At 72.0% G+C, this 41328-nt stretch carries 39 protein-coding genes and 4 tRNA genes; 19 read left to right on the top strand and 24 right to left on the bottom strand.

All coding sequences use genetic code 11. The features are described 5' to 3' along the window. From AB0H81_RS22680 to AB0H81_RS22670, 3 genes are all read right to left on the bottom strand, one after another. The coding region (locus AB0H81_RS22680; RefSeq protein ID WP_358377762.1) for a DUF4031 domain-containing protein at positions 1–253 on the bottom strand (253 nt) is incomplete at its 3' end. After that, a complete protein-coding gene (locus tag AB0H81_RS22675; protein WP_358377759.1) occupies positions 250–1074 on the bottom strand; it encodes an HAD family hydrolase in 825 nt (274 codons plus the stop codon). The genes AB0H81_RS22680 and AB0H81_RS22675, both read right to left, overlap by 4 nt. 19 nt (positions 1075–1093) lie before the next feature. After that, on the bottom strand, positions 1094–2230 hold the full coding sequence (locus AB0H81_RS22670) for a cytochrome P450 (protein ID WP_358377756.1): 1137 nt from the start codon (positions 2228–2230) through the stop codon (positions 1094–1096). Positions 2231–2687: 457 nt separating this feature from the next. Here AB0H81_RS22670 and AB0H81_RS22665 point away from each other — a divergent pair, with 457 nt between their 5' ends. Then, positions 2688–3359: a lytic polysaccharide monooxygenase auxiliary activity family 9 protein gene (locus AB0H81_RS22665; protein WP_358377753.1), complete on the top strand. Its 672-nt coding sequence runs from the start codon at positions 2688–2690 to the stop codon at positions 3357–3359. 56 nt (positions 3360–3415) lie between these two features. Here AB0H81_RS22665 and AB0H81_RS22660 read toward each other — a convergent pair. Further along, positions 3416–3487: transfer RNA gene (locus AB0H81_RS22660), tRNA-Val, on the bottom strand. A gap of 442 nt (positions 3488–3929) precedes the next feature. Between AB0H81_RS22660 and AB0H81_RS22655 the strand changes: the two genes are divergently transcribed. After that, a complete protein-coding gene (locus AB0H81_RS22655; RefSeq protein WP_175594684.1) occupies positions 3930–4346 on the top strand; it encodes an SsgA family sporulation/cell division regulator in 417 nt (138 codons plus the stop codon). 23 nt (positions 4347–4369) lie between these two features. Here AB0H81_RS22655 and AB0H81_RS22650 read toward each other — a convergent pair whose 3' ends face one another. Then, entirely contained in the window at positions 4370–4927 is a 558-nt protein-coding gene (locus AB0H81_RS22650; RefSeq protein ID WP_358377750.1) for a DUF305 domain-containing protein, read from the bottom strand. A gap of 133 nt (positions 4928–5060) precedes the next feature. Here AB0H81_RS22650 and AB0H81_RS22645 point away from each other — a divergent pair, with 133 nt between their 5' ends. Next, positions 5061–6437: a hypothetical protein gene (locus AB0H81_RS22645; RefSeq protein ID WP_358377748.1), complete on the top strand. Its 1377-nt coding sequence runs from the start codon at positions 5061–5063 to the stop codon at positions 6435–6437. 66 nt (positions 6438–6503) lie between these two features. Here AB0H81_RS22645 and AB0H81_RS22640 read toward each other — a convergent pair whose 3' ends face one another. The 3 genes from AB0H81_RS22640 to AB0H81_RS22630 are packed head-to-tail and all read right to left on the bottom strand — an operon-like array spanning position 6504 to position 9501. Continuing rightward, a complete protein-coding gene (locus AB0H81_RS22640; protein WP_358377745.1) occupies positions 6504–7334 on the bottom strand; it encodes an aminotransferase class IV in 831 nt (276 codons plus the stop codon). Continuing rightward, positions 7334–8335: a chorismate-binding protein gene (locus AB0H81_RS22635; protein WP_358377742.1), complete on the bottom strand. Its 1002-nt coding sequence runs from the start codon at positions 8333–8335 to the stop codon at positions 7334–7336. Before AB0H81_RS22635 ends, AB0H81_RS22640 begins: the two co-directional genes overlap by 1 nt. Further along, positions 8311–9501, bottom strand: a complete 1191-nt coding sequence (locus tag AB0H81_RS22630) for a LysR substrate-binding domain-containing protein (protein ID WP_358377739.1) — start codon at positions 9499–9501, stop codon at positions 8311–8313. The genes AB0H81_RS22635 and AB0H81_RS22630 overlap by 25 nt, the downstream gene beginning before the upstream one ends. A 58-nt stretch (positions 9502–9559) precedes the next feature. Between AB0H81_RS22630 and AB0H81_RS22625 the strand changes: the two genes are divergently transcribed. Further along, positions 9560–10888, top strand: a complete 1329-nt coding sequence (locus AB0H81_RS22625; protein ID WP_358377736.1) for a Rid family hydrolase — start codon at positions 9560–9562, stop codon at positions 10886–10888. Between the two features lie 58 nt (positions 10889–10946). Beyond that, the gene (locus AB0H81_RS22620) at positions 10947–12518 is read left to right on the top strand and encodes an alpha/beta fold hydrolase (RefSeq protein WP_358377733.1); all 1572 of its coding nucleotides are present in this window, start codon (positions 10947–10949) and stop codon (positions 12516–12518) included. Positions 12519–12525: 7 nt separating this feature from the next. On the opposite strand, the gene hutH is transcribed toward AB0H81_RS22620, so the two are convergent. Both hutH and AB0H81_RS22610 read right to left on the bottom strand, forming a co-directional pair. After that, positions 12526–14076: a histidine ammonia-lyase gene (gene hutH / locus AB0H81_RS22615; RefSeq protein WP_358377730.1), complete on the bottom strand. Its 1551-nt coding sequence runs from the start codon at positions 14074–14076 to the stop codon at positions 12526–12528. Positions 14077–14091: 15 nt separating this feature from the next. Continuing rightward, positions 14092–14808 carry a helix-turn-helix transcriptional regulator gene (locus AB0H81_RS22610; RefSeq protein WP_358377727.1) on the bottom strand — a complete coding sequence of 239 codons (717 nt, stop codon included), beginning with the start codon at positions 14806–14808 and terminating at the stop codon, positions 14092–14094. A 210-nt stretch (positions 14809–15018) separates the two neighbouring features. On the opposite strand from AB0H81_RS22610, the gene AB0H81_RS22605 reads away from it, so the two are divergent. The 8 genes from AB0H81_RS22605 (at position 15019) to AB0H81_RS22570 (ending at position 21001) form a co-directional block, all read left to right on the top strand. Then, complete coding sequence (locus tag AB0H81_RS22605; protein WP_358377726.1) at positions 15019–15294, top strand: hypothetical protein; 276 nt, start codon at positions 15019–15021, stop codon at positions 15292–15294. Positions 15295–15328: 34 nt separating this feature from the next. Further along, positions 15329–15400 (top strand) — tRNA-Gly (locus AB0H81_RS22600). Between the two features lie 15 nt (positions 15401–15415). Then, positions 15416–15486, top strand: a tRNA-Cys gene (locus AB0H81_RS22595). Positions 15487–15493: 7 nt separating this feature from the next. After that, positions 15494–15568, top strand: a tRNA-Val gene (locus AB0H81_RS22590). Positions 15569–15792: 224 nt separating this feature from the next. Continuing rightward, entirely contained in the window at positions 15793–17664 is a 1872-nt protein-coding gene (locus AB0H81_RS22585; RefSeq protein ID WP_358377723.1) for an ABC transporter ATP-binding protein, read from the top strand. Next, positions 17664–19490, top strand: a complete 1827-nt coding sequence (locus AB0H81_RS22580) for an ABC transporter ATP-binding protein (protein WP_358377720.1) — start codon at positions 17664–17666, stop codon at positions 19488–19490. Before AB0H81_RS22585 ends, AB0H81_RS22580 begins: the two co-directional genes overlap by 1 nt. Before the next feature lie 566 nt (positions 19491–20056). Beyond that, the gene (locus tag AB0H81_RS22575; RefSeq protein ID WP_358377717.1) at positions 20057–20470 is read left to right on the top strand and encodes a hypothetical protein; all 414 of its coding nucleotides are present in this window, start codon (positions 20057–20059) and stop codon (positions 20468–20470) included. A 117-nt stretch (positions 20471–20587) separates the two neighbouring features. Continuing rightward, positions 20588–21001 (top strand): hypothetical protein, encoded by a 414-nt coding sequence (locus tag AB0H81_RS22570; RefSeq protein WP_358377715.1) that lies wholly within the window; start codon positions 20588–20590, stop codon positions 20999–21001. 285 nt (positions 21002–21286) lie between these two features. On the opposite strand, the gene AB0H81_RS22565 is transcribed toward AB0H81_RS22570, so the two are convergent. From AB0H81_RS22565 to AB0H81_RS22555, 3 genes are read right to left on the bottom strand one after another with little or no spacing between them, the layout of a single operon-like run. Beyond that, on the bottom strand, positions 21287–22363 hold the full coding sequence (locus AB0H81_RS22565) for a sugar kinase (RefSeq protein WP_358377712.1): 1077 nt from the start codon (positions 22361–22363) through the stop codon (positions 21287–21289). Next, positions 22360–23172 (bottom strand): bifunctional 4-hydroxy-2-oxoglutarate aldolase/2-dehydro-3-deoxy-phosphogluconate aldolase, encoded by an 813-nt coding sequence (locus tag AB0H81_RS22560; protein ID WP_358377709.1) that lies wholly within the window; start codon positions 23170–23172, stop codon positions 22360–22362. The genes AB0H81_RS22565 and AB0H81_RS22560 overlap by 4 nt, the downstream gene beginning before the upstream one ends. 4 nt (positions 23173–23176) lie before the next feature. Beyond that, on the bottom strand, positions 23177–23299 hold the full coding sequence (locus AB0H81_RS22555; RefSeq protein WP_358377707.1) for a hypothetical protein: 123 nt from the start codon (positions 23297–23299) through the stop codon (positions 23177–23179). Between the two features lie 154 nt (positions 23300–23453). Here AB0H81_RS22555 and tnpA point away from each other — a divergent pair, with 154 nt between their 5' ends. Both tnpA and AB0H81_RS22545 read left to right on the top strand, forming a co-directional pair. Beyond that, entirely contained in the window at positions 23454–23876 is a 423-nt protein-coding gene (tnpA, locus tag AB0H81_RS22550) for an IS200/IS605 family transposase (protein ID WP_358377704.1), read from the top strand. Then, positions 23842–25065: a transposase gene (locus AB0H81_RS22545; protein WP_358377701.1), complete on the top strand. Its 1224-nt coding sequence runs from the start codon at positions 23842–23844 to the stop codon at positions 25063–25065. Before tnpA ends, AB0H81_RS22545 begins: the two co-directional genes overlap by 35 nt. A 37-nt stretch (positions 25066–25102) precedes the next feature. On the opposite strand, the gene dgoD is transcribed toward AB0H81_RS22545, so the two are convergent. The 8 genes from dgoD to AB0H81_RS22505 all read right to left on the bottom strand — a co-directional run bounded on the left by dgoD (position 25103) and on the right by AB0H81_RS22505 (position 34227). After that, positions 25103–26248 carry a galactonate dehydratase gene (dgoD, locus tag AB0H81_RS22540; protein WP_358377698.1) on the bottom strand — a complete coding sequence of 382 codons (1146 nt, stop codon included), beginning with the start codon at positions 26246–26248 and terminating at the stop codon, positions 25103–25105. A 317-nt stretch (positions 26249–26565) separates the two neighbouring features. Then, the gene (locus AB0H81_RS22535) at positions 26566–27246 is read right to left on the bottom strand and encodes a FadR/GntR family transcriptional regulator (RefSeq protein WP_358377767.1); all 681 of its coding nucleotides are present in this window, start codon (positions 27244–27246) and stop codon (positions 26566–26568) included. Continuing rightward, the gene (locus AB0H81_RS22530) at positions 27246–28106 is read right to left on the bottom strand and encodes an SDR family NAD(P)-dependent oxidoreductase (protein WP_358377695.1); all 861 of its coding nucleotides are present in this window, start codon (positions 28104–28106) and stop codon (positions 27246–27248) included. The genes AB0H81_RS22535 and AB0H81_RS22530 overlap by 1 nt, the downstream gene beginning before the upstream one ends. Further along, positions 28103–30049 carry a beta-galactosidase gene (locus AB0H81_RS22525; protein ID WP_358377692.1) on the bottom strand — a complete coding sequence of 649 codons (1947 nt, stop codon included), beginning with the start codon at positions 30047–30049 and terminating at the stop codon, positions 28103–28105. The genes AB0H81_RS22530 and AB0H81_RS22525 overlap by 4 nt, the downstream gene beginning before the upstream one ends. Then, positions 30046–30879 carry a carbohydrate ABC transporter permease gene (locus AB0H81_RS22520; RefSeq protein ID WP_358377690.1) on the bottom strand — a complete coding sequence of 278 codons (834 nt, stop codon included), beginning with the start codon at positions 30877–30879 and terminating at the stop codon, positions 30046–30048. The genes AB0H81_RS22525 and AB0H81_RS22520 overlap by 4 nt, the downstream gene beginning before the upstream one ends. 176 nt (positions 30880–31055) lie before the next feature. After that, entirely contained in the window at positions 31056–32003 is a 948-nt protein-coding gene (locus AB0H81_RS22515) for a sugar ABC transporter permease (protein WP_358377687.1), read from the bottom strand. Positions 32004–32014: 11 nt separating this feature from the next. Then, positions 32015–33358, bottom strand: coding sequence for a sugar ABC transporter substrate-binding protein (locus tag AB0H81_RS22510; RefSeq protein WP_358377684.1), 1344 nt, complete (start codon positions 33356–33358; stop codon positions 32015–32017). Positions 33359–33498: 140 nt separating this feature from the next. Continuing rightward, positions 33499–34227 carry a hypothetical protein gene (locus AB0H81_RS22505; protein ID WP_358377681.1) on the bottom strand — a complete coding sequence of 243 codons (729 nt, stop codon included), beginning with the start codon at positions 34225–34227 and terminating at the stop codon, positions 33499–33501. A 295-nt stretch (positions 34228–34522) separates the two neighbouring features. On the opposite strand from AB0H81_RS22505, the gene AB0H81_RS22500 reads away from it, so the two are divergent. The 4 genes from AB0H81_RS22500 to AB0H81_RS22485 all read left to right on the top strand — a co-directional run bounded on the left by AB0H81_RS22500 (position 34523) and on the right by AB0H81_RS22485 (position 37968). Continuing rightward, a complete protein-coding gene (locus tag AB0H81_RS22500; protein ID WP_358377678.1) occupies positions 34523–35188 on the top strand; it encodes an epimerase in 666 nt (221 codons plus the stop codon). Positions 35189–35328: 140 nt separating this feature from the next. Beyond that, positions 35329–36417: an LLM class flavin-dependent oxidoreductase gene (locus AB0H81_RS22495; protein WP_358377764.1), complete on the top strand. Its 1089-nt coding sequence runs from the start codon at positions 35329–35331 to the stop codon at positions 36415–36417. 32 nt (positions 36418–36449) lie between these two features. Further along, positions 36450–37091 (top strand): FMN reductase, encoded by a 642-nt coding sequence (locus AB0H81_RS22490; protein ID WP_358377675.1) that lies wholly within the window; start codon positions 36450–36452, stop codon positions 37089–37091. A gap of 103 nt (positions 37092–37194) precedes the next feature. After that, positions 37195–37968 carry a chitosanase gene (locus AB0H81_RS22485; protein ID WP_358377672.1) on the top strand — a complete coding sequence of 258 codons (774 nt, stop codon included), beginning with the start codon at positions 37195–37197 and terminating at the stop codon, positions 37966–37968. Between the two features lie 51 nt (positions 37969–38019). Here AB0H81_RS22485 and AB0H81_RS22480 read toward each other — a convergent pair whose 3' ends face one another. The 3 genes from AB0H81_RS22480 to AB0H81_RS22470 all read right to left on the bottom strand — a co-directional run. Then, positions 38020–38991 (bottom strand): superoxide dismutase, encoded by a 972-nt coding sequence (locus tag AB0H81_RS22480; protein ID WP_358377669.1) that lies wholly within the window; start codon positions 38989–38991, stop codon positions 38020–38022. A gap of 72 nt (positions 38992–39063) precedes the next feature. Then, positions 39064–40479 (bottom strand): L-fucose/L-arabinose isomerase family protein, encoded by a 1416-nt coding sequence (locus AB0H81_RS22475; RefSeq protein ID WP_358377666.1) that lies wholly within the window; start codon positions 40477–40479, stop codon positions 39064–39066. A 124-nt stretch (positions 40480–40603) separates the two neighbouring features. Continuing rightward, a partial coding sequence (locus AB0H81_RS22470) for an SDR family oxidoreductase (RefSeq protein WP_358377664.1) occupies positions 40604–41328 on the bottom strand: 725 nt, incomplete at its 5' end.

The following is a 41328-nucleotide window of genomic DNA, read 5'->3' as shown; positions in this document are numbered from 1 at the left end:
TGCGGCGGCGCAGGCCCGCAGCGACGAGGCGGCGCAGCAGCTCCCGCGAGCCGACCGCCTCGGCCCCCAGCTCCACGGCCCGCGCGTGGACCGTCTCCGGAACGTCGTAGTGGTCGCGGTCGAACGCCCGCGCCGGCACCCCGAGCAGTGCGGCGAAGGCGTGCAGCTCCTCCAGGGAGTGGTCGCTGACCAGGTGGGACCACATGAGGCCGCGCGGGCCCGGCCAGTTCGGGGGGTCTATGAGCACGGTCACGTGCCCCAGGGTAGGACCCTCCCGCGTACGGTGAGCTCGCCGAGGTCGGCCACGACCACGTCCGCGCCGTGCTCGCGCAGCTCCTCGCCGCGCTCCTCCACCTGCTCCTCCGGACCCTCCGGCGTCGCCTGGGCATCGGCCCGCCTGCGGGGGCGGACGAAGGCGTCAGGGCGGCCGACCGCGACGACGAGCCCGAAACCGGCCTTGCGCGCCGCCTCGACGCCCGGCAGCGCCGCCTCCAGCACGGCCGTGCGCGGCGGCGGCACGGCCAGCCGGCGGGCGGCCTCCAGGAACAGCGCCGGGTCGGGCAGGCCGGGCAGGTTCATCAGGGCGGCGTCGTTGCCGTCGACGAGCACGTCGAACAGGTGAGTGACGGCGGCCGAGGTGATCAGCTTGCGGCCGTGCATGCTGGCCGAGACGGCCGCGGTGCGGGCTCCCCTGTGGCGCAGCTCGTGCAGCAGCGCCACGGTGGACGGGAACGCGGCGACGCCGTACTTGTCCACCTGGTCGACGAACAACCGGTCCTTGGCCCGGCCGAGCCCGTGAATGGTCGGCGCGCCCGGCTCGTCGTCGGGCGAGCCCTCCGGCAGCTCCAGGCCGCGCGAGGCGAGGAACGTGCGGATCCCGTCGAGCCGCGGCCGGCCGTCGACGTGACGCAGATAGTCGTCCCTGATGTCGAAGGGGGCGGAGCGGCCGCGCAGGAAGGCGTCGAAGACGTGCTTCCAGGCGGCCGCGTGGCCCCGCGCGGTGTCGGTGACCACGCCGTCGGTGTCGAACACGACGACGCTCACCGTGGTCAGGTCGATCGCGGGCTCGTTCACACTTGTGAACGTAACCCCATTACCAGGCGACGGGTAGCTTCTCCACGCCGTGGACGATGGACAGCGCCCGGAACGGCACCTCTCCGGCCACGCGCAGGCCGGGGAAGCGGCGCAGCAGCGCGGGGAACGCGATGCGCATCTCCATCTGGGCGAGCGGCGCGCCGATGCAGCGGTGGATGCCGTGGCCGAAGGCCAGGTGCGAGCCCGCCGTGTCGCGGTGCGGCCTGACCTGGTCCATGTCGTCGCCGAGGCTCGGGTCGCGGTTGGCGGCGCTCAGGGAGCACAGCACCATCTCGCCCTTCTTGACGGTGTGGCCGTACAGCTCCAGGTCCTCGCGGGCGAAGCGGGGGAAGGCGACCTGCACGACCGTCATGTAGCGCAGCAGCTCCTCGACCACCTCGTTGACGTGGCCCTCGACCTCGCGCACCTTGGCGGCCTGCTCGGGGTTCCGCAGCAGCCAGAGGGTGCCGAGCGAGAGCATGCTGGTGCTCGTGTCGTGGCCGCCGGTCAGCAGGCCGTCGGCCATGCTGGCGAGCGTGCGGTCGTCGAGCTCGTCGCCGTGCTCGCGCAGGAGCTGGCCCAGCAGGCCGTCGCCGGGGTCGAGCCGCTCGCGGGCGACGAGGTCCGTGAGGTACGTCATCGCGTCGTTGACGGCCTGCAGGGACGCCTCGGGCCCGGCGGTGAAGTCGAAGCGGTTGGTGCTGATCCGCAGGAAGTCGGCCCGCTCGGCGTACGGCACGCCGAGCAGCTCGCACACCACCAGCGACGGGATCGGCAGGGCGAACGACTCGACCAGGTCGGCGGGCGGCCCGGCGGCCTCCATCTTGTCGAGGTACTCCTCGACCATGGCCTCGATGCGGGGCTCCAGCCGGCGCAGGCGGCGCACGGTGAACTCCGGGGTGAGGTAGCGGCGCAGCCGGGTGTGCTCGGGCGGGTCACGGAAGCCGAGTCCGCCCGGGTCCTCCTGGTTGGAGCCGAGCCCGATCACGTTGCCGAAGTCGTTGCTGAAGCGCTCGTGGTCTCCCAGCACGGATCGCACGTCGTGGTAGCGGGTGACCAGGTACACGGTCTGGCCGCCCGGGATCTCCATGGGATAGACGGGATGCTCGGCGCGGATGCCGGCGAGCTCCGCTACCGGATCGAAACCCTCCCTCATGAACTGAACGAGGGGGAACTCTGAATCTGACATCGAATCCGTCCTGTACGGGAGTTATCGCACGTCTGGGGAGGAACCCGTGAAGATGGTCCCATCTGCGGGGTCAGGGGTCGGCCGCGGCCCGCGCCGGAGTCCGGGATGGGGCGGCTCGCTCCATTCTGTGCTACCAGGTGCCGTGACGCGATGACGGTCTTCCCGAGCCCGCCGGGCGCGCGGCCCCGCATGATGCCTCACCGTCGTCCGTCAGGGGCGGACCCCGGGCGGCGATGAAAGATACAGGCCCGGCCGCCTCGGCACCGGCGGCCGAGGCGCAGGTCAGCGACGTTCACGGCGGGCAGGCGCCGGTCACCGCCTCTCCGGGTCGATGCCCCGCTCCGGGGCCTTGGGCTACCATCGCGGGCAGCATGTGGGAGCGCCCCCATTCGTCCGATCCCCCCGCGGAAGATGGAGACCCACCGTGCACTCACCCCCACACGCCCCGGCCCGCCGCTGGGCCGTCCGCGTCGCCGCCGTGCTCACCGCCGCCGTGGCGTTCCTCGCGACCTGGGCCGTAGCGGCCGACGCCCACGGCACGGTCGTGGACCCGGCCTCCCGCAACTACGGCTGCTGGCTGCGCTGGGGCAGCGACTTCCAGAACCCGGCCATGGCGCAGCAGGACCCGATGTGCTGGCAGGCGTGGCAGGCCAACCCGAACGCCATGTGGAACTGGAACGGCCTCTACCGGATGAACCTGGGCGGCAACTTCCAGGCCGGGATCCCCAACGGCCAGCTGTGCAGCGGCGGTCACGCCGAGAGCGGCCGCTACAACTCGCTCGACACGGCGGGAGCGTGGAAGACCACGGACGTCCGCACCTCGTTCACGCTCAAGCTCCTGGACCAGGCCCGTCACGGCGCCGACTACCTGCTCGTCTACGTCAGCCGCCCGGGCTTCGACCCCACCCGCCAGGCGCCCGCCTGGTCGGACATGCAGCTCCTCACCAGGACCGCGAAGTTCAGCCCCGGCGAGTACTACACGGTCAACCTGAGCGTCCCGGGCCGCACGGGCCGCGCCCTGGTCTACACGATCTGGCAGGCCTCGCACCTCGACCAGGCGTTCCTGCTCTGCAGCGACGTGAACTTCGTGAGCTGAGGCCCGCGCAAGACGAAGAGGCCGCCTTCCCGTCAGGAAGGCGGCCTCTGAGCCGGTGGGCGATACTGGGATCGAACCAGTGACCTCTTCGGTGTGAACGAAGCGCTCTCCCCCTGAGCTAATCGCCCGGCTGTGCGGCCCCTTGCGGCTGCCGACGGGAAAACCATACCGCACTCCTGGACCTCCTGGCGAAGCGGCGGCACGCCGGGAGGCGGTCAGGAGCGGGGATTCGAGGGAAAGGGGGTGGTTGCCCATCGGCGGAGCGGGTCGGTGGCATACCATCGACGTGTTCCGGTAGGAGCCGATCGTGATCTTTTCTCCGGAAACGTTCATGAAGGGTTCCTCCGGAGCCGGCTGGGGAGCGCGCAAAGCCCTCGCAAATACCGGCCGACTGATGGCGTTTGGCCAGATAGATGCCCGAATGTCTAGCTGTGAGGTGCGTTACAGAAGGCCCTGGGAGCGGAATCTTTCCTACAGGTTTCTTCGTTCCGCGTCATAGCTCAGGACGAAGTCCGTCAGAGCAGTGAAAGCCCCGAAGAGGGGACCTACGACAAAAAGGTTTGGCTGACGATGAACAGCACCACCGTCTCCGCCGAGCTTGGCCTTCGGCTTGTGGTCCCCGACCGAACGACCGTCCCCCTGCTCGCCGGCCTCAGCTACACCGCCGACGACCCCTACGCGATCCGTATGGCCTTCCACGTGGGGAACGACGAACCGGTCGAGTGGATCTTCGCCAGGGAGCTGCTGACCGTCGGCATCGTGCGCAGGGTCGGCGACGGGGACGTGCAGGTGTGGCCGGCCCGCTCCGACGGCGAGCGCACCCTGCACATCAGCCTGACCTCCCCCTTCGGCCAGGCCCTGTTCGAGGTGCCGCTGACCCCCCTGACCGAGTTCCTGCACCGCACGTACGAGAAGGTGCCCGCCGGGCGCGAGACCGACTTCATGGACCTCGACGCCGAGCTGACCAACATGCTCTGGCCGTCCTGAGCCTCCTCGGCCCGCCCGGTTCCCTAGGCGCCGGGTAGCGCCTCCAGCGCCTTTCTCATGCGGGCGATCTCGACGCTCTGGCCCGCGTACACGTCGCGCGCCATGCGCCGCATGGTCACCTGGCGCCCGCCGGCGAGCTGCTCGCCGGCCATCCGCAGCGCGCCCTCGTGGTGTCTGATCATGAGGCGCAGGAACAGGCGGTCGAAGGCGGTGTCGCGGGCGGCGCGCAGGGCGTTCATCTCCTCCAGCGAGGCCATCCCGTAGCCCGCCGGGCCGTGCCCGTGCCCGGCCGGGACCGAACGGCCGAGGTTCGCGAGCCAGCCCGTCATCACGTTGATCTCGGGCTGCTGGGCCGCGGCGATCTGGCCGGCGAAGCCGCGCACGGTCGTGTTCCTCGTGCGCTCCGCCACCAGGGCGGTCATCTCCAGGGCCTGGCGGTGGTGCGGGATCATGCCTTCGGCGAAACGGACGTCCGCGGCGCCGGGCTCCCGGCCGGCCTGGCCGACGCGCTCCCCCGGCGTGGCCGTACGGGCGGGGGCCCCCGGCTCGCCCGGGACGATCACCGGTGCGCCCGTGCCCACGGCCGAAGGTCCCTCCGGCCGCTCGGCGCACGCGGATACCGCCAATATCGCCATAATTGCGACAAGAGGCGGTACGGACCGGGATCGTACTGACATAGCTTCCATATTGCGACACAAGACGAGGGGTACGTGCGTGATCTCTGCCAGGGTACGGGGGGCGGTGTTGTGCGCGGTCGCCCTGCTCGTGTCCGCGTGCGGCGGGTGGGGATCGGACCCGTCGGACCCCGGCGGGTCCCCGTCGCGCCCCGGAGGCACCTCACAGCGGGCGGGCGACGACGCCGTGATGACCAGCCCCAACGTCAAGCTCGTGGCCAACGTCCCGCGTTCGGCGCCGCTGAACAACGAGATGGACTGGAACACCGACCTGGCCTTCCAGGGAGACTACGCCTACGTCGGCAACTTCGGCGGGTTCTCGATCTACGACATCAGCGATCCGGCCAGGCCGAAGACGGTCAGCCAGGTGGCGTGCCCGGCCCAGCAGAACGACGTCTCCGTCCACGGTGACCTGCTGATCCTTTCGGTGGACGAACCCCGCAGCGACGCGGGCTGCGACTCCGACGAGGACACGCGCGCCTGGGAGGGCCTGCGCATCTTCGACATCAGCGACAAGACCCGCCCGAGGTACGTCTCGGCGGTGGCGACCGAGTGCGGGTCGCACACGCACACCATGGTGCCGCGGGGCGAGACGCTCTACGTGTACGTCTCCTCCCCCGGCTCCGAGGCGGACTCGGCGACCTGCACGCCGGACCACCAGGTCATCCAGGTCGTGGAGATCCCGATGAAGGATCCCCGATCGGCCAGGGTCGTCGCCAAGCCGAACATCTTCCCCGAGCGCCAGAAGGGCAGCGGCGGCTGCCACGACATCACCGCGTACCCGGAGAAGAAGCTCGCGGCCGCGGCCTGCTTCGGCGACGGCGTGCTGCTCGACATCTCCGACCCCGTGAACCCGCAGGTGCTGCAGCAGATCCGCGACGAGACGAACTTCCAGATCTGGCACTCGGCCACGTTCAACAACGACGCGACCAAGGTGATCTTCAGCGACGAGCTGGGCGGCGGCGGCGCGCCCACCTGCGACCGGAACACCCCGCAGACCAAGGGCGCCAACGCGATCTACGACATCGTCGACGGCCGGCTGGAGCGGCGCGGCTACTTCAAGATGCCGCGTGAGCAGCAGAAGGACGAGAACTGCGTCGCCCACAACGGCTCGCTGCTGCCGGTGCCGGGCAAGGACGTCATGGTGCAGGCGTGGTACCAGGGCGGCGTGTCGATCTGGGACTTCACCGACTCCTCCGCGCCCCGGGAGATCGGCTTCTTCGAGCGTGGGCCGTACCCGGACGGCGGCGACGACCCGGTGGCCGGCTCGTGGTCGGCGTACTACTACAACGGCTACATCTACTCCAGCGACATCCGCGAGGGGCTCGACGTGATCTCCATCGACGACCCGCTGACGGACCCCGCCAAGAAGGTCGACATGGACGACTTCAACGTGCAGACGCAGAAGTCGTACTAGGCCCGGGCCCCGTGGCGTGGTCCCGTGCCCGGGCGGCCGCTCATACCGGCCGCCCGGGTCCGGACGTCACGGGTCGAGGTCGCCCGCCGAGCGCTCGGCGAAGACCCGCATGGCCTTGGCCGTGATCGGGCCGGGCGCGATCGGCAGCTCGGTGTCGTCGACCAGCCTGATCGGCTGGATGTCGCGGGTGGTGGAGGTCAGGAACGCCTCCTCGGCCTCGTACAGGGCCGACAGCGGCACGTCGGTCTCCTCGCCGCCGCACCATTCGAGCACCAGCGCCCGCGTGACGCCCGCCAGGCAGCCGGACGCGAGGGTCGGCGTGAGCAGCCGGCCGCCGCGGACGATGAAGATGTTGGAGCCGGTGCCCTCGCACAGGTCGCCGGCGACGTTGCCGAAGATCGCCTCGCCGCCGCCGCGGGCCTTGGCGTAGGCCAGGGCCTTGGCGTTGTCGCCGTAGGAGGTGCTCTTGACGCCGGCCAGCGCGCCGCGCTCGTTGCGCGGCCAGGGCACGACGGTCACGTTGGCGGTGACGGGGAACGGCTTCTGCTCGTCGACGATCACCACGGCGGTGGTGCCCTGGTCGCCGCGGTCGGAGCCGAGCGGGCCCGGGCCGCTGGTGTAGGTGATGCGGATGCGGCCGAGCGCCCAGTCGGGGGCGACGGCCAGGCACTTCGCGACGCCGTCGGCGACGGCCTCGACGTCGGGCTCGGGCAGGTCCATGCGCTGCGCGGAGAGCTTGAGCCGGTCGAGGTGCCGGGTGAGGGCGAACGCGCGGCCGTGAACGATCTTCACGGTCTCGAACACGCCGTCGCCGACCATGAGCCCGTGGTCGAACACCGAGACGGTCGCCCGCTGGGGGTCGATCAGCTCCCCGTTGACCCAGACAGGGATGTTCATCAAGTGCCTCCTGATGATGCCAGTGAGATGAGCCTGGACGCCTTCAGCTCGGTCTCGAGCCACTCACGCCGGGGATCGCTCTCCCAGGTTATGCCCGCGCCCGTGCCGAACCGGATCTCGCCCGCGGCGATCCAGAACGTGCGGATGCCGACGGCCAGCGCCGCCCTGCGTCGGTCGGCGTCGACCCAGCCCACCGCCCCACAGTACGGCCCCCGGGGCGCGGGTTCGAGCTGATTGATGATCCTCAGGGCCGACGACTTGGGGGCCCCGGTGACCGAGCCGGGCGGGAACGTGGCCGCGAACAGCTCGGCCCAGCCCGCGCCGGCCCGCAGCCGGGCGCGCACCGCCGAGACCAGGTGGACGAGGCCGGGGTGCTCCTCGACCGCGCACAGCGACGGCACCTCGACGGAGCCGACGGCGGCGACCCGGCCGAGGTCGTTGCGGACCAGATCGACGATCATGACGTTCTCGGCGCGGTCCTTGTCGAGCAGGTCGGCGGCGGTGGCGCCGGTGCCCTTGATCGGGCGGGACTCGACGACGTCGCCGTCGCGCGACAGGTAGAGCTCCGGCGAGGCGGAGACGACGGTCGTGCCGGGCACGTCGATCACCGCGGCGTACGGGGCCGGGTTGCCCGCGGCGAGGAGCGCGGCCAGGGCCAGCGGGTCGGCGTCGGAGGGCACGGGCGCGCTCAGGATCCGGCACAGGTTGGCCTGGTAGACCTCGCCGCGCTCGATGTGGTCGCGGATCGTCTGGACGCCGCGCTCGTAGGCGGCCTGGTCGAGCGAGCTGCGCCACCGGCCGGGCGGTGGACCGTGCCAGGGGCGGCGGGGACTGGGCAGCGGAGCGGGACGTACCCGGTCGAAGCGGGCGCACGTCGACTTTCCCTCGTAGTCGGCCACGACCGCCCACCAGCCGTCGCCGTCGAGGGCGGCGAGGTCGGTGGTCAGGTCGCGCAGGCCGGTGGCGAGGACACCGCCTACGTGGGCGAAGGCGTCGTGCACGGCTCCCATTGTCCCAGCAGCTGGAGGAACTCCAGCGCCGCGGGCAGCGGATGCGCGGGCACGACCGCGAAGACCCTGCGCGCGGGGGCCGTGCCGCGCAGCGGGCGCAGCACGATCGAGGGCGGCACACCCCGGGCGGCCAGCTCGGGGACCAGCGTGACGCCGAGCCCGGCGGCGACGAACCCGAACTTCCCCGTCCACTCGGCCACCCGCAGGCCGCTTCGCGGGGTGAAGCCGGCGGCGGCGCACGCGGCGGTCAGCAGCGTCGGCTGGCCGCGCGGGGCGGCCTCGATCCACGCCTCCCCCGCCAGGTCGCGCAGATCGACGGCGTCCTCGCGGGCCAGCGGGTGCTCGCGTGGCAGGGCGACGAGCAGCCGGTCCTCCCGCAGGAGCACCGCCCGCCCGGAGTCGCCCTCCGGGTCTCCGCGCCGCTGGGCGCCCTCCTCCGGAGTCACCCTTTCCCGGACGGAATCCCCTGGGGAGCGGCCCTCCCGGGCCCGGTCTTCCGCGCCCAGGTCTCCCGGAGCGCGACCTTCTGCGCCGCTGCCTTCCAGGGCGCGGCCTTTCAGGGCGCGGCTTTCCAGGGCGAGGTCTCCTGGAACGCGGCCTTCTGTGCCGCGGTCTTCCAGGGCGAGGTCTTCCGGGGCGAAATCTTCCGGGGCGCACGCGCGGGGAGTGAAGCCGGCGGGCAGGCCCGTCGGGTAGTCGCTGATGACCGCGATGTCCAGCGACCCGGCCTGGAGGCGTTCGACCAGCCGGGAGGTCAGCCCCTCGATCACACGCGGCTCGACGCGCGGCCGGACGCGCGCGAAGTGCCTGAGCGTGCCCGGCACCAGGTCGACGTTGGCCGTGGCGAACGCGCCGACGCGCAGCGTGCCGCCGCTGCCGCCGTGGATCGCGGTCAGCTCCTCCCCCGCGCGTTCGAGCCGGTCCAGGACGGCGACGGCGTGGCGGTGCAGCGCCAGGCCCGCCGGGGTGAGCCGGACGCCACGGGCCAGGCGCTCGAACAGCGGACCTCCGGCGGCGCGCTCCAGCGCGGCGATCCGGCGGGAGACCGCGGACTGGGTGTAGCCGAGCAGCTCGGCGGCGGCGGTGAACGAGCCGTTGCGGGCCACCTCGTCGAACAGCCGGAGGGTGGCGGTGTCCAAGGTATTCGTGTCAGTCATGGCTGCCATGCAATCTAGTCGCTGGTGGAATCTCTCGCATCAGGGTTCACTGATCCACATGACCGCAATCGGGAGAAATATCGTGGGAAAGATCGCTTTTCTTGGACAGGGACGGATGGGTGTCCCCATGGCGCGGCGCCTCGTGGAGGCCGGCCACCAGGTGACGGTGTGGCGGCGCGGCACGGGCGTGACGGCGGCCGAGGCGGTGGAGGGAGCCGCGCTGGTCGTCACGATGCTGCGCGACCCGGCCGCGGTCCGCGAGGTGCTGACGGCGGCGCTGCCCGGGCTGGCTCCCGGGACGACGGTCGTGGAGATGTCCACGATCGGCCCGGAGGCGGTGCGGGAGCTGCGGGAGCTGTTGCCGGCGTCCGTCGGCCTCGTGGACGCGCCCGTGCTCGGCAGCGTCGGGCCGGCCACGGAGGGGACGCTGACCGTCCTCGCCGGGGGACTGGACGAGTTGGACGGCTTCTACGGGCCGGACGGCCGGCTTGGGCCTGACCGGGTGGACGCGCCGGTCGCGGCGGGGGTGCGGGAGGTGCTGTCCGTGTTCGGCTCCGTGCGGGAGGCCGGGCCGCTGGGCGCGGGCGCCGCCCTGAAGGTGGCCGTCATGAGCGCGATCGTCCCGGCCCAGGTTCTGATCGCCGAGACGTTCGCGTACGGGACGGCGCACGGCGTGTCGCGCGAGGCGCTGGCGGACGTGCTCGCGGGCACCCCGCTCGGGGCGCTGGCGGAGCGGCTGCGCGTGCCCGCGGCCGAGACCCGCTACGCCCTCGGGCTCGCGGCCAAGGACCTGGCACTGGCGGCGTGGCCGGAGGCGACGCTCGCCACCGCGGCCCGCAGGCGGCTCCAGGAGGCGGAGGCCGCCGGGCTGGGCGGGAACGACCTCACGGCGATCGCCACCCACCTGGCGACCCGCCTCGCGGCGCCCTCCACGCCTGACGCGCTCTCGCCGGAGAACGCGGCGCCTGAGGCCGGGGACGGCGCGCCGAGGGGGCGCGCGTCGAGGGCCGTGCCGCTGAACCCGCCGACCGTCCCGGCCACGAACGGCATGTACTCCCACGCCGTACGGGCCGGCGACACGCTCTACGTCTCGGGACAGGCCGCCCTCGACGAACGGCACCGCGTGGTGGGCGAGGGCGACATGACCGTCCAGGCCGAGCACGTCTTCCGCAACCTGGAGCGCATCCTGGCCGACCAGGGGGCGACGTTCGACGACATCACGTTCATCCGGACGTACCTGACGGACATGGACCTGCGGATGGACTACGGCGCGGTGCGACGGAAGTACATCACCGGGACGCCGCCCGCGAGCACGACCGTCGAGGTGCCGAGGCTGTTCATGCCGGGGCTGCTGCTGGAGGTGGACGTGATCGTGGCCCTGCCCTGATCGGTCATCAGCGTCTCTTTATCCGGATCTAGCAAGATCACCGCTATCTCTGATCCGCATGACGTACCGAACATCACTGACGGCACTGGCGCTGGCGCTGGCCGGGCTGGTGGCGCATCCTTCCCCGGCAGGCGCGGATGCCGGCCCGGGGGCGGGCACCACTCCCAGCCCGGCCTCCGGCGTGCCGTCCGTCCAGTGGAGATCCTGTCCCGCCTACTCCGACGAGGTGATCCGGAGCCTGCGCGTGACGGAGGAGCAGACCCCGGCCTTCCGCGCCCTGATGAAGCGCCTGGAGTGCGGGACGGTCAGCGTACCGCTGAACCATCGCGACCCCGGCGGTCGGAAGATCGACATCGCGGTGACCCGGCTGGCCGCCACGGACCAGGCTCGCCGGCTCGGTGCCACCGCCGTCCTGCCGGGAGGGCCGGGCAACAGCGGATACCTGGACCCGGTCCTGCGGGTCGCGCTCAGGAACAAGGAGATGGCCGAGCTCAACGAGCGCTACGACATCATCGGCTTCGACCCGCGCGGGGTGGGGTACAGCGCCAAGGTCACCTGCCCCGTCTCGCAGGTGGGCCCGGAGGAGCCGGGCACCCTGACCGAGGAGGCGGCCAGGAAGATATACGAGGCCCAGGCCGCCGCGAACCAGAAGTGCGGACGCTCCGACGCCGCATTCCTCGGACAACTCACCACCGAGAGCGTGGCCGAGGACCTGGACCTGGTGCGGAGCGCCCTGGGTGAGCGCACGTTCAACCTGCTCGGCTTCTCCTGGGGCACCTACCTGGGCATGGTGTACCGCAGCCGGTTCCCCGAGCACACCGGACGGGCCTTCCTGGACAGCGTGGCGCCGCCGTGGACCCGTCTCGACAGGCACATGAAGGACAGCGCGGAGGCGGCCGAGCGTGACTTCGGGCGCATGGCCGCCTGGCTGGCCCGCCGCGATGAGACCTACGGTCTCGGTGCCACCGCCCGGCAGGTGCGCGAGCAGGTGGCGAAGCTGGTCCGCGCGTACGACAAGAGCCCCAAGATCTACACTGACGTGCAGCGGCCCGTCGACGGCTCGGCCGTCGCCGACCTGGCCAAGCGCAACTCGACCGAGTGGACGCGCGCGGGCAAGGCGCTGGCCGAACTGCGCACGGCGACGGGCACCACCGCCCCGCCCGCCGTCAAGGAGCTCCTCGGCGCTCCGATGATGGGGACGCCCGTTCCCGGCGCGCCCGAGACGCTGAACATGACCATGAACCTGGCCGTCGCGTGCAACGAGGACGGCAGCCGGGTCGGTTTCGACACCGCCTGGCGTGACTACCAGCGGCTGGTGAAGCGCCATCCGGCGACCGGCCGGTCCTGGGGGCCGGGTGTCATGTGCGCCGGCTGGCCGCTGCCGGTGCAGCAGGCCACGTTGAAGCGGAGCGGCGGGTCACTGGTACTGGCGGGGCATCTGTACGAGTTCATGTCGGTCTACGACTGGACGCTGCAGACGCGGCGCGCCGTCGGCGGCACCGTCTACACGGTCGCCGACGACGTGCACGTGTCGGCCACCCGGGTGCCCGAGTGCGCCGCCGACGTGGTGCGGTACTTCGAGACGGGTCGGATCGGCAGGGGCTGTGGGGGCAGCGCGGTCCCGAGCTGACCCCGGCTCAGTCGAGCGGGCCCGTGACCGCCTCCACGGCGGCGATCACCGTGCCGTCCGCCACCAGGCGGACCGCCGCGTCGATCTCCGGCGCGAGGAACCGGTCCGGGCCCGGGCCCGCCACGGTCTCGCGCAGCGCCTTCACCACGGCCGCCGTGGCCGGGGCGGGACTCAGCGGGGCACGCAGGTCGAGCGCGCGGGCGGCGGTCAGCACCTCGATCGCCAGCACGCGCGTCAGGCCGTCGACGGACCGGCGCAGCTTGCGCGCCGCCGACCAGCCCATCGAGACGTGGTCCTCCTGCATGGCCGAGCTGGGGATCGAGTCGACGCTGGCGGGCATGGCCAGCCGCTTGAGCTCGGAGACGATGGCCGCCTGGGTGTACTGGGCGATCATGTGGCCGGAGTCGACGCCGGGGTCGTCGGCCAGGAACGCGGGCAGCCCGTGGTTGCGGGCCACGTCGAGGAAGCGGTCCGTGCGGCGCTCGGACATGGAGGCGAGGTCGGCGGCGACGATCGCGAGGAAGTCCAGCGCGTACGCGACGGGGGCGCCGTGGAAGTTGCCGTTGGACTCGACGCGGCCGTCGGCGAGCACGGCCGGGTTGTCGACGGCGCTGGCCAGCTCCCAGGTGGCGACGTTGGCGGCGTGGGCGATCGTGTCGCGGACAGCCCCGGCGACCTGGGGCGCGCAGCGCAGGGAGTAGGCGTCCTGGACGCGGGTGCAGGCGTTGGGGTCGCGGTGGCTCTCCATGACGGCGGAACCGGCCAGGATCCGCGTCATGTTGGCCGCGGCGCGGGCCTGGCCGGGGTGCGGGCGCAGCGCCTGCAGCTCGGGGGCGAAGACGCGGTCGGTGCCGAGCAGGGCCTCGACGCTCATCGCGGCACTGACGTCGGCGGTCCTCACCAGGCGGGTGAGGTCGTCGATGGCCAGGATCAGCATGCCGAGCATGCCGTCCGTGCCGTTGATGAGCGCGAGCCCCTCCTTGGCGGCCAGCTCGACGGGCTCGACACCTGCCTGCTTGAGCGCCTCGGCCGCCGAGGTGAGCCGGCCGGAGGCGTCGCGGACCGGGCCCTCGCCCATGAGGGCCAGCGCCACGTGGGCCAGCGGGGCCAGGTCGCCGGAGCAGCCGAGGCTGCCGTACTCGTGCACGACGGGCGTGATGCCCGCGCTGATGAGCGCGGCCAGGGTCTTGGCGGTCGTCGGCCGGATGCCGGTGTGCCCGGTGGCCAGCGTGTGCAGGCGCAGCAGCATGAGGGCGCGCACGACCTCGGTCTCCACCTCGGGACCGCTGCCGGCCGCGTGGGAGCGGACCAGCGACCGCTGGAGCTGGGCGCGCAGCGCCGGGTCGATGTGCCGCGTGGCGAGCGCGCCGAAGCCGGTCGAGACGCCGTAGGCGGGGACGGGGCTCTCGGCCAGCTCGTCCACCCGCTGCCGTGCCGCCGCGACCGCCGCGACGGCGTCGTCGGTGAGCTGGACCGCGGCGCCGAGGCGGGCCACCCGGATGACGTCGTCGAAGGTCAGCGGCTCCGGGCCGACGTTCACGACTCCGTTGTCGCGCATGGTGTTCTCTCTCGTTCAGGTAACTTGCGTATGCGATGTTAGCTCCTTACCGGAGAACAGCGCCGCCAGCCCCTCCCTGCCCGCTTCCGTGACGTTCACCGCCCGGGGGACGGGCCCCCTGACGTACCAGCCGCGTTCGAACAGCACGGCGGTGACGGCCGCGCCGAGCGCGCCGCCGAGGTGGGCCCGCCGTTCGGTCCAGTCGAGGCACTCCGGGGCGAAGCGACGCCTGGTCCGGCGCACCCCTTCGACGTCCACGCCCAGGCCGCCGAGCAGGCGCTCCCCCTCCGGGGTCACCTCTTCCCCGGCGAGGCAGCCGGCCTCGCGCAGCCCGTCGAACAGGCCGACCCCGGCGCGTCCGGCCAGATGGTCGTAGCAGGTGCGGGCCTCCTCCAGCATGCGCGCCTGCCGCGACTGGCGCAGGGACCGCACGGGCGGGCGTCCGCCGACCCGGGCCAGCACCTCCAGCACCTCGGCGATCTCGTGCCCGGCCAGCCGGTAGTAGCGGTGGCGGCCCTGCCGTACGACGGCGACGAGACCACCGTCCAGCAGGCGCGACAGGTGCGCGCTGGCGGTGGCGGCGCTCACGCCCGCCATCCGGGCCAGCTCCCCCGCCGCCAGGGCCTGGCCTCCCAGCAGGGCCGTGAGGATGGCGGCCCGGGTGGGGTCCGCGATGAGCGCCGCCACGGGCGCGATGTCGGCGTCGGCCGCGACGTGCTCCACTGCTGCCATGCCTCCGACCATAGCCGGAGCACGTTTCGCCGGCCGTCGAAGGATGGCGCCCGGGCGTCCTCCCACGGCGGCGGTCTCGTACGGCGGGCGTCCTCATATGGCTGCAGGGCGGTCTCGTACGGCGGGCGGCATGTCCCTCCGCGCGTACGCCCCGGCCTGACACGGGTGCTTCGACGGCCGTTCGAACACTTCCGGTGCACCACCGGCGCCATGACCGACAGCCCCGCGCTCCTCGTGGCCGACTCCGTGGAGCGATGCCTGGTCCTGGCCGAGACCTGGCTCGCCCGGGACGGCCGGCCCGTCCCGACCGACGGCGCCAACCTGGGCGCGGAGGTGGAGGCCCTGCTAGCGCCACCCCGGCCGCCGACGCCTGGGACGTCCCGCGTGACCCCAACTGGACGCTGCGCCGGATCGCCTCCTGGAGTCGTCTGGTACGCGGAGCAGGTCGGCGACTTCCGGTTTGGGGACTCGGCGAGGATTCGCTAGAGTTCTCTCGTCGCCGCAACACAGCGGCGGCGACGCGGAAGTGGCTCAGTGGTAGAGCATCACCTTGCCAAGGTGAGGGTCGCGGGTTCGAATCCCGTCTTCCGCTCGGAGCTTCCGGCTCGGTGGAGTGGCCGAGAGGCGAGGCAGCGGCCTGCAAAGCCGTCTACACGGGTTCAAATCCCGTCTCCACCTCGGCAACGGACGATTAGCTCAGCGGGAGAGCGCTTCCCTGACACGGAAGAGGTCACTGGTTCAATCCCAGTATCGTCCACCACACCTCACCCCAGGTCTCGCGACCTGGGGTTTCGTGTTGTCAGGGCCCCTCTCCCCGGGGACGGCGCGCCTCTCGCGGGCGTACGAGCCGACGGGCACAGGCGGGCTCGCTCCGGGCGGGGAGCGCCGGCGCGGCGCCCCGAAATCCGGTGGGAATCTGTCGGTGCCCGGTGGTAGAAAGCAGGTTCGATAACCATCCGCCTGCCGCCTCGGGGAGCTTGGCCTGTGACCTCCAACAGCACGCCGGAGTTCTCCGTCTCCGGCCCCCGTCACGACCATCGCGGCCCGGTCCGCTGGCTGTGGTCCCATCTGCGCCGCCATCCCCTCCACCTGCTCGGGTTCCTCGGCGGGTCGCTGGTGATGGTGGTGCTCAACGCGACCGTGCCGTCCCTGACCGGCGACGCGTTCGACGCCGTGCTGGGCGGGCGGGGCGACCCCGCGGAGGCGCTGCGGCTGATCGTGCTGGCGCTGCTCGCCATCGTGCTGGCGCGCGGCGTGTTCGACCTGGCCGCCCGGCTGTCGAGCGAGGTGCTGGCCAAACGCCTGGAGCGCGACGCCCGTGACGAGCTCTACGTGAGCCTGCTGGGCAAGAGCCAGACGTTCCACAACCGGCAGCGGGTGGGCGACCTCATGGCCCGGGCGGCCAACGACATCCGGCAGCTCTCCACCATGGTCACGCCGGGTCTCGACCTCATCGTCGACTCCGGGCTCACCGGGATCGTGCCGCTGTTCTTCATCGGGGCGATCAACCCGCGGCTGCTGCTCGTGCCGGGAATCTTCGCCGTGGTGTTCGTGGCGGCGCTCTGGCACTACATGCGGCGGCTCAACCCCGTGGCGACGCGCATGCGCGAGGAGTTCGGCGATCTCAACGCCACGCTCAGCCAGGCGGTGCGGGGCATCGAGGTGATCAAGGTGACGGCGCAGGAGGAGCAGGAACGGCGGCGCTTCCGGTCGCACGCGCGCCGCTACCGCGACTCCTTCGCCCGCAACGGCCTGGTGCAGGCCCGCTACCTGCCGACCCTGCTGTTCGCGTTCGCGATGGCGGCGGCGCTGTGGCACGGCCTGGCCCTGCACGGAGCCGGGGTGATCAGCGTCGGCGAGCTGGTCGCGTTCATGGGGCTCATGGCCATGCTGGGGTTCCCCACGCAGATCTCGATCTTCACGTTCTCGCTGGTGCAGATCGGCCTCGTCTCCTCGCGCCGGATCCTGGACATCATGACGTCCGAGAGCGAGCTGGCGCAGCGCGCCGACGGCCACGCCGCGTCCATCAGCGGCGAGATCGTCTTCGAGGACGTCACCTTCGGCTACGGCGAGGGCGAGCCGGCGCTGCGCGGCGTGTCGTTCACCGTGCGCCCCGGCGAGACCGTGGCCGTCGTCGGCGAGACGGGCTCCGGCAAGAGCACGCTCACCAAGCTCGTCCCCCGCATCTACGACGTCACCGCGGGCCGCATCCTCATCGACGGGGTCGACGTGCGCGACTGGGACCTCGACTCCCTGCGCTCCCAGATCTCCACGATCGAGCAGGACATCGTGCTGTTCTCCCGGTCGGTGGCCGAGAACATCGCCTTCAGCCTGGGCCAGCGGGCCGACCGCGAGGCCGTGGTGCGGGCGGCGGAGGACGCGCAGGCGGCCGAGTTCGTCGCCGAGCTGTCCGACGGTTACGACACGGTCATCGGCGAGCGGGGCGTCACGCTGTCGGGCGGGCAGCGCCAGCGCCTGGCCATCGCGCGGGCCCTGCTGACCGACCCGGCGATCCTCGTCCTGGACGACTCGACGAGCGCCATCGACTCCGCCACCGAGGACAAGATCCAGCAGGCGATCGGCCGCATCCAGGAGGGGCGCACCACGCTGCTCATCACGCACCGCCTCTCCCAGATCCGCTGGGCGGACAAGGTGCTGCTGCTGAGACGCGGCGAGCTGGCCGACTACGGCACGCACGACGAGCTGATCGCCCGCAGCCGTCTCTACCGGCGGATCTTCTCCCACTACGACGAGGTGGAACTCGACGACGGCCCGGACCCGACCGGCGACGGCCGCGGCGGGGTTCTGGAAGAGGCGGGTCAGGCGATGGCCGGCGAGCAGGGAGGGGTGCGCTGATGGGCTTCATCATGGACGGCCTCGACGCCGAGGACTACGACCGCACGTACGGCGACCGCGAGCTGCTGCGCCGCATCCTGTCCTACTTCCGGCCGAAGCTCGGGCCGATGGTGCTGGTCGCCGTCATGATCGTGCTGAGCTCCGCGAGCCAGGCCGCCATGCCGCTGGTGGCGAGCTGGGGCCTCGACGAGATCCAGGACGGCACCATCGCCGAGACCGGCTGGCGGCTCACGCTCGGCCTGCTGCTGGCGGGCGGGCTCGGCTGGGGGTTCAACTTCGTACGCCAGTGGCAGAGCTCGCGGATCACCGGCGACGTCGTGCTGCGCCTGCGCGAGGACGCCTTCGACGCGGTGCTCCAGCGCGACCTGTCGTTCTACGACGAGACGCCGTCGGGCCGGATCGTCAGCCGGGTGACCTCCGACACCGACGACTTCGCCACGGTGTCCACGCTGACGATGGACCTGATCAGCCAGGTGCTCATGGTGGGCCTCGTGACGGTCCTGCTGTTCATGCGCAGCGTCGAGCTGGCGCTGCTGACGCTGCTCGTGGTGCCCGTCGTGGTGGCCATCGCGCTGCTGTTCCGGCGGATCGCCCGGACGAGCACCCGCCGGGCGCAGCGGTCGCTGAGCCGCGTCAACGCCAACCTGCAGGAGACCATGGGCGGCATCGCCGTGGCCAAGAACTTCCGGCAGGAGCGGCAGGTCTACGACGAGTTCCGGCCGATCAACCAGCAGAGCTACAAGGTGACCCTGGGACAGGGGTTCGTGTTCTCGTCGATCTTCCCGGTGCTGTTCCTGGTGGCGGGGCTCGCGACGGTCGCCCTGACACAGCTGGGCGGCACGGCCGCGCTCGGCGGGCGGCTGTCGGCCGGCGACTGGTACCTGTTCCTGCAGGGTGTGGCGCTGTTCTGGTTCCCGCTGACGTCCATCGCCGCGTTCTGGTCGCAGTTCCAGCAGGGGCTTTCAGCGTCGGAGCGGGTGTTCGCGCTCATCGACGCGCCGCCGCGGGTGGTGCAGACCGACGCCCGCGACGTCGGCCGGGTGGCGGGGCGCATCGAGTTCGAACGGGCCACCTTCGGCTACGACCCGGCCGCCCCGGTGCTGCGCGACTTCGACCTGGTCATCGAGGCGGGCGAGACGGTGGCGTTGGTCGGCCACACGGGCGCCGGCAAGTCCACGCTCAGCAAGCTGATCACCCGGTTCTACGAGTTCCAGGAGGGCCGCCTGCTGATCGACGGCCACGACATCCGCGCGCTGGAGCTCGGCGCGTACCGCAGGCAGATCGGCGCGGTCCCGCAGGCGCCGTTCCTGTTCAGCGGCACGGTGGCCGACAACATCCGCTACCCGAGACCCGACGCGACCGACGAGGAGGTGCTGGCCGCCGCGACGGCGGTCGGCGGCGGCGACTGGCTCGAGGCCCTGCCCCACGGGCTGCGCACGGACGTGGGCGAGCACGGGCGGGCGCTGTCCATGGGGCAGCGGCAGCTCGTGGCGCTGGCCCGGCTGCTGGTGCAGGACCCGGCGATCGTGGTGCTGGACGAGGCCACGGCCAGCGTCGACCCGCTCACGGAGGCGCAGATCCAGGAGGGCCTCGACGTGGTGCTGGCCGGCCGCACCTCGATCGTCATCGCGCACCGGCTGTCCACGATCGAGCACGTCGACCGGATCATCGTCCTCGACCACGGCCGGATCGTCGAGGAGGGCGACCACGCGACGCTGCTGGCCCGCGGGGGGAGGTACTGCGAGGTGTACAACACGTACTTCCGCCACCAGTCTCCCCACTACCGCGCGGGCACGGGCTTCGTCCCGGTCGCGGCTCAGGGGTGAGCGTGCGGGGCCGGTCCCCTTCCAGCCCTGCCTCGGGCTGCCCCTTTCCGCGGGACCGGCCCGCAACTTGCCGGCCTCCGGCGGGGGCATGCGACGCCGCTTGCTCCCCCTTGTAGGCACTTGCGCCCTGCTCCGGGAGCTTGTGCCGCGCTTCACGCAACTCGTCCCCCTTGGGAAGGGAACTCGTCCCCCTTGGGATTCGTGGTCCGCTTCAGGGAAGACGCTTCGGCAGGACGCTTCGCACTGAGACGGAGCCGACCTGCGGGCAGGAAGTACGACCTCATGCATTCGTCCTCATGCATTCGTCGGGTCGGGATGGCAGGCGGTCCGCACTGTCGCGTCCCCGGGCTCCGGCACTCCGACGCGCCACCACCACCCGCGCAGCTCGTCATCGGAGGCGGGCGCTCACCCCATGACCACTCGTCCCGACCACGGGCACGACCATGTCCGGCGCCGGCCCGGACAAGGTCAGGCGATGAGGAATCGGCGGACAGCCGTTGGCGCGCGCGAACATTCCGGCATCCGGGAGCGACGAACCATGCAGTCGATCGTTACGGAGGCCGTTGATGACTTCACCCTTGGCCGTGGAACCGCCGCCGACGGCCCGCCCGAACCGGTCCCGGCGGCTGAAGGGCCTCGGGCTGGTCGTGCTCGGCATCGCCCTGGGGCTGGCGCTGTCCGTCGCGGCGCGGTGGCCGCGCTCCGAGGTGGTGTACCGCAGCGACCAGCCCGCCTCCGTGGCGTATGACGACGATGCGAAACACCTGCTGGCCTTGGTCCGCCGGAGCGCCCTGCTCGGGGAGTCGCGCCAGATCTTCGTCGGCCGGGACCCCAGCGTCTCCTACGGCCATTGGGTGGACATCGACACGTCCGCCGACTCCGTCAGGACGACCGAGTGGACGACCTCCGGGGTGCGGGTGCTCTTCGACACCGGGCACGAGCTGTTCATCCCCGTCAAATACTTCATCGGCGGCCGGTGACCTCCTCGGCGAACGCTCGGAAACGCCCGAGGCGGAGAGTCCATGGAATCCCGCCCTGTGGATCTTGTCTCACATGCCGGCTTACTGGCACAGGTCATCCCGGCCGTACTCATAGCGATGGTCGTCGAGTTCCGCGCGGTGCACGACACATGGCGCAGTGTGGCCAAGGATCACGCCAAGAATCGCTCGCAGGCCGAACGGACGGAGCTGGCGCGCCTGATCCCGAGGCAGGTGGTCATCCAATTCGCTGTCATGCTCGTGCTCACCCTGCTCGAAGTCGCGGCACTCGTGGTCGCCGGCGGGCGCCCCGGACCGCTCAAGCTGGCCGAGTGGATCGTACGGGAACGGGTCGCGGTGTTCGCCCTGGCAGGAGGGCTGGCCATGATCCTGCAGTGGGGCGCGCCGGCGCTCATGCAGAGCTACCAGCGGACGGGGCTCATCCCCGACCAGGATCGGCGCGCGTTCCACTGGGTGCTGCGGGTGCTGCTGTACGCCACCATCTTCGGGGCGGCGTGGTTGACCTTCGGATGACCCGCCGAGCACCGCTGCGAGTGCGGCGCGGTTGTACGAGCTCCCCTGAAACGCCCTCGAAGCATGGCGCGATTGCGCGGAGACGACACACCGGGACGCCCCTCGGAACAGGATCCATGCGGTTCAGGACGCCCCTCGAACCAGCAGCCGCGCGGCCCCGAGGGGCGACGCCCGAGTTGCCCCTCGGAACGTGGTACGGCTGCGTGAGAGCGACGCCGCCCGGATTGCCGTGAAAGCGAAGGACCGTGACGTAGGACGACAATCCCAGGGTGCCAGGCGGGCGGCTCAGCGGACGGTCTCGCCCTCGTCCAAGGCGAGCAGGGAAAGCTCAGCGCGGTCCGGCAGGCCGTGCCAGTCACCGTCGGACGCCACCGCAAACGCCCCCACCGTCACCCCGCGCCGCACCCGCTCCCGCAACGGCAGACCGTCCAGCAGGCCCGACAGGTAGCCGGCCACGAACGCGTCGCCCGCGCCGACCGTGTTCACCGCCCGCACCGGCACCGCTCCCGCCGCGGCGTGCGCGCCGTCCGCCGCCCACGCCTCCGCACCCGCCGCGCCGCGCTTGACGACGACCTCGCCGATCCCGGCCGCCAGGAGTGCGGGGACCTCCCCACCGGTGGCGGACCTGAGCCCGCGGGTGACCAGGGGCAGTTCGTCGGCCGAGGCCACCAGGACGTCCACGTACGGCAGGAGGTCCGCCAGCGTCCGTGACGCCGTGTCGCGATCCCACAGCCGAGCCCGATGGTTGACATCCAGGCAGACGCGCACACCCAGCTCGCGCGCATGCCGTACGGCATGCGAGATCGCGGACGCGGCGTCGGGGCCGAGGGCCGGGGTGATGCCGGTGACGTGCAGGAACCTCGCCCGGTCCGCCAGGGCGGCCGCGGCGTCGGCGGGAGTGAGGCGGGAGCCTGCGGAACCGGCACGGTAGTAGTGGACCCGCGTGATCGTCGCCACTCTGCGTTCCTGGATGAGCAGGCCCGTCGGATGGTCGGGGTCCGTCCTGGCGGTGTCGACGTCGACGCCTTCCGCGCGAAGAGTACGCAGGACCAGGCGGCCGAGCTCGTCGTCGCCCACGACTCCCGCCCAGCGGGCCGCGTGGCCGAGCCTTGCCAGGCCGATCGCCACGTTCGCCTCGGCGCCCGCCATGGACAACTCCAGGCTGCCTCCCATACGCAACGGCCCACCGCCGTGCAGGGACGCCATCGCCTCACCAAGCGTCACGAGGTCGAGGGCCCGGGCCGGGGGTGTGGTGGTGGGCCTTTCTGCGGCTCGGGGTGTGGTGGCGGGCGTATATGGGGCTTGTGGTGTGGTGGCGGCCGTGGCCTCGCCGCGTGGGGAGCCGTTCGGGTGGGTCGTCACGGCCTCTCCGCCTCATGCCGGAAATGTCGGGCGCGGGTGCGGAGCGCAGTCAGGGCGCCGTCCCCCGGATCGCCTGGATCGCCACCGTGCGAGGCATCGTCGCCAGGGGCACCCTCGTGCGCAGCGCCGGCCCCTCGAAGGCCGTCCTCCCGAACGCCGTTCCCCGGATCGCCACCGTGCGAGGCGCTGTCCGAAGGGGCCCCGCCGTACGCAGCGCTGTCCCCCCGAGCACCGCCCCTTGGGGTCCTGCCGTGTGGGGCGTCGCCCGTCAACGGCGAGCCGACCCCCACGGCCACAGCCCCCGCCTCAAGGTACGGGCGGACCTGCTCGGCCGTCACCCCGCCCACGGGGATCAACGGGATCGACGGGTACGGGTCGCGCAGCGCCGCCAGGTAGCCGGGGCCGCCCAGCGAGGCCGGGAAGACCTTGACGGCCGTCGCCCCCGCCTCCCACGCGTGCCACACCTCCGTGGGCGTCAGCGCCCCCACCAGCGCCGGTACCCCCAGCGACAAGGCGCGGGCCGCCCCCGCGCTCATCGCGGGCGTCACCACGAAGCGCGCCCCGGCCTCCACCGCCGCGTCCGCCTCGGCCTCCGTGAGCACCGTGCCCGCACCCAGCGTCGCGGACGTGCCCAGCTCGGCGTGCAGCCGGGCGATGACGTCCAGCGCCCCGGCGCCGCTCAGCGACACTTCCAGGACGTCGATCCCCTCCTCCACCAGGACGTGCGCGGTGCGCACCGAAGCCTCCGGGTCGCGGCCGCGCACGATGGCCAGCAGCCGCCGCCGGCGCAGAACGTCGAGCAGGTCCACGTCATCACCCCGCCATCGAGCCGTCGTCGAGCAGGTCCAAGTCTCCACGCGCCATCGAACCGGCGACGAGCAGATCCACCCCAACACCCGCCATCAGGCCGTCGCGGACCAGGTTGAGCAGTCCCATCAGTTTCTCCCGAGGGGACCAGCGGCTTTAGCCGTTGGGGGAATCGGGAGCGGGAGGGCCGCCAAGGCCCGAGCGTGCAGTGACCCGTCAGATTCGGGCATGAGAGGTCTCCGTTCCTCACGCATTAGACGTGTGACGCTGTTATAACGATCGTGTGACTCGTCAAGTGCGTACCTCCCCCGGTGCGGCGTATGACCTCGGGTACCACGTCGTGTGGTGCCCGAAGTACCGCCGCCCGGTCCTCGGCGGGCGGGTGAAAACCCGCCTGGAGGAGCTGATCCACGCCAAGGCCGACGAGCACGACTGGCAGATCGTGGCTCTTGAGGTGATGCCCGACCACGTGCACTTGTTCGTCAAGCCGCATCCGAAGAACTCGCCGTCGTATGTGGCCAACCAGTTCAAGGGCTTCACCTCCTACCACCTGCGCGCCGAATTCGCGCACCTGCGTTCTCAACTGCCCACGCTGTGGTCGCGGTCCTACTTCGTGGCCACGGTCGGTGCCGTGTCCGCCGAGACGGTGCAACGCTACATCGAGACGCAGTATGAGAGGCCGTCCAAGGGCGGTGGCCGTGCGTAGGTCCTGCAAGTTCCTCATGCGCCCGACGTGCCACCAGGTGATCGCCCTGACCGCGTGCCTGGACGACCACCGCGCCCTGTACAACGCCGCCCTCGAAGAGCGCCGCGAAGCGTACAAGCGGACGAAGATCTCTATCCGGTACGGCGACCAGTCCGCCCAGCTCAAAGAAATCCGCGCCTACGACCCGGACCAAGCCCGCTGGTCGTTCTCCTCCCAGCAGGCCACGCTCCGGCGTCTGGACAAGGCGTTGCGCGCGTTCTTCGACCGCGTCAAAGCGGGCCGCACGCCCGGATACCCGCGTTTCAAGGGCCGGGGCTGGTTCGACACCGTCGAGTGGCCAAAGGACGGCGACGGCTGCCGGTGGGACTCCCAGCCCGGCCACCCGGCCGCCACGTTCGTGCGCCTGCAAGGCGTCGGGCATGTCCGCGTTCACCAGCACCGGCCGGTGCGGGGCCGGGTGAAGACGATCAGCGTCAAGCGGGAAGGCTCCCGCTGGTACGTAATCCTGTCCTGCGACGACGTCCCGGCCGAGACGTTGCCCGCCACCGCAGCGGTCGCCGGAATCGACATGGGCGTGGCGTCGTTCCTGACCACCTCGGACGGCGCGCAGGTCGGCAACCCGCGCCACCTGGCCGCTTGCGCTGACCGGCTCGCCGCCGCCCAGCGGGACCTCGCACGTAACAAGCGCGGCTCGAAACGCAGGCGCAAGGCCCTCGCCCGCGTGACCGCGCTGCACGGCAAGGTCCGCCGTCAACGACTGGACAGCGCGCACAAGGCAGCGCTGGCACTGGTGCGCGCCTACGACGTGATCGCGCACGAGGACCTGCGGATCGCCCACATGACCAAGGCCCCGGCGCCGAAGCCTGACCCCGACCAGCCGGGCGCATTCCTGCCCAACCGCGCGGCGGCCAAGGCCGGACTGAACAAGAGCATCCTCGACGCGGGTTGGGGGGTGTTCCTGACGGTCCTCGCGCACAAGGCTGAAAGCGCCGGTCGAGAGCTGATCGCTGTGAACCCCGCCAACACCTCCCGCACGTGCGCCCGCTGCGGGCACTACGCGAAGGAAAACCGCGTCACCCAAGCCGAGTTCCGATGTACGGCGTGCCGCCACGAGGCGCACGCCGACGTGAACGCGGCGATCAACATCCTCAGGGCAGGGCTTGCCCTTCGCGACGCCGCAGCGGCCTAGCGAGAAGCCGCCCCCTTCAGGGGACGGAGGAGTCACGTCACCACTCCGCCATCGAGCCGTCGTCGTGCCGCCATACCGGGTTGCGCCAAGTGTGGCCGCGCCGGTCGGCCTCGCGTACCGCCCGCTCGTCGACCACCACGCCGAGGCCCGGCAGGGACGTGCGGTGGGCGTGGCCGGCGGTGAAGGCGAACGGCGCCGGGTCGAGTACGTAGTCGAGGAACTCGGTGTCGCGGTGGTAGTGGATGCCGGCGCTCTGTTCCTGGATGAGGAAGTTGGGGGTGGCGAAGCCCACCTGGAGGCTGGCGGCCAGCGCGATGGGGCCGAGTGGGCAGTGCGGTGCGATCTGCACGTCGAACGTCTCCGCGAGCGCGGCGATGCGCCTGACCTCGGACACGCCGCCCGCGTGGGAGATGTCGGGCTGGGCCACGGCCAGGCCTGAGGTGAGCGCCGGCAGGAAGTCGGAACGGGAGTAGAGGCGTTCGCCCAGCGCGATCGGCACGTCGGTGGCGGCGGTGAGGTCGGCCAGCCGGTGCAGCAGGCCGGGGGCGAGCGGCTCCTCCACGAACATCGGATGCAGTGGCGCGACCGCCGCGATGATCCGGCGGGCGTCAGCAGCCCCCGCCCGGCCGTGCAGGTCGATGGCGAAGTCGCGGCCGGGTCCGAGGGCCGAGCGGGCCACCTCGGCCCGGGCGACGACGGTGGCGAGGTCGGCGGCGGTCGCCGCGCGGGGCAGCAGGCCGGAGCCGTTCATCTTGACCGCGGTGAACCCGGCCTCGACCTGCTTTTCGATCTCCTCGCGCAGCTCGCCGGGGTCGTCGCCGCCGACCCACGCGTACACGCGGACGCGGTCGCGGACGGGCCCGCCGAGCAGTTCGTGCACCGGCGCGCCGTAGTGCTTGCCGGCGATGTCCCACAGCGCCTGGTCCAGGCCCGCCACGGCGCTGGACAGGACCGGGCCGCCCCGGTAGAAGCCGCCCTTGGTGAGCACCTGCCAGTGGTCCTCGATGCGCAGGGCGTCCTGGCCGACGAGGTACTCGCTGAGCACCTCGACCGCGGTGCGGACCACCTCGGCCCGGCCCTCCACGACCGGCTCGCCCCACCCGACGACGCCGTCGTCCGTCTCCACGCGGCAGAACAGCCACCGCGGCGGGACCAGGAACGTCTCGATCCTGGCGATCTTCAAGCCTGTTCCCCCATGATCTCTTCTCCGGGTGGCCGCCGTCTCACGGCCACTCCCCCGCCTCGCGTCGCCTCACAGCGGCCCGGCCGCGTCGCGCCGTCTCACAACCACTCGCGGCGCTTCTTCCGAAGTCGCGCCTACTCACAGCGGCCCCTCCACTCCACGTCGACCCCTCTCACAACCGCTCGCAGCGCTTCTCCGGAGGTCGCGCCACTCACAGCGGCCCCTCCACTCCACGCCGCCGCGCCTCACAGCGGCTCCCCGGCAGGCTCACAGCGACGTCGCGGGGGCTCACAGCAGCCCCTCCACGTCGCTGCGGCTCACAGCAGCCCCTCCACGTCGCGCCACGCCTTGGCCAGCAGGTCGCGCATCGCCGTCTCCGCCGCTCCCGCGTCGCCGCGCCTGATCGCCTCCAGCACCGCCAGATGGCTCGGTACGGGATCGTCGCCGCCGTTGGCGGCGTGCACGAGCCGGTCGCGCCCGGCCAGGCCGGCGCCCATGACGACGTCCATGCGGACGAGCAACTCGTTGCCGCCCGCCGCGAGGAGCGCCCGGTGGAAGTCGAGGTCGGCCGCGACGGGGTCCTCGGCCGCCGCCATGCGGTCCAGGGCCTGCTGCAGCTCCTCCAGCTGTCCGGGGGTGCGGCGCTGGGCGGCGAGCCGGGCGACCGACGGCTCGACGATGGACCGCAGCTCGTGCAGGTCGCGCAGGAACCCCGGGTCGGGATGGCCGGCGAACTTCCATCGGATGACGTCGCCGTCGAGGAGGTTCCAGTCGGCGCGAGGCCGCACGTGGGTGCCGAGCTTGGGCCGGGCCCCGATGAGGCCCTTGGCGGTGAGCACCTTCATCGCCTCGCGCAGCGCCGTGGAGCTGACGCCGAGCCGTTCCTGCAAGGCCACGACGTCCAGGGCGTCGCCCTCCTTGAACTCGCCACCGAAGATCATGGCGGCGATCGCCTCGACGGTCTGCCCGTGCAGGCCGCGCCCGCTGTAGGCGGCCATCACGCCGAGTCCTTCACGATGCTCCAGCCGCCGTCGGCCGTCAGGCACGCGCCGGTGACGAACGACGCCTCGCCGGAGGCGAGGAAGGCGATGACCGCGGCCATCTCCTCCGGCGTGCCGAACCGGCCGAGGACGGTGGCGCGCACGCTGTCGGCACGGCCCCGCTCGTCCACCCGGTCCCAGGCGGGGGTCATGACCGGCCCGGGCAGCACGCAGTTGACCCGCACGGCCGGGCCGTACTCGACCGCGAGCTGCCGGGTGAGCGCCGTCAGCCCGCCCTTGGCGGCGGCGTACGCGGGATGGCCCGGCAGCCCCACGACGGCGTGGACCGAGGAGGTGATGACCATGGCGCCCCCGGTGGCGGCCATCGGCGGCAGCAGCCGGCGAGCGGCCAGGAACGCGGCGGTGAGGCCGACGCCGAGCTGACGGTTCCACGACTCCAGGCTCATCTCGTGCGCGGGCGCCACCTCCACGACGGCGGCATTGCTCACGAGCACGTCCACGGGACCCCAGGCGGCGACCCGGTCCCAGGTCTCCTCGGCGGCCACGTCACCACGCAGGTGGACGATCTCCGGCGCGCCCTCCGAGGGCACATCGTCACGCGGGTACGCGCCCTCCGAGGACACGCCGTCACGCGGGTACGCGCCCTTCGAGGACACGCCGTCGCGTAGGTGGACGCCCTCCGCGCCGCCCTCGGCGCTGACCCGCGCGTCCAAAGCGACGTCGGCCACACCTACCGGCGCCACGTCGACGACGAGCACCTCGGCGCCCTCGGCGGCCAGCCGGCGGGCGGTGGCCGCGCCGATGCCGGAGGCGCCGCCGGTGACGACGGCGCGGCGGCCCACGAACCGGCCGCTCACTCGATCTCCCCGAGGGGGACGACGGCGACGCCGAGCGGGCCCAGCTCGGCCCCGGCCGCGCGGACGGGGTGGTCGTTGTGATTGAGGAGGAACACGTGGCCGCCGCGCCGGACGGCCTCGACGCCGGCGGGCAGTCCGGCCACGACGGGTTCGACGCCGGCCAGGCGCAGGGTGTCGCGGACGAGGTCGCGCATGGAGTGTTCGGCGGGCCGGGTGCCGAGGTAGGTGGCGGTGCCCCGGCCGTACGCGTGGCGGGTGACGGCGGGCAGGCCGGCGAGCGGGCCGCCGGTGTAGGAGGCGAGCACCGCGGCGCCCTCGGGCACGATGTGGTCGGCCCACAGGCCGGCGCCGCCGCCGGTGGACAGGCCGAGCCGCTCGCCGTCGCTGAGCGGCCAGAACTCCTCCACGCGCAGGCCGAGCAGGTCACGGAAGGCGCCGGGGTGGCCGCCGGGCCGGATGCGGTCGCAATCGTCGGCGATCCCGCTGAAGAACGACATCAGCAGGTGGCCGCCGTCCTCGACGTACCGCCGCAGGCCCTCGGCCGCCGCGTCGTCGCACAGGTAGAGGTTGGGCACGATCACCAGCTTGTACGAGGACAGCGCGGCCGTGGGCGGCACCACGTCGACCGTGACGTTCTCGTGCCAGAGCGGCGCGTAGTGGGCGCGTACCCGCTCGGGCATGCGCAGTTCGGCGGGCCGGGCGTCGAGCTCCAGCGCCCACCAGGCGGGGTAGTCGAAGACGAGCGCCACGTCGGCGGGCACGCGGGTGCCGGCCACGCCGCTCATCGCGCCCAGCTCGGCGCCGAGCGCGGCGGTCTCGCGGAAGATCCGGTCGTGCGGCCCGCCGTGGGAGACGACCGCGGAGTGGAACTTCTCCGCGCCACCCGTCGAGGCCCGCCACTGGAAGTACATGACGGCGTCGGCGCCGCGGGCCACGGCCTGGTGGCTCCACAGCCGGTTGAGGCCGGGCCGCTTGGGCCGGTTGGGCGGCCGGTAGCTGATGGCGCCGGTCGCGGTCTCCATCATGAGGTACGGCCGGCCGCCGCCGAGGGAGCGCATCTGGTCGTGGAAGAACGCCGCGTCGATGTGGGCGGCCGGGTCCTTCGGCTCGGGGTAGAGGTCGAGCGCGACCACGTCGAAGTCGGGCGCCCAGGAGGCGTAGTCGGCAACCGGCTCCCACATGCCCATGATGTTGGTCGTCACCGGTACGTCCGGGGTGAGCTCGCGCAGGACGGTCCGCTCGGCCCGGTAGCAGGCCAGCAGCGCGTCGGAGCTGAAGCGCCGGTAGTCGAGCTCCTGCGCGGGGTTGCGCAGGGTGGGCGCGGTGCGGGGCGGCAGCACGTCGGCCCAGTCGGTGACGCGCTGGGACCAGAACGTGGTGGACCAGGCGGCGTTGAGGCCGTCGAGGTCGCCGTAGCGCTCGCGCAGCCAGCGCCGGAAGTCGCGTGCGGAGACGTCGCAGTAGCACTCCTGGACGTGGCAGCCGTACTCGTTGCCGACGTGCCAGAGCGCGAGGGCGGGGTGGGCGCCGTACCGCTTGGCCATGAGCCCGGCCAGGCCGGCGGCGGCCTCGCGGTAGATCGGCGAGCTGGGGCAGTAGTGCTGGCGCGAGCCGGGCGACAGCCGCACGCCGTCGCGGTTGACCGGCAGGGTGCCGGGGTGGAGCCGGGACAACCAGGTGGGGGGTGAGGCGGTGCCGGTGGCCAGCGAGACCGCGATGCCGGCCTCGCCGAGCAGGTCCATGACCTCGTCCAGCCAGCCGAAGTCGTACGTGCCGGGCTCGGGCTCGACGCTCGCCCACGAGAAGATGCCGAGGGTGACGACGCTGACGCCGGCCTCGCACATGAGGCGGACATCCTCGCGCCACACCTCCGGCGGCCACTGCTCCGGGTTGTAGTCGGCGCCGAAGCCGATGCGGTCGTTGAGCACGGGCAGGATGTTCACCCTTTGACGCTCCCTGCGGTCAGGCCCGCGCGCCAGAAGCGCTGGAGCGAGGCCATGGTGAGGACGAGGAGGAGTGCGGACACGGCGGCCCCGGTGACCGTCAGCTCGAAGAACGCCGGGTCGCGGAAGGTCTGGGAGTTCCACAGGGCCAGGCCGAGGGTGGCGGGGTAGAGCCGCTGGTCGGACAGCATGACGAGGGGCAGGAAGTAGTTGTTCCAGACGCCGATGAACTGGAACAGGAAGATCGTTACCAGCGCCGGGCTCATGATCTTCAGGCCGATGCGGAAGAAGATGCGGTACTCCCCCGCGCCGTCGAGCCGGGCCGACTCGAGCAGCGCGTCCGGGATGGCGGCGTGGGCGTGGATGCGGGCGAGGTAGACGCCGAACGGGCTGACCACGCTGGGCAGCAGCACCGACCAGAACGACCCGGTCAGGCCGGCCTGGCTGAAGATGAGGTACGTGGGCAGGGCCAGCACGGTCGAGGGCACCAGCACGCCGGCGAGGACGAGGTTGAACAGGGCCTCCCGGCCGCGGAAGGGGTACTTGGCCATGGCGTAGCCCGCGGCGGCCGACAGCAGGGTGGCCGCCAGGGCGCCGAGCCCCGCGTACAGGAAGCTGTTGAGGATCCAGCGGCCGAACAGGCCGTCGCCGGTGCCGAACAGGCGGCCGAGGTTGGCGCCGAGCTGCGGGCGCGGCGACCAGAGGCCGAACGTGCCGAACAGGTCGGCGGTGCTCTTGGTCGCGGCGACGAGCACCCAGACGACCGGCAGCAGGAAGTAGACGGCCGCGGCGAACAGCAGCGCCAGCACCACCACGGTGGCCGGCTTCATACGACCTCCTGTGCTCATGGTCGCGCTCCTCACGCTCCCTGCGGGGTCACGGCGGTCGGCTCCCCTCCCGCCTACCTCCTCGCTCACTACTCGCCGCACAGTGCTCATGGTCGCGCTCCTCACGCTCCCTGCGGGGTCACGGCGGTCGGCTCCCCTCCCGCCTACCTCCTCGCTCACTACTCGCCGCTCCATGCCCGGTTGCCCTTCCGGTTCACGCTTCTCAGGAACCCGAAGGAGATGACGAAGGCCATGACGGCGATGAGCGTGGCCTCGGCTGAGGCGAGGTGGATGTTGGCCTGGCCGAACGCCTGGTTGTAGGCGGCCAGGTTGGGGGTGTAGTCGCTGTTGATCGCCGTGGTGAGCGGCTTGAGGATGAGCGGCTCGACGAAGAGCTGGAGCGTGCCGATGAGCGTGAACACCGTGATGAGGATCAGCGGCGCGCGCACCAGCGGCACCTTGACGTGCCAGGCGATGCGCGCCTCGCTCGCCCCGTCGACGCGGGCCGCCTCGTACAGCTCCTGCGGGATGGCCTGCAGCCCGGCGATCAGCACCAGCATGTTGTAGCCGGCGAACTGCCAGGTGGCGATGTTGGCGATGGACAGCAGGATCGTCTGCGGCGACAGGAAGTCGTGGGGCAGGCCGGCCGCGGCCAGCACGTCGATGAGCGGGCTGGTCTGCGGCACGTACAGGAAGCCCCACAGCAGCGAGGCGATCACGCCGGGCACGCCGTACGGCAGGAAGAACGACACCCGGAAGAACGCGCGGAAGCGGGCCCGCGCGGAGTCGAGCAGCAGGGCCAGCGCCAGGGCGGCGACCACCATGGCCGGCACCTCGATGAGGCTGAACACCAGCACCCTGCCCACGCTCGCCACGAACGCCGGGCTGGTGAGCGCGGTGGCGTAGTTGCCGAGCCCGGCGAACTCCAGCACCGGCTCGCTCAGCCCGAGACCGCTGCTGGTGAGCCGGAAGAAGCTCTGGTAGACGGCGTAGCCGATCGGCGCCAGGTAGAACAGCGCGAAGGCCAGGAAGAACGGCGTGACGAAGACCGCCACGTGGAGGCGGGGACGGCGGGGGCGCCGCCGGGCCGTGCCCGCCGCCGTCCCGGCCGGTGTCCGCTGCAGCACCCCCGCCACCGTCAGCCGCCCGTCACGACGCTCAGGCCCTTGGCCTTGAGCTGGTCGACCATCGCCTGCTGGGTCTTGGCGAAGGCGTCGGTGAGCGTGCCCTGGCCCTGGACGGCGGCCTTGGCGTTGTCGGTGAGCGTCGCGTAGAGGGCGTCGCTCACCGGCGGCCAGCGCCAGTCGAGGGCGACGGCCGCGTCGGACTGCTTGAAGACGTCCCAGATGTTCTGGCCGCCGTAGAAGGGGAAGACGGTGTCGTCCTTCTGCAGGTTGGTGACCTTGCTGGTGTCCTTGACCGAGGGCCAGCCGTAGCCGGCGGACAGGAGCGTGTTGACGCTCTGCGGGTCGCTGTTGAGCCAGACCGCGAACTCGGTGGCGGCGGCGGGGTTCTTCGTGCCCTTGAGTATCGCCGAGGAGGAGCCGCCTGCCCAGCTCGCCGAGGTGAACGTCGCGGCGCCCGGCCACTGCGGGATCGGGGCGACGGCCCACTTGCCGGAGGTCTTGGGCGCGTTGCCGCGGATGATCGCATCACCCCAGGAGCCGCCGATCCAGCCGACGATGCCGCCGGTCTGGAGGTCCTTGTACCAGGCGTTGGACAGGTCGGCCTCGGTCTTGAGCACCTTGTCGTCGAGCAGCTTCTGCCAGAAGGCGGCCATCCTGCGGGTGTCGGGGTTGTCGATGGTGACCTTCCAGGAGTCACCCTCGGTGGAGAACCACTGCTGCCCCGCCTGCTGCGCCAGGGAGATCAGCCACGGCGCCTGGTTGGCGGCGAACGTGGAGATGTAGGCGTCCTTGTCCTTCTTGCGGATGGTCGCCGCGGCGGCGGCGAAGTCGTCCCAGGTCTTGGGCGCCGCGATGCCCCACTTGTCGAACAGGTCCTTGCGGTAGTAGAAGCCCATCGGGCCGCTGGCCTGCGGGATCGCGTAGACCTTGCCGCCGAAGACGCCGGTCTGCCACTGCCAGCCGACGAACTTGGCCGCGTCGTCCTGGGCGTACTCGGTGACGTCCTGCAAGGCGCCGTTGACGAGGAACGAGGGCAGGGAGTCGTAGCCGACCTGCGCCACGTCGGGGGCGTTGCCCGCCTTGACCGCGGCGAGCATCTTGGCGTAACCGCCGTCGGGGCCGGGGGTGATGGTCTCGAGGTTGACCTTGACGCCGGGATGGGAGGAGTTGAACTGGTCGACCGCCTTCTGGATGTCGGGCACCCACGACCAGAACGTGAGCGTCACCGGCTTGGCCGGATCGCCGCTCGCCGGCGCGCCGGCGGGCTGGCCGCCACCGCCGCCGCACGCCGCGGCGAGGCCGATCGCGGCCGCCATGGCCGCGGCCCGCGCCGCCCGGGAGATCTTCGATCCCATGCTGACTCCCTTCCAACGGAACGCCTGACCTCGGGTTCCGGCTTGGAGGAAGACATTATTGGTATTTTATTAATAATGCAATGGCGCTACGTGACCGTTCCCGGGGAGGGCGTCGCCCCCTCCCCGGCGGGCCGCGCCGGTCACTCGTCCGGCTTGAAGGTGAAGGTCGAGGGGGCCTTGAACGACGGGTCCGGCGCGCCGTACACGAGCGAGATCTGCTCGTGCGCCTTGACCACGACTGCGGCGGGGTCGCCGGTGACCGGGATCCCGTTCACCTCGGCGGTCAGGGTGCGGCCGGCGCCGGTCCTCAGGGAGCCGAGCTGGTTCGCCGACAGCGTGACGCCCCACTGCTGGAAGAGCTGGCCGAGGGTGAAGACCTCGCCCTCGGTGTGCGGCTCGACGTGGATGACGCCCCGGTCGTCGTGGGTGTGCAGGGGCGACATCTCCTCGCCCACGATGCCGATGTCGGCCGGCACCTCGACCTCCTCGCCGTCGACGAAGACGCTGAGGTGCGCGTGGTAGTGCTCGGCGTGGCCCATCGGTCCGTGAGTCAGGCCGGCGGCCCGGATGCCGGGCAGCGGGTCGGCGGGTACGGGCCAGGGCGGCGTGCCGCCGTCCGCGGGGCGGGGGGCGTGGGCGCGGACGTACTGGAAGACGGCGACGCCGCCGGCGGCCAGCGCGACGGCGGCCAGGGCGGCGACCAGGACGCGGGCGGCGCGGCGGCGGGTGGCGCCGGTCTCGTCGGCGACGGACGCGGCGGGCGCGGCGGGGTCCGCGTGGGAGTCGGGAACGGTCTCGGGGGCGGTCTCGGGGGCGGTCTCGGAGGGATCGGCGAGCCGCTGCTGCTGGTGAATCGCCTCGGGTGACATGGGCCCATGATGAGCGAGGAGGCCCGTCACGGGGATGGGCCGCGCACAGGCCGGATCCGGCCGTCTTTACCTGCCACCGGGTACGGGTCACACGGGGCCGCCCCGCTACGGGGTCGCGCGGGCCCGTCCCGCACGGGATCGCGGGGGTCTGTCCTGTCTTCAGGGTCGCACGTGTTCGCCCTGTCTTCAGGGGCGCGCGTGTTCGTCCTGTCTTCTGGGGCGCGCGTGTCCGTTCGGCGGGAAGCCTGGGATGATCGGTGCGAGAGGGCGGCGGCCCGCTCGGAACGGAGCCCGGATGAAAGTGATCGTCTTCGGCGCGACCGGCATGATCGGGCAGGGCGTGCTGCGGGAGTGCCTGCTCGACGACCGGGTGGAGGCCGTGCTCACGGTGGGCCGCGCGCCCACCGGCCGCTCCCACCCGAAGCTGCGCGAGGTCGTGCACGCCGACCTGCTGGACCTCACGCCGATCGAGGGCGAGCTGGCCGGCCACGACGCGTGCTTCTTCTGCCTCGGCGTCTCCTCGGCGGGCATGGGCGAGGACGAGTACCGGCGTGTCACGTACGGGTACACGCTGGCCGCCGGCACCACGCTGGCGCGGCTCGGCCCCGGCTCGACGTTCGTGTACGTGTCGGGCGCCGGCACCGACTCGGGTGGCCGGGCGATGTGGGCGCGGGTCAAGGGCGCCACCGAGGAGGCGCTGCTGGAGCTGCCGCTGGAGGCGTACATGTTCCGGCCCGGCTACATCCAGCCGGTCCACGGGGCGACGTCGCGGACGCGGTGGTACCGGCTGGCGTACGTGGTGACGGCGCCGCTGTTCCCGATCCTGCGGCGGGTGTTCGCGGCGAGCGTGACGACGACGGAGCGGATCGGCCAGGCCATGATCACGGTGGCCGAGCACGGGGCCCCGGAGCGGATCCTCGGCCCGGCCGCGATCAACGCCCTGGCGGCGGCCCGCGCCTGACGGCTCAAGAAGGACGGGCACGGCGCCCGAGAGACCCGCCCGCCCGCGGCGTCCCGGCCCACGATGATGGTGGAATAAGCCGGGGCGCCGTAGCGCTGAGCTAGCTGTTAAACTTTCAACTGTCATGGGTGGTGACTAAGATGCAGTTCGGCGTCTTCAGTGTCGGTGACGTGACCATGGACCCGACCACGGGCCGCACTCCGACCGAGGGTGAGCGCGTCAAGGCGATGGTGGCCATCGCCCTGAAGGCCGAGGAGGTCGGCCTGGACGTGTTCGCCACCGGCGAGCACCACAACCCGCCGTTCGTGCCGTCCTCGCCGACCACGATGCTCGGCTACATCGCGGCGCGGACCGAGCGGCTCGTCCTGTCCACGGCCACGACGCTGATCACGACGAACGACCCGGTCAAGATCGCCGAGGACTTCGCCATGCTGCAGCACCTGGCCGACGGCCGGGTGGACCTCATGCTGGGCCGCGGCAACACCGGCCCGGTCTACCCGTGGTTCGGCCAGGACATCCGGCAGGGCATCCCGCTGGCCATCGAGAACTACGCGCTGCTGCACAGGCTCTGGCGCGAGGACGTGGTGGACTGGGAGGGCCGTTTCCGCACGCCGCTGCAGGGCTTCACCTCCACGCCGCGCCCGCTCGACGGGGTGCCGCCGTTCGTGTGGCACGGCTCGATCCGCAGCCCGGAGATCGCCGAGCAGGCCGCGTACTACGGCGACGGCTTCTTCGCCAACAACATCTTCTGGCCCAAGGAGCACTTCATCAAGCTGATCACCCTCTACCGGCAGCGGTACGCCCACTACGGCCACGGCACGCCGGAGCAGGCGATCGTGGGCCTCGGCGGGCAGGTGTTCATGCGCAAGAACTCCCAGGACGCGGTCCGCGAGTTCCGCCCGTACTTCGACAACGCCCCGGTGTACGGCCACGGGCCGTCGCTGGAGGACTTCATGGCCGAGACGCCGCTCACGGTCGGCAGCCCGCAGCAGGTCATCGACCGCACGCTGGCCTTCCGCGAGTACTTCGGCGACTACCAGCGCCAGCTGTTCCTCATGGACCACGCCGGGCTGCCGCTGAAGACCGTCCTGGAGCAGCTCGACATCCTCGGCGAGGAGGTCGTGCCGGTGCTGCGCCGCGAGTTCGCCAAGGACCGCCCGGCGCAGGTGCCCGACGCGCCCACCCACGCCTCCCTGACGGCGGCGGCCCAGACCTCCGCCACCGTCTGAAACCCCCGACGACACCGAACAGGAGTGTGACCATGAAGCTCGTCGCCGTGTCGGCCGGGCTCAGCGAGCCGTCCTCGACCCGGCTGCTGGCCGACCGCCTGCTGGAGGCCACCCGCCGCCACCTGGAGGAGTCCCCCGGCGACGGCGGGCGCGGCCCGGTGGAGGTCGGCGTGGTGGAGCTGCGCGACCTGGCCGTGGACGTCGCCAACGCCTTCGTCACCGGCTTCCCCGGCGCCCGGCTGCGGGAGGCCATCGAGGCCGTCACCCGGGCCGACGGGCTCGTCGCGGTCACCCCCGTCTTCACCGCCTCCTACAGCGGCCTGTTCAAGTCGTTCTTCGACGTCGTCGAGCCGGACGTGCTGGCGGGCAAACCGGTGCTGATCGCCGCCACGGGCGGCACGGCCCGGCACTCGCTGGCGCTGGAGCACGCGCTGCGGCCCCTGTTCGCGTACCTGCGGGCCGTCGTGGCGCCGACGGCCGTCTACGCCGCCTCGGAGGACTGGGGCGGCGGGGGCGACGCGTTCACCGACGGGCTGGGCGAGCGGATCGGGCGCGCGGCCGGCGAGCTGGCCGGACTGGTGTCCGGCCGTCCCCGTCCGGCGGCGGGCAGGGCCGCTCCGGAGGCCGAGGAGGTCGTGCCGTTCGAGCAACAGCTCGCGGCGCTGCGCCCCTGACCGGCTTCCGGCCGTTTTCACAGGATTCGGCGTTCCGCTTGACTCCTGTGAGTCCAGTTCGTTAGGAAGGCTTCCTAACGAATCCCGGCTCACAGGAGCTCATGTGTTAAGCACCCTCCTCGCCCCCGTCCTGGCGCCCGTGCTCGCGCTGACTCTACAGGCGCCCGTCGATCTCACAGATCCGCACAAGAAGGACATCGCCATGCAGCTGGTGTCCAGCGCGGAGAACTCGTCGCTCGACTGGAAGGCCCAGTACGGCTACATCGAGGACATCGACGACGGGCGCGGCTACACCGCCGGCATCATCGGCTTCTGCTCCGGCACGAGCGACATGCTCAAGCTCGTCGAGGTCTACACCGAGCGCAAGCCCGGCAACGTGCTCGCCAAGTACCTCCCGGCGCTGCGCAAGGTCAACGGCACCGACTCCCACAAGGGCCTCGACCCGACCTTCACCAAGGACTGGAAGACCGCGGCCAAGGACACCGTCTTCCAGCAGGCCCAGAACGACGAGCGCGACCGCGTCTACTTCAACCCCGCCGTCAAGCAGGCCAAGAGTGACGGCCTGCGGGCGCTCGGCCAGTTCGTCTACTACGACGCCATGGTCATGCACGGCCCGGGCAGCGACAAGCTGAGCTTCGGCGGCATCCGGAAGTCGGCCCTGGCCAAGGCCAAGCCCCCGGCGCAGGGCGGCAACGAGACGACGTACCTCAACGCCTTCCTGGACGCCCGCAAGGCGGCCATGAAGGCGGAGGAGGCCCACGAGGACACCAGCCGCGTGGACACGGCGCAGCGGGTCTTCCTCAAGAAGGGCAACCTCGACCTCGACCCGCCGCTCACCTGGAAGGTGTACGGCGACAGCTACACGATCAAGAAGTAGCCGCCCCGCGCCCGGCCGCCCCCCTCGCGCGGCCGGGCGCCGGCGTGGGTGTCACCTTCCGGGACGCACGGCCACCACCGTGTACGGGGTGTCCGGCGCGGGCGGGGTGGTGAAGCGGGCGTTGGGGAGGTACAGGCGGCCGCCGAAGGCCGCGACCGTGCTGGGCACGTCGAAGCGCGGGTCGGTCAGCCGGCGCTCGACCCGTCCCGACGAGCCGTCGTCGCCGAGCCGCACCACGGCGATCCGGTTGAGCCGGTTCTGCACCGCGTACAGGGTGCGGCCCGACAGCAGCAGGCCGTCGCCGTTGAGGAGCGTCTCACCGCCGAGGTCCACCTCCGTGGTGACCCCGGTGGCGGGATCGACCTCGAAGAGCTTGCCGGTGTTGGACTGGACGACGATCAGCGACCGGCGGTCCGGGGCGAGCACGATGCCGTTGGCGTTGTTGCCGGCGGCGTACCGGATGGCGCCGCTGAGCGGCACCTCGACGGCCTCGGCGGGCAGCGAGCCGTCGCGGCCGAGCGGCAGCTTGTGCAGCACCGGGCGGGCCGAGTCGGTGAACCAGGCGGCGCCGGGCGTCAGCACGACGTCGTTGACGAACGTGGGCGCGCTCGCCAGCGGGTACGACCGGAGCACCTCGCCGGTACGGGCGTCCACCACCCGGGCGTCCCCGCCGGTGCCCCCGGCGACGAACAGGCGGCCCCGCCCGTCGGCCTTGAGCCCCAGGGAGGGCGTGCCCGGCCCCTCGCTGAAGACGGCGCCCTCCCCGGTGCGCAGGTCGGCGCGGTAGAGCGAGCCGGTGGCGCGGGAGCCGAGGTAGGCCACGGGGCCGGGGCCGATCGCGATGCCCTCGGGCTGGAAGCCGGCGGGCAGCGCGAACGACTCGACCAGGCCCGCCGCCCGGTCCGCGGCCGGCGCCTCGGCGAAGGCCGGACCGGGTGTCGTGGCCAGGGCGGGGGCCGGTCCGGCGGCGAGGGTCATGAGCAGCACGGCGCCGGGCGCGCTCGTCAGGATCGCTGGTCTCATGAGACCCACTCTGCCCCCGCGCCCGGCGCCGAAGAAGACCGGGCCGCCCGGTTCACAGGCAGTTGCCAGGAATCAGATCTCCACCAGCTCCACGTCCAGCAGGTCCGCCAGCGCCTTCAGCTCGCCGATCCGGTGGCCGGTGCCGAGGGCCCAGTGGTGGGAGATGCCGGAGGCGCTCCAGGCGTCCGTCCACTCCCCCGGGTCGCGGCCGAAGTCCACCCGCGACGTCGTGTTGCCGATCTTCAGGTGCGGGCCGTCGACGGTCACGCCCTCGGAGGCGACGAACGCGAAGCGGCCGTCGCGCCGCTGGATCAGCCCGAACGCCGTCACCGGCCCGTGCGCCACGTCGAACTCGACCGAGACGCCCCAGCCGCGCTTGCCGTGGAAGACGCCGAGGCCGCGCAGCAGGGGGCGGCGGGCGCTGATGGCCAGGTGGGCGGGCCCGTCGTGGCCCATCTCGACGTGGCCGCGCAGGAAGTCCAGCGCCTGGAGCTCGGTGAACGAGCCGCCCGCGCCGAGCCGATCCATGATCAGCATCGCGAGGGAGGTGCGCAGCTCGTACTCGCCGGCGGCCGGGACGCCGCGGGCCGTGAGCAGCGACGCGCCGAGGATCATGCCGGCGCCGAGCCGCTCGTGGATCTCGCCGTCGAGCCCGCGGTGGTAGTAGGCGAGGCTGTCCAGATCGAAGTCCTCGACCAGCCGGTCGAGGCCCAGGGAGACGCGGGCCGCCCACTCGAAGTCCTCGGGCACGACCGTGTCTGCCAGCTCGAACACCTCGCGCGCCAGCCCGATGCGCTCCTTGACCTCGGCGTCGCCCACCTTCTCCACGCGGACGCGCAGGTCGTCGAACTCCAGGACCTCGACGTGGCCGCCGAAGTTGACCGGCACGAGCGTGAGGTCGGTGGAGACGTCCAGCATGCCCGGGTAGAGGTGCCCCATGAGCCCGTGGCGGCCCTTGCGCAGGGCGGCGCGCACGCCGGCGGCCTTGACCCACCGCTCGATGCGCTCCCAGGCCCGCGCGTCCTCCAGGTAGCCCGACACGGAGCGGAACGGGATGCCCGCGCGCATGAACGTGTTGGCCATCTCCGGCAGCGGGCAGGCGCCGCAGTAGGCCAGCCACTGGCCGGTGTCGAAGGTGTCGTGGTCCATGGACTCGGTGGGCTGCAGGTTGATGAGCAGCACCGGCGCGCCGCTGCGCTGCGCGATCGGCAGCAGCATGGTGGCGGTCATGTAGGTGGTGAGGAAGCCGACGATGAGGTCGCAGCCGGCCTCGCGCAGCCGCTCGGCGGCGACGGCGCCCTCCTGGGCGTCGGAGATGAAGCCGACGTCCACCACCTCGCAGCCGAGCTCCCCCATCCGCTCCGACACGCGCGCGGACGACCGCTGGAGCTGGGGAAGCAGGTCGGGGAACTGCGGCCAGTACGCGCCGAGCCCGCCGGCGACGAGCCCGACCTTGGTCCGGGGTGCGGTTGTCCTTTCGAGCGGCATCGTTGCCTCCTGGGGTTTGGAGCCGGTTCGGGGGGTAGCAGGGGTGCGGGGACAGAGGGAAGACGGTGCCGCCGGCGGAGGATGACCGCCGGCGGCACCGCTCGTTCCAGGCCGGACGAGCCGCCTAGCGGAGGAACGCGGCGGCCACGCCGGCGTCGACCGGGATGTGCAGGCCGGTGGTCTGCGCCAGGTCCCCGCCCGTGAGCGCGAAGACGGCCGCGGCCACGTGCTCGGGCAGCACCTCCCGCTTGAGCAGCGTCCGCTGGGCGTAGAACTCGCCGAGCCGCTCCTCCTCCACCCCGTACACGGCCGCGCGGTTGGCGCCCCAGCCGGAGGCGAAGATGCCGGAGCCGCGCACGACGCCGTCGGGGTTGATGCCGTTCACGCGCACGCCGTACTGGCCGAGCTCGGCGGCGAGGAGCCGCACCTGGTGCGCCTGGTCGGCCTTGGCGGCGCCGTAGGCGACGTTGTTGGGCCCGGCGAAGACGGCGTTCTTCGAGGAGATGTAGACGATGTCGCCGCCCATGCCCTGGTCGATGAGCACGCGGGCGGCCTCGCGGGAGACCAGGAACGAGCCGCGGGCCATGACGTCGTGCTGCAGGTCCCAGTCGGCGAGCGTGGTCTCCAGCAGGGCGCGCGACAGCGACAGGCCGGCGTTGTTGACGACCAGGTCGACGCCGCCGAAGGCGAGGACCGCCTGCCGTACGGCCTCGGCGACCTGCTCCTCGGAGGTGACGTCGGCCTCCGCGGCGATCGCCACGTCCTCGGGGCGCAGCGCCTTGGCGCCGAGCTCCGCGGCGACCTTGCCGGCGGCGGCCACGTCGCGGTCGGCGACGACCACGCACGCGC

It is taken from the genome of Nonomuraea sp. NPDC050691, assembly GCF_040654455.1.
GTDB lineage: Bacteria > Actinomycetota > Actinomycetes > Streptosporangiales > Streptosporangiaceae > Nonomuraea.
Note: the sequence above shows the minus strand (reverse complement) of the source record. Positions and strands in the feature narration are given on the sequence as shown.

Bases quoted from the DNA above. Each gene is read 5' to 3' on its own strand.
- AB0H81_RS22670 (WP_358377756.1), bottom strand. From the start codon at position 2,230: ATGAGGGAGGGTTTCGATCCGGTAGCGGAGCTCGCCGGCATCCGCGCC.
- AB0H81_RS22655 (WP_175594684.1), top strand. From the start codon at position 3,930: ATGAACAGCACCACCGTCTCCGCCGAGCTTGGCCTTCGGCTTGTGGTC.
- AB0H81_RS22640 (WP_358377745.1), bottom strand. From the start codon at position 7,334: ATGAACATCCCTGTCTGGGTCAACGGGGAGCTGATCGACCCCCAGCGG.
- AB0H81_RS22630 (WP_358377739.1), bottom strand. From the start codon at position 9,501: ATGACTGACACGAATACCTTGGACACCGCCACCCTCCGGCTGTTCGAC.
- AB0H81_RS22625 (WP_358377736.1), top strand. From the start codon at position 9,560: ATGACCGCAATCGGGAGAAATATCGTGGGAAAGATCGCTTTTCTTGGA.
- AB0H81_RS22620 (WP_358377733.1), top strand. From the start codon at position 10,947: ATGACGTACCGAACATCACTGACGGCACTGGCGCTGGCGCTGGCCGGG.
- hutH (WP_358377730.1), bottom strand. From the start codon at position 14,076: ATGCGCGACAACGGAGTCGTGAACGTCGGCCCGGAGCCGCTGACCTTC.
- AB0H81_RS22610 (WP_358377727.1), bottom strand. From the start codon at position 14,808: ATGGCAGCAGTGGAGCACGTCGCGGCCGACGCCGACATCGCGCCCGTG.
- AB0H81_RS22605 (WP_358377726.1), top strand. From the start codon at position 15,019: ATGACCGACAGCCCCGCGCTCCTCGTGGCCGACTCCGTGGAGCGATGC.
- AB0H81_RS22580 (WP_358377720.1), top strand. From the start codon at position 17,664: ATGGGCTTCATCATGGACGGCCTCGACGCCGAGGACTACGACCGCACG.
- AB0H81_RS22575 (WP_358377717.1), top strand. From the start codon at position 20,057: ATGACTTCACCCTTGGCCGTGGAACCGCCGCCGACGGCCCGCCCGAAC.
- AB0H81_RS22570 (WP_358377715.1), top strand. From the start codon at position 20,588: ATGGTCGTCGAGTTCCGCGCGGTGCACGACACATGGCGCAGTGTGGCC.
- AB0H81_RS22555 (WP_358377707.1), bottom strand. From the start codon at position 23,299: ATGGGACTGCTCAACCTGGTCCGCGACGGCCTGATGGCGGGTGTTGGG.
- AB0H81_RS22545 (WP_358377701.1), top strand. From the start codon at position 23,842: ATGAGAGGCCGTCCAAGGGCGGTGGCCGTGCGTAGGTCCTGCAAGTTC.
- AB0H81_RS22535 (WP_358377767.1), bottom strand. From the start codon at position 27,246: ATGGCCGCCTACAGCGGGCGCGGCCTGCACGGGCAGACCGTCGAGGCG.
- AB0H81_RS22520 (WP_358377690.1), bottom strand. From the start codon at position 30,879: ATGAAGCCGGCCACCGTGGTGGTGCTGGCGCTGCTGTTCGCCGCGGCC.
- AB0H81_RS22510 (WP_358377684.1), bottom strand. From the start codon at position 33,358: ATGGGATCGAAGATCTCCCGGGCGGCGCGGGCCGCGGCCATGGCGGCC.
- AB0H81_RS22505 (WP_358377681.1), bottom strand. From the start codon at position 34,227: ATGTCACCCGAGGCGATTCACCAGCAGCAGCGGCTCGCCGATCCCTCC.
- AB0H81_RS22500 (WP_358377678.1), top strand. From the start codon at position 34,523: ATGAAAGTGATCGTCTTCGGCGCGACCGGCATGATCGGGCAGGGCGTG.
- AB0H81_RS22495 (WP_358377764.1), top strand. From the start codon at position 35,329: ATGCAGTTCGGCGTCTTCAGTGTCGGTGACGTGACCATGGACCCGACC.
- AB0H81_RS22490 (WP_358377675.1), top strand. From the start codon at position 36,450: ATGAAGCTCGTCGCCGTGTCGGCCGGGCTCAGCGAGCCGTCCTCGACC.
- AB0H81_RS22480 (WP_358377669.1), bottom strand. From the start codon at position 38,991: ATGAGACCAGCGATCCTGACGAGCGCGCCCGGCGCCGTGCTGCTCATG.
- AB0H81_RS22475 (WP_358377666.1), bottom strand. From the start codon at position 40,479: ATGCCGCTCGAAAGGACAACCGCACCCCGGACCAAGGTCGGGCTCGTC.